This is a genomic window from Limoniibacter endophyticus, assembly GCF_014652835.1.
In the GTDB taxonomy this organism is placed as follows: Bacteria; Pseudomonadota; Alphaproteobacteria; order Rhizobiales; family Rhizobiaceae; genus Limoniibacter; species Limoniibacter endophyticus.
On the sequence record NZ_BMZO01000007.1, the window covers coordinates 57,672 to 115,342 of the forward strand.

The following is a 57,671-nucleotide window of genomic DNA, read 5'->3' on the forward strand; positions in this document are numbered from 1 at the left end:
CGTTAAACAGGACGCACGTGTCGCGCATTTGCCGGACCAGGATCTGATTGAAAAAAGCGCCGTCGGCCCCCTCCCAAAACGCGCCGAAGACGGGCGTCGTCCATTCAATGTCTATGCAGGTGCCTGGTCCGGCTCGCGGGGAGCAAAGATGGCGCTAATAATCGGCGGCCTTTCCCTCTCACAAACGGGCACGATGAGAGCAATCGAAAGGCTCCCGGCTGGCGTCACCCTCGCCTTCGCACCAAACGGCAACAGCATCAGCCGCTGGATGCAATCCGGACGACAAAAGGGACACGAGGTGCTGATGCAATTACCCATGGAGCCCTTCGACTACCCACGCGTCAACCCGGGACCGGACACGCTGCTTGCCACTGATAGCGAAGCAGAGAATATTGAGAAGTTGCACCGGGTGCTCGCCAAGACCACGAATTATGTCGGTGTAATCGGCTATATGGGCGCTCATTTCACCGCCGATGAGACAGCCATGCAGCCAGTAATGCGCGAATTGAGCGCGCGCGGCCTCCTCTATGTCGATGACGGCACCTCCGCACGCAGTCTCGCCAGCGCTCTGGGCTCCCAATTCATGACCCCGACAGCCACTGCTTCTGTTACCATAGACGCAATAACGGAACGCGCAACGATTCTTGCTCGGCTGGATGAGCTTGAGCGCACCGCCCGCGCTACGGGAAGCGCCATTGGCATAGGCTCTGCCTACGACGTAACGGTGGAAACCGTTGCCAGCTTCGTACAGGAAGCACAAAGGCGTGGTATTGAACTGGTTCCAGTCTCTGCGCTCGCAAACGATCCACAAAGTCGGTAAAGCAGTCTCATGTCAAAGAAGCTCGTCGATCCTCAATCCCTGCCATATCGCCCCTGCGTGGGCGTCACCGTGTTCAACAAGCAAGGTCTCGTCTGGGCGGGCCATCGATTGATGGAACCGGACAGTGAGTCGCTCGGCACGGACCGACTCTGGCAGATGCCACAAGGTGGCATCGACAAGGGTGAGGACCCGGAGCCGGCTGCGTTCCGTGAGCTCTATGAGGAAACGGGTATCAGCTCAGTGAGGCTGCTCGGGTCGACCAGCGACTGGCTGACTTACGATCTGCCGGCGCATTTGATCGGTATAGCGCTAAAGGGCAGGTTCCGCGGTCAGAGGCAGAAATGGTTCGCCTTTCGCTTCGAGGGCGACGACAGCGAAATCGCCATCAATCCGCCTCCAGGCGGCCATACTGCCGAATTCGATCAATGGGCTTGGAAGCCGCTGACGGAAATGGTGGAGCTCGTCGTGCCGTTCAAGCAACCGATCTATAGAACGGTTGCGGCGGAATTCGAACGTTTCACGCGCGGCTGATCACTCTGCTGCGTTTTTTAGCAGCGGCCTGCCCCCGGCAAGCTCAATGCGATTGCGGCCATTGTGCTTAGCCAGATAAAGCGCCTCGTCCGCTGCCTTGAACACAATCGGGAAAGGTCTGGGTGGTCGAGAGGAAACCGCTACGCCGATGCTCACGGTGACGGGAATGAGCTGAACGCCGGCACGAAACTGCTTTGTGTCTACGCTGGCGCGTATGCGTTCAGCGACTTGTTGCGCTTCCTCCGCCCCCAGTTGCGGCAAGATGAGAGCGATCTCCTCTCCACCGTAGCGTGAGACAAGATCACCCTCACGAACTTGCTCCGAAATCAGATCTGCGATCTGGCGGAGAATGTCGTCGCCGGCCGGATGCCCCCAGGTATCGTTGATACGCTTGAAATGATCAATGTCGATCAGCAGGACCGAATAGGGTCGATCAGTAACGCTTGCATTGCGTGCAAGAAGCGGCGCCTTGAGATCGAACGTACGGCGGTTGGCGAGCCGTGTCAGCGGATCTGTAGCCGCCTCCTCTGTAAGGCGAACCTCCAATTTCAGACGCGCTTCCTCACGGGATAAAAACTGCCCCGCAAAAAGGATGACGACGAAGTTCAACAACGTGAAGAAGAAGCCGAACTCACTGACAATGCGAACGGCGAACTCCCACGGCAGCAGGAATACTGTTGCCGTCGAACATGAAACCAGTGCGGCGAGCTTCACCAGTGTACGTGGCTGATAGGGGCGCACCGCCGCGCTGCGCATACAATAGTAGCCGGCAACACCGGAAAGAATGGCACTCGGCACGCCGGAAGCGATACCGACACCTCCTTCCAACAAGCGATAGCCGATGACGAGGACAAGGGTACAGACGACAGAGAGACCACCTCCGAATAAACCCGACAATGCGACGGCGAGATTTCGTCCATCAATCATAATGCCGGGATCGAGGACAAAGGGATCGATCATCGAAATGACGCCGGCTGCTCCAAAAAGCAGCCCGGTGAGAATGCCGGTGTGGATCGGCTTGCCAGTTATCCGGATCACGCTGCCATAGGCCATCGCTACAAGTGCGACCAAGCCCACGCTGTTCAGCAATGCGATCAACGCGACGGGAAGTTCCATCCGCCTGCTTTCCCTCGATAGAGCTGCGTTCGCAGCCTTTCCGGCGTGATATTATCGACCAGCTCAGTACTTTCAGCTGGCAGCACCCGTCTTTCGTATCCGAGCTTTTACAAGATTAGTTCAAAACGTAAAGTCGCAGGGCAAGATTGCTGCGCTTCCGGTTACTGAATGATTTCGATTTTGTCAGTGCCGACTTTAGTTCAACAGAGAAATCCGCCACGGCGCGTGCCGCACGGTTGATGGGAAATGAAATGGGATCAGGGCATGTGGCCCCTTGCATTTCATTCAATTTCGCATGCTTCCACATGCCCTGACGGTGTCTGGAAGAACCCGAAGAGGAGAGAAGGTCGTAAATCTTCTCTCGTTCGGCCCTCCGTCCGGCTTGCCAGGCCAAACGGCGGTTTCCGCCCGCTGTCTCAGCGCCTCGGTGTTCGGGAGCTCACCTATCCCTGACGCACGAGAAGTATCGCGCAGCCAGCCAGGGCGTGGATGGATTTGGCGAATCAGGTAATTTCGAAAGTTTCATCCCGTTGGATTCATTAGAGAAGCGACCAGAACATGTCGAAAATTCATCCACGGTGAAGACATTGGATTAAGTCGTTATTCGCATTGCGAATCATGCCTGAAGCAATAAAAAAAGCGGCCAGTTTCCTGACCGCTTTTCAAAAAATAAAATCGCGAACTGAAAATCAGTTCTTGAGCGTGTGCTCAAGATGCGAAAGGTTCGCTAAGAGTGCCTCTGCATCGAAACGATGCTGATCGCTCTCGGCGCTGGCAACCGCCTTACGTGCATCTTCAACGCGCTTGGCGATATCTTCCATGTCGATCTGATCGCGATGAACCGCTGCTTCGGCCAGCACTGTGCAGACGTCCGGCTTGATATCCGCAACACCGCCGTAAACGACGAACCGATCCGTTGCACCATTGGCCGTACTGACCGTAATGACACCCGGCTTGAGCGTGGAAATGAGCGGCGAATGGTTTCCCATGACCGTCATTTCACCTTCCGAACCCGGCAGAACCACCGACACGGCAGAGTCCGAGAACAGGATCTTGGCTGGCGATACGAGTTCGAACTTGAATTGTTCAGCCATGTGGCCTCACCTACAGGAAAGAAGGACGCGGTCGCCGCAAATGGACGACCGCTGCTTAAAATCAGGCTGCTTCGGCAGCGAGCTTCTTGGCCTTCTCAATGGCTTCGTCAATCGAGCCGACCATGTAGAAAGCTGCTTCCGGCAGATGATCATAGTCACCGTTACAGAGGCCCTTGAAGCCTTTAATGGTATCTTCGAGAGCAACCAGCTTACCGGGGGAACCTGTGAAGACCTCTGCCACGAAGAACGGCTGCGACAGGAAGCGCTCGATCTTGCGGGCACGAGCCACGGATAGCTTATCTTCTTCCGACAATTCGTCCATGCCAAGGATCGCGATGATGTCCTGAAGAGCCTTGTAGCGCTGGAGGATCGTCTGAACCTTACGAGCGACTTCGTAGTGCTCTTCGCCGACAACCATTGGATCAAGCATGCGCGAGGTCGAACCGAGCGGATCCACAGCCGGATAGATACCCTTTTCAGCGATGGAGCGATCGAGAACCGTCGTTGCGTCAAGATGCGCGAAGGAAGTGGCGGGAGCCGGATCGGTCAAGTCGTCGGCAGGAACGTAAATGGCCTGCACCGAGGTGATCGAACCCTTGGTCGTGGTCGTGATACGTTCCTGCATGGCGCCCATGTCGGTTGCCAGCGTCGGCTGATAACCCACAGCCGAAGGAATACGACCGAGGAGCGCCGACACTTCCGAACCAGCCTGAGTGAAGCGGAAGATATTGTCCACGAAGAACAGAACGTCCTGGCCTTCGTCGCGGAACTGCTCGGCGATGGTCAGACCGGTAAGAGCGACGCGAGCACGGGCTCCCGGAGGCTCGTTCATCTGACCATAGACGAGCGCGGCTTTCGAGCCCTCGCCGCCGCCGAGCTTGTTGACGCCTGACTCAATCATTTCGTGATAGAGGTCGTTACCTTCACGGGTACGCTCACCTACGCCTGCGAACACCGAGTAGCCGCCATGCGCCTTCGCGATGTTGTTGATGAGCTCCATGATAAGAACGGTCTTGCCCACGCCAGCACCGCCGAACAGGCCAATCTTACCGCCCTTGGCGTAAGGAGCCAGCAGGTCGACCACCTTGATGCCGGTAACCAGGATTTCAGCTTCCGTGGACTGATCGACGTAGGAAGGCGCTTCCTGATGGATGGCGCGGCGACCCGACGTGACCAGCGGTCCAGCTTCGTCGACGGGCTCACCGATGACGTTCATGATACGGCCCAGCGTTTCAGGGCCGACCGGAACAGTGATCGGAGCACCAGTATCTCTAACCGTCTGACCGCGAACCAGACCTTCGGTCGAGTCCATGGCGATGGTGCGCACGGTGTTCTCACCAAGATGCTGGGCAACTTCGAGAACGAGGCGGTTGCCGTTATTCTCCGTTTCCAGCGCGTTCAGAATTTCCGGCAGATGATCTTCGAAGGCCACGTCGACGACGGCGCCGATGACCTGACGGATCTTGCCGACTGCGCCGGTCGCTGCAACAGCCGGAGCTGCCGCACCGCGCTTTGCAGGAGTTCTCTTAGCCGTAGCAGGCTTCGCCGCCGCAGGGGCTGCCTCGACCGCTGGGTCGGCTGCTTTCGGGGTCGCTGCTTTCGCCATGCTCTTTACCCTTTGTTCGTCCTCATGGGGCCGATGAAGCCCAGTTCAATTTTGGTGCGAGCGCTTTTCTTAAAGCGCTTCGGCACCGGAAATGATTTCCGTCAGTTCGGTGGTGATCTGCGCCTGACGCTGGCGATTGTAGGACAGCGTCAACTTGCCGATCATCTCGCCTGCATTGCGCGTCGCATTGTCCATTGCAGACATGCGAGCACCCTGCTCCGACGCGGCATTCTCAAGCAGAGCACTGAAGATCTGCACCTTGATATTGCGTGTCAGGAGATCGGAGAGAATTTCATTGGCGTCCGGTTCGTACTCATAGAGCGCAGCGCTTTCCGACTCATCGGCAGCTTCCGGAGCTGCGGCAGGAATCATCTGCTGGGCAACCGGGATCTGCGCGATAACCGACCGGAACTGCGAATAGAACAGCGTGGCAACATCAAACTCGCCAGCGTTGAACATCGCCAACACACGATCTGCTACTTCTTCGGCGTTCTCAAAACCAACACGCTTCACGCCGCGAAAATCGATGCGCTCCACAATGTGCTTGTTCAGATCGCGCTTGAGCAGATCCGCACCCTTCTTGCCAACCGTCAGAATCTTGACGGTCTTGCCCTCGGCCAGAAGCCGCCGGGCGTGGTCGCGTGCCAGACGTGCAATCTGCGAATTGAAGGCGCCGCACAGACCACGCTCGGCCGTGCAGACTACCAGAAGATGGACGTCTGATTTCCCCGTTCCGGTCAGCAGAAGCGGAGCCTCGGAGTCCTGACCGACGGCAGCCGTGATATTTGCGAGCACCTTGGCCATGCGCTGCGAGTAGGGGCGTGCAGCTTCGGCAGCCTCCTGCGCACGGCGCAGCTTCGCCGCGGCGACCATCTGCATCGCCTTGGTGATTTTCTGCGTCGCCTTGACCGAGGCGATGCGGTTACGCAGGTCTTTTAGTGAAGCCATGCCTCAACCCTGTCCCGTCTCAGTCTCGTGTTAAGCGAAGCTCTTCGCGAATGCGTCGATTTCAGCCTTGAGCTTCGCCTTCAGATCGTCGCTCAACGCCTTCTCACTGCGGATCGCATCGAGAACCGACTTGCCGGAACCGCGCATGTGAGCGAGCAGTCCCTGCTCGAACTTGCCGACCTGGGCAAGTTCCAATTTGTCGAGATAGCCGTTGACGCCGGCAAAAATCACAACCACCTGCTCTTCAGTCTTCAGCGGCGAGAACTGCGGCTGCTTGAGCAGCTCCGTCAGACGTGCGCCACGATTGAGAAGACGCTGGGTCGATGCATCAAGATCCGAACCGAACTGCGCAAACGCAGCCATTTCACGATACTGGGCAAGTTCGCCCTTGATTGAACCAGCAACCTGCTTCATCGCCTTCACCTGAGCGGCAGAACCGACGCGTGAAACCGACAGGCCGACGTTTACGGCAGGACGGATACCCTGGAAGAACAGGTTGGTTTCGAGGAATATCTGGCCATCGGTGATCGAGATCACGTTGGTCGGAATGAATGCGGAAACGTCGCCACCCTGCGTTTCAATGACCGGCAGAGCCGTCAGCGAACCGGCACCATTTTCGTCCGACAGCTTTGCAGCGCGTTCGAGAAGACGGGAATGCAGGTAGAAAACGTCGCCTGGGTAGGCTTCGCGGCCTGGAGGACGACGCAGCAGAAGCGACATCTGGCGATAGGAAACAGCCTGCTTGGACAGATCGTCATAACCGATCAGAGCATGTTGGCCATTATCGCGGAAGTATTCGCCCATCGCACAACCGGCGAAGGGCGCCAGATACTGCATCGGAGCCGGATCGGATGCTGTCGCAGCAACAATGATCGAATATTGCAGAGCGCCACGCTCTTCCAGAACCTTCACGAACTGAGCAACCGTCGAGCGCTTCTGGCCAATAGCAACATAGACACAGAAAAGCTTGTCGCCGTCCGGACCATTATCGTGAATGGCCTTCTGGTTGAGGATCGTATCCAGAATGATGGCGGTCTTACCGGTCTGGCGATCACCAATGACCAATTCGCGCTGTCCACGACCGACCGGGATCAGAGCATCAATGGCCTTCAGGCCCGTCGACATCGGCTCATGAACCGACTTGCGCGGGATGATGCCGGGAGCCTTGACGTCAACACGAGCGCGGCGCGTCGCGTTGATCGGCCCCTTACCGTCAATCGGATTACCGAGTGCGTCGACGACGCGGCCGAGCAGTTCCGGGCCGACTGGAACGTCCACGATGGCACCGGTACGCTTGACGGTATCGCCTTCCTTGATATCGCGGTCGGCACCGAAAATAACGACGCCGACATTGTCGGCTTCAAGGTTGAGGGCCATGCCACGCACCCCACCCGGGAACTCGACCATTTCGCCCGCCTGGACGTTGTCGAGACCGTAGACGCGGGCGATGCCGTCACCAACGGAAAGAACCTGGCCGACTTCGGAGACTTCAGCCTCTTTGCCAAAATTCTTGATCTGGTCTTTCAGAATTGCGGAAATTTCCGCGGCGCGGATGTCCATCAGCCGACCTCTTTCAGTGCAAGCTTAAGCGAATTGAGTTTGGTTTTGAGCGACGTATCTATCTGACGCGAGCCCATTTTCACGATTATGCCACCGAGCAGGGACGGATCGACGGAAACCGCGATCGACACGTCCTTGCCAGCAGCGGTCTTGAGAGCCGCCTTAAGCTCGGCTTCCTGCGCTACGTCGAGCGCATGAGCAGAGACGACATCGGCGGATATCTCGCCGCGCGCTTCGGCAGCAATGCGACGGAAAGCTTCGATAATGCCCGGAACGGCGAAAAGGCGCCGATTCTGCGCAACAACCTTGAGGAAGTTGCCTGCAAAGCTGGAGAAGCCAGCCTTTTCCACGAGAGCGGTAATTGCCTTGGTCTGATCCTCGGCAGTGAAAGCCGGGCTGGCAATGAGGCGCTGGAGATCGTCGCTGGAAGCAATCATTGCCTCGAAACGGCCCAGTTCAGCTTCTACTGCCGCAACCGAATTGTTTTCCTGCGCCAGCGCAAAAAGCGAGGCGGCATAACGATCTGCAACTGCCGAAACGGGCGAGTGAGACTTTGCCACGGGCCGTCCAATCCAGTGTTTGACAGGCTTGTCACGTCGAAGGAAGGCAAAACCTGACCTAAGCGCTTGAGCCGGTTGAATATTCTGCTGAAGGGGCGAATTTAGGCTCCCCTCCGAGCCTGAAGACGGAAAGCCGTCTAGCACAGGCTCTTTAAAGTCGCAACTCGCCGGAGTCTACAGGCTAGCGACGATTCTTTGCCCTAAAAGACATTTTCCTGCTTCGTATCGATTTAAGATCCACCCTTTTCACAAGTCAGGCGACGAAACCGAAGGAATAGGCGAATAAGAGGGCGCAAAGAATCGCTTCGATCGCTAAGGCAATGAAGCTTCGAAGCCCCGCCGAACGGTCCGATAACAGAGATATGATCGTTCCAAAGACCGCAAACGCATAGGCAAAACCCAGCGCCATATAAAGAAGCGGCTGTGCGAGCAGCACGCTGCAAAGGCCCGATCCCAGAAATGGTCCCGCGAAGAAGCCGCGACAATTGGCCATTGCGGCAGGCAATACCTGACCGACAGGCACACCGATGAGACGCAGGCTCCAGGTTGGGGCAAAAAACAGTACTAGGCCGAAAAGAACCGTCGTCCAGCCCGCACCAAAAGCCAACCATTCGCCAAAGGTGAAAGGCCATGGGAATGAAATCATAATCGTCGTCCGCTCTGATTCGCGTCTTTTTCAACAACTTGCCGCATGCATAGGCGCTTGATCCGCTGGCAGCAAGATTGGCTTATAAAAAGCTCTGCGGGTCTATGTCGACATGTACCCGAAGCGAGCCCCGCTCCTTTGGAGCGCGCTCAAGAAGCTGACGAATGAAACCTTGCAGATCCGACCGTTTCTCCCCCTGTACCAGAAGCCGAAAACGATGACGCCCGGCCAGAACAGCAAGTGGCGCCTCTGCCGGCCCTAGAATGGCGATATCGGGCGCGGGTGGCGCAGCCCGACGCAATTGTCGCGCATGCCCTTCCGCCTCGGCCCGCGTCTCCGCCGAGACGACGATGCCAGCCAGCCGTCCGAATGGCGGTAGCATGGCTTTTTCGCGCTCACCGATCTCACGAGCGTAGAAGCTTTCCCTGTCTCCAGAGACGATGGACCGGATAACCGGATGCTCCGGCTGATAGGTCTGGAGCAGCCCCACACTCTTCTTGCCGGTTCTTCCGGCTCGACCGGTAACCTGTGAAAGCAGTTGAAAAGTGCGCTCGGCAGCGCGGGGATCGCCATTGGCCAATCCAAGATCGGCATCGACCACTCCGACCAGTGTCATATTCGGGAAATTATGGCCTTTGGCGACCAACTGCGTGCCGATGACGATATCCGCCTCACCCTTGGCGATTGCATCAAGTTCGAGCCTCAGTCTTTTCGTCCCCCCCGGCATGTCGGAAGAGAGAATAATAGTGCGTGCTTCGGGAAACTGCGCGACCACTTCTTCGGCGATTCGCTCGACGCCAGGTCCGCAGGGGGCCAGATGATCGAGGGCACCGCAAGCGGGACAAGCTTCCGGCGACGGTTCATGGTGGCCGCAATGATGGCACATAAGCTGATTGCGGAAGCGATGCTCGACGAGCCAGGACGAACATTGCGGGCATTGGAACCGATGGCCACATACCCGACAGAGCGTTAACGGTGCATACCCGCGTCTGTTTAGGAAAAGCAGCGCCTGTTCCTTGCGCGCGAGCGTATCCTGCACGGCCTCGACCAAAGCGGGCGAGAGGAAGCTCCCTCGCGCGGGCGGGCTCTTGCGCATGTCGATGGTTTTGAGCGTAGGTAGCGCGGCATCGGCGAAGCGGCTGGCAAGCTCAATACGTTGATAGCGACCCTGCTGCGCATTGACCCGCGTCTCGACCGAAGGCGTCGCGGAAGCTAGCACTACCGGAAAGCGACCGATATGACCGCGCACGACGGCCATGTCACGTGCATTATAAAAGACCCGGTCCTCCTGCTTATAAGCAGGATCATGCTCTTCATCGACGATGATAAGGCCCAGATCCTCAAATGGCAGAAAGAGTGCCGAGCGCGCGCCGGCGACAACGCGGATGCGTCCCTCGGCGACCTGCCGCCAGACACGCTCACGCATGCGCGGCGACAATTCCGAGTGCCACTCCGCCGGTCGTGAGCCGAAGCGGTTTTCAAAGCGATCCAGAAAAGCTTGCGTCAGGGCGATCTCGGGCAGCAGGATCAACACTTGCCTGCCCTTCTCGAGCGCCCGGGCAACCGCCTCAAAATAAACCTCCGTCTTACCAGAGCCCGTCACGCCGTCGATCAGCAGCGACTGAAACCCACCCTTGTCGATTGCAGCTTTCAAGGTCTCGGCAGCCGCAGCCTGGTCTTCCGAAAGCGCGTTCGCGCCATAACCGGGATCCGGGACAGCCACGACCGGCGGAGGCTGAAGCTCTATTCTCGAAAAGACATTCTGGGCAATCAGGCCATCAATGACACTGGTCGAAACACCCGAGGCATGAGACAAGCCGGATCGTGTCCAGGAGAGGCCGTTCTCGGTGATTTCCAGCACCCGCTTGCGCGCCGCCGTCATCTTCTCGGGCACGAGTCCGGTGCGAACAACCCCTTCAACCGCCCTCTCCGGCTCGAAAGCCTCCGGCGCACGCAGCACCATGCGTGCCACCATACCGGGCCGCGACAGCGTATAGGCTGCTACCCAGTCGACGAAGCGACGCATTTCTTCGGGAACGGGCGGGCACTGGAAGACCTGTGTGATAGGTCGCAATTTCTTCGGATTGACGTCTCCGCCTTCACCATCCCAGACGATACCCGCAACCTGACGCGGCCCCAGCGGTACACGCACGATAGAACCGGGCATGACGATCATGCCCTCGGGCACAGCATAGGAGTATGGACCAGGGGCTGGCATGGGAACCAGCACCGGAACGACTCGGGGCGGATACGAATCTTCGAACATGGATGGTGACCTTGCGCGCATCTTGGTCTAGATCAAGGCCGAATGTGTGGTGAATGAGTGCCACCTATAACGATCTTTACGAGGAATGCACGTCATGAAATTCTTTGTCGATACTGCCGACGTCAATGAAATACGCGAGCTGAACGATTACGGCCTGATCGATGGCGTGACGACCAACCCGTCGCTCATCATGAAATCTGGCCGTAATATTCTCGAAGTGACGAAGGAAATCTGTTCTATCGTCGAGGGTCCGGTTTCGGCCGAAGTAACCGCGCTCGACTACGAGGGCATGATGAAGGAAGCAGCCGTCCTGGCTCAGATCGCGGACAATATCTGTATCAAGCTGCCGCTGACGCTCGATGGCCTCAAGGCGTGCAAGGCGCTAACCGACGCTGGCCACCAGACCAACGTTACCCTCTGCTTCTCGGCAAACCAGGCATTGCTTGCAGCCAAGGCCGGAGCAACCTTCATCTCGCCCTTTATCGGTCGCCTCGACGACATTGGACTGGACGGGCTCGATCTCATTACCGACATTCGCACTATCTATGATAATTATGGTTTCGAAACCGAGATCCTCGCAGCATCCATCAGGACTGTGAACCACGTGAAAGACGTGGCCCTTCTCGGCGCCGATGTTGCCACCGTTCCAGCCTCTGTCATCAAGGCGCTCGCCAAGCACCCGCTCACCGATAAAGGCCTGGACCAGTTTATGGCGGACTGGGCAAAGACGGGTCAGAAGATCGTCTGACTTTAGATCGCCGCATATAAAAAACGCCGTTGTTTCAGCGGCGTTTTTTATACTTCCCCCGATGTTCCATCCATGTGAAAGCCTTATACCTGCGTCCCATTCGGGCGCGCAGAACAGGATAGCTCTGGCTATGGGTTGCCTGTGCCACTAGATCGGCCAGCTCGCGAGAACGCGTAACGATCCAGATTGGCGGCTGCTGTGCAGCAATGAAACGCAATTGCCCGCCGGAAAACCCGGCTGGCTCAAACAGACGCTGCGAAAACTCCGGAAGCTTCAGGCAAATATCGTCTGCCGCAGGGTGGCGGAAGGCCGGGCGCGTGCGACGAAGACATTGCAATTGCGCGCGCAAAGCGCGGCCGCATCTATTTCCTCGCAACCGCCTGAAATTCCGCGTCGGCATCGCCTTTGAGCGTCTCCACGGTGAATTTCTGCAGCTGAACCGTCACATCAGCCGGGTCGCCATTGAGCAGAGAGGGATCGATCGGCTTCCCGATGCGCAAGTGGAACGAACGCCCCTCCTTGTTCAAAAGCTCGTGGAAAAGCGTCATGTCGCGCAGCTCCGTGGAGAAGCGCGCCAGGAAATAGAAGAGGCCGGAGTTACGTGCAGAAAGATGGACCGGAACAACCGGGCAGTTGAACCGCTTTGCAAGCGACACGACTGACGCCTGCCAGGGCCGCTCCGTAAGCGCGCCATCTTTCCAGGAGGCTATACGACCGGAAGGAAAGAGAACGACAGCGCGGCCGTCCTGAAAAGCCCTCGCCGTCATGACAAGAGTGTCGCGGCTCTTGGAATGTGACTTCTCGTGCTGGCGCCATTCGACAGGAATGACGATCTCGTCGAGGCGCGGAATGACGCGGATAGCATCGCGGTTGGCGAAGATCGCCATATCCGCTCGACGCTCCTTCAACGCATCGAACACAGCAACGCCATCGGCGATTCCTGTCGGATGTGAAGGAGCAAGTATGAAAGCCCCTTTTTCAGGGACGCGATCCAAATGTTCGACCGTAACATCGAGATCGAGCAGCCTGCTGAGATATTGCATGGCATCCCAACCAGATAGCGTTCCAACCTCGTCGGCCATGCGGATCGCCTGCTTGTAATGCAGGAAGCGCAACAAAATCGGACGCAGAACCGGCCAATAGAACTTTTGCGAAAGGTGGGTCGAGCGCTCGTTGATAAGACGATCGATAATATGGGCATCTGTCTCCGTGCCGACCTGCAGCCACGGCGTGGTCAAGGCAGCCACCGAATGTGAAGGGGGCGTTCGAGAATCCATCGGTCCATACTCCCTTGACCGTCTTTCGCGCACTGCCGTGACGCCGTCATGACAGAACAGCCATCACGCATTCGCCAACAGTCTTATGAACCGCGACGCGACCAGCCATACAATGCATTTACGTTATTTTTGCTCCACCTGCTGCGTGATCGCAAGTCGGATGAGCTCGGCAAGCTCGCGGGCGGCACGATCCTCGGCATTAAGACGCGCACGACCGGCAGAATATTCCTGGCGGGATACGTCAAACGACGCCGTCACGGAACGCCTACCACGGGCGACAATCTGGCCCGTCGCTATTTCTGTAAGCACATAGGTGCCCGTAAGCGTCTGCATGGACGAGGTTGGCTCGCTATCGCGACGCGTCGTCTGGATGGTAGCAGAGGATGCAGTCGACGAGCTCACGCCAAGGACAAGCTTGTAACGGGCTGAAGCGGGCTGCCCCTGGCCGCGATTGAAGGAAAAGATCAAGTGGTTGCGGACTTCCTGACCATAGCGGGTACGCACTTCATCTATGCTCACCGCGCCTTCAAGCGTGCTGGCAGCGGTCGGAGCCATCGAATTGGCCTGGTAGAGCGGTCGTACCGTACAACCGGCTGCGAGCGCGGCACCGGACCCAGCCATCAATCCGAGAAACGACCGGCGGGAAAGGAACTCAGACGACGACATTGACGATCCTTTGCGGGACGATGATGAGCTTGCGCGGTTCTTTGCCTTCCAACGCCTTGACGACGAAATCAAGCGACAATACGGCGGACTGGATTGCAGCTTGATCGGCATCACGGGTGATTGTCAAATCGCCGCGCTTTTTACCGTTGATCTGGACCGGCAGGACGATTTCATTGTCGATCACCAGTGCAGGATCGAATTTCGGCCAGGCGCGGGCGGCCAGAAGATCACTCTCCCCCAATGTTGCCCACACCTCTTCCGCCAAATGGGGCATGAAGGGTGCAACCATCGCTATGACAAATTCTACACACTGGCGCGCCGAAGCACGCAGATCAGCATCCGCATTGCCTTCGGCAACCCTTCCAAGCGGAGCTGCAATGGCATTGACCAGTTCATGCACACGAGCAACTGCGCGGTTGAAAGCCAGTTTCTCAATATCGTCTCCCACGGCCTTGAGCGCTTTGTGGACGGCACGCGATAGCTCAAGCGCATCCCCCGCCTGACCATTCGCAGGCGCGATATTGACGAGCTTTTCACCGGCCCCGGAAAGAAGACGCCAGAGACGTTGCACAAAGCGATGCACGCCTGCTGCACCGTCTTCCGTCCACTCGACATCGCGTTCCGGCGGCGAATCGGAAAGCATGAACCAACGCGCCGTATCGGCACCGTAGGACTCTGTAATTTCTTCCGGCGAGACCACATTCTTCTTCGACTTCGACATTTTTTCGAGGCCGCCGATCGTTGCCAGCTTTCCGGTCGCGATTTCAACGGCAGAGCGTACGCCGTCGTCGTTGGAAAGACGCACCTCCGAGGGAGAGAGCCACTTGCCGTCTGCCGACTTGTAGGTCTCGTGCACCACCATGCCTTGCGTGAACAGCCCTTTGAAAGGCTCCGACACATCCACATGGCCGGTCGCCTGCATGGCGCGGGTGAAAAAGCGCGAATAAAGCAGATGCAGGATCGCATGTTCGATGCCGCCAATATACTGGTCGACCGGCAGCCAACCATTGGCAGCAGCTTTGTCAGTCGGCTCCTTCTCCCATGGCGCCGTAAAGCGCGTGAAATACCAGGAGGAATCGACAAATGTATCCATCGTGTCGGTTTCACGATGCGCTGCACCGCCGCATTTCGGACAGGAGACATGGCGCCAGGTCGGGTGGCGGTCAAGCGGATTGCCTGGGCGATCAAACTCGACATCGTCCGGCAGCTTGACCGGCAGATCCTTCTTCGGAACCGGAACCGTCCCGCAGGCCTCGCAATGAATAATGGGGATCGGGCAGCCCCAATAGCGCTGACGTGAAATGCCCCAGTCCCTCAGGCGGAAATTGATCTTGCGCTCGGCCTGCGGTGCACCTTCAAGCTCTGTCTTTTCCAGTCGCGATGCGACCTCCTGAAAAGCCGCTTCCGGGTTCATACCATCTAGAAAACGCGAGTTAACCATCGTGCCTTCGCCGACATAGGCCTCAGCACCAATCGTGAATGTCATGGGATCTTCGCCCACCGGCAGTACAACCGGGGTGACCGGCAGATCATATTTGCGTGCGAAATCGAGATCGCGCTGGTCGTGGCCGGGGCAACCGAACACGGCCCCAGTGCCATATTCCATCAGCACGAAATTCGCAACGTAAACAGGCAGCGTCCAGTTCGGATCAAAGGGATGCTCGACTTGGAGCCCGGTGCGATAGCCTCTCTTCTCGGCGGTTTCCAGAGCAGCAACGGACGTACCCATGCGACGGCATTCATCGCAGAAGGCAGCCAGTTCAGCATCCGTTTCGGCGGCCTTCCTTGCAAGCGGATGATCGGCAGCAATTGCAAGAAACGAAGCGCCGAACAGCGTGTCCGGGCGGGTGGTGAAGACCGGAATCGTCTTGACGCCCGAGGCTTCCGCGCTCGCCTCGTCCAGTTTCCAACGCAGGATCAGGCCTTCGGAACGACCTATCCAGTTGCGCTGCATGGTACGCACCTTTTCCGGCCACTGATCGAGCGTGTCGATTGCGTCGTTCAGGTCCTGGGCAAAATCGGTGATCTTGAAGAACCACTGGGTGAGTTCGCGCTGTTCGACCAGAGCTCCGGACCGCCAGCCGCGACCGTCGATGACCTGCTCGTTTGCAAGTACAGTCAAGTCTTCCGGGTCCCAGTTGACCTTAGACGTCTTGCGCGTCACGAGACCCTTGTCGAGCATGTCGAGGAAAAGCATCTGCTGGCGATGATAATAATCAACGTCGCAGGTCGCGAACTCGCGACTCCAGTCAATCGACAGACCCATCGTCTTCAGTTGCGCGCGCATATTGTCAATGTTCTTGTAGGTCCAGTCCTTTGGATGAACCTTGTTCTGCATCGCGGCGTTTTCCGCCGGCATGCCGAAGGCATCCCAACCCATCGGGTGCAGAACATTGTAACCCGCCGCACGCTTGTATCGGGCAACGACGTCACCCATTGTGTAATTGCGGGTGTGGCCTATGTGGATATTCCCGGAGGGGTACGGAAACATCTCCAGCACGTAATATTTGGGTCGCGGATCGTCGTTCTTTGCTTCAAATAGCTTTGCTGCGTCCCAGGCCTTCTGCCAACGGGGTTCTGCAGCGCGTGGATTATAACGTTCTGATGCCATGACCGGTTTTGTGCTCGTCTTGAATGTGGCATGACGTTCACCACGCTTTGCCTGCTCCGTCAACCGGCAGGACCGTTTTCGCGCAGGCAAACGACGTTGCAGCAGGCAAAGGGAAGATGAAAATGGACCACGCGGCGAAAAACCTAGCAACCGTAAAGGCAAAGATCGAACGGGCCGCGCGCGTTGCCGGACGCGCCTCGGACGATGTCGGCCTCATCGCTGTCTCGAAAACCTTCGATACCCACGAGATTGAACCGGTTTTGAACGCAGGCCAGCGCGTATTTGGCGAAAATCGCGTGCAGGAAGCGCAAGGCAAATGGCCTATGTTGCGCGAACGGTTCAAGAGCATTGAGCTGCACCTCATCGGACCGTTGCAATCCAACAAGGTCAAGGAAGCAGTTGCACTCTTCGATGTGATCCAAACGGTTGATCGGGAGAAGATAGCCCGTACATTGGCCGACGAAATCAGAAAACAGGGCAGGTTGCCCCGTCTCTACGTGCAGGTGAACACGGGTTCGGAACCGCAGAAAGCCGGCATCGAGCCAAGCGAGGCTGTGGCATTCGTACAAAGGTGCCGCGACGAGTTCGGCCTTGCCATTGCGGGTCTCATGTGCATTCCGCCCGCGCAAGAAAATTCCGGTCCGCACTTTGCCCTGCTGCGCAAACTGTCACGCGAAGCCGGTATTACACATCTTTCCATGGGCATGTCGGGGGATTACGAGACCGCGATCAGCTTCGGTGCGACCGAAGTTCGTGTAGGTTCGGCGATCTTCGGCAACCGCGCTTATCAGCTGTGATTCGCCCCGACTGCGGTGATTAGTGCAGCACGATCTCGCCGTCTACCCTGGCCCATTCGTTCGGACGGATCAGCTTGCGATGAACGAACCGGACCGAATGGAGCGGCCCCTCGAGATTCCGTTCCCAGAAATCGAGGAATGCCTTCAGCTCCGGAAACTTCGGGGCAAGATCGTAATGCTGCCAGATGAAGCTTTGCAAAATCTGGCTGTGATCCGGCATACGGTAGAGCAACTCGGCAGTGGTCAGTCCGTAGCCCTTGAGCATTATTTCGGTTTCGGAATGCGACATCGTCATCACGCTCCTCCAAGCTCTAATATACAGAGAATGCGCTTCAAAGTTTAACGACTTCTTTTCGTCGACAAACCGAAAATTCCGTTTTCACGCATTATTTCAGACGATTAGCAGCATGTTTTCTCGGCTGCTGCCATTTCCAACCTCGCCCAAACGTCTAATGTTGCCCCTGTCGCTGAGATGTTAATAATCCTCGCGATGATGACGACAGCTTGTAGTGTACCTATCTTCGTCGTCAGGCGAGGATAGCATTGGGAGGAATACCATGTCAGACAGCCACCTCCACCCCGTGAAACCGGAGTGGACGAAAAACGCTTTGATCGACAACGAGACTTATCTCGACTGGTACAAGCAGAGCATCGACGACCCGGAGGCCTTCTGGGGGCAACACGGCAAACGCATCGACTGGTTCAAACCATATTCCAAGGTCAAGAATACGGATTTTTCGAACGGAGTTTCCATCAAATGGTTTGAGGATGGCGTCACCAACGTCGCCTATAACTGCATCGACCGACATCTGGAAAAGCGCGGTGATCAGGTCGCCCTTATCTGGGAAGCTGACGATCCCAGCAAAGACAAGAAGATTACCTATCGCCAATTGCACGACGCGGTGAGCAGACTTGGCAATGTCCTGCGCGAGGCCGGCGTCAAGAAGGGCGACCGCGTCACCATCTACATGCCGATGATTCCGGAGGCCACCTACGTGATGTTGGCATGTGCCCGCATCGGCGCCATCCACTCCGTCGTGTTTGGCGGATTTTCACCGGATTCACTTGCTGGCCGCATAGCCGACTGCGGCTCGGGCGTGGTGATCACTGCCGACGAGGGCCTCCGCGGCGGCAAGCCCATTCCCCTCAAGGCCAATGCTGATCGCGCCATCGAAATTGCCAAGGGCCAGGGCTTCAACGTGCAGACCCTGCTCGTCGTAAAGCATACTGGTGGCCAGGTCAGGTGGGTTGACGGGCGCGACGTCTGGTACCACGAGGCGACTGAAAAAGTTTCCGCCGAATGCGAACCTGAGCAGATGAACGCCGAAGATCCACTGTTCATACTCTACACCTCCGGTTCCACAGGCAAACCGAAGGGCGTGCTGCACACCACCGGCGGCTACCTCGTTTACGCGTCGATGACGCATCAATATGTTTTCGACTATCACGAAGGCGATATCTACTGGTGCACGGCCGATGTCGGATGGGTGACAGGCCACAGCTACATAGTCTACGGCCCGCTTGCCAATGGTGCCACGACGCTGATCTTCGAAGGTGTCCCCAACTATCCCTCCCCATCGCGTTTCTGGGAAGTGATCGATAAGCACAAGGTGAACATCTTCTATACTGCCCCCACCGCCCTTCGTGCCCTGATGGGCGCAGGCAACGAGCATGTAGCGAAGACTGATCGCAGTTCCTTGCGCATCTTGGGGTCGGTCGGCGAGCCAATCAATCCGGAAGCCTGGGAATGGTATTTTAAGGTCGTCGGCGAAGAGCGCTGCCCGATCGTCGACACCTGGTGGCAAACGGAAACCGGCGGCATTCTGATAACCCCCCTGCCCGGCGCAACGGATTTGAAAGCTGGCTCAGCGACGCGCCCGTTTTTCGGCGTAAAGCCCGAACTGGTGGACGGCGACGGCAAAGTGCTTGAGGGCCCAACCGACGGCAATCTCTGCATCGCCGATTCATGGCCAGGTCAGATGCGCACTGTTTACGGCGATCATGAACGCTTCGTGCAGACATATTTCTCAACCTATGCCGGCAAGTATTTCACCGGTGATGGCTGCCGCCGTGATGAGGATGGCTATTACTGGATCACTGGCCGCGTCGATGACGTGCTCAACGTTTCCGGCCACCGTATGGGCACAGCGGAAATCGAATCCGCGTTGGTCGCGCATCCGAAGGTCTCGGAAGCCGCCGTCGTAGGCTATCCGCACGATCTCAAGGGGCAGGGCATTTATTGCTATGTCACGCTGATGGCAGGGGAAGAGTGGTCGGATACTCTACATAAAGAACTAGTTGCACATGTACGCAGCGAAATAGGACCGATCGCGGCACCCGATAAGATCCAGTTCGCACCGGGCTTGCCCAAAACGCGTTCGGGAAAGATCATGCGCCGCATACTGCGCAAGATCGCTGAAGATGATTACTCGGCCCTCGGCGATACCTCGACGCTGGCCGATCCTGCCGTGGTCGATGATCTCATCGCCAACCGGCAAAATCGCAAGAGCTAAGAGCTCCGCCCCCTAGCCAAACGGCCCGCTTTGTGCGGGTCGTTCTCTGAAAGATCAGAAGTCAGAAGCGATGCCCTTGACTTCCCAGTCACCATAACGAGCGGGTTCCTTGCCCTCTTTTCGTCCGCCGAGTTCCCTTGGACGACCTTCTGCCGCGTCGTCATACTGCGCGCGACGTGCCTGTGCTTCCGCCAATGCACGCTGGGCGGCGTCGGATGGCAGACGCTCGAGCTTCCGGTCCATCTGCTCGTTATTCCTTTTCTCTTCGCTCATCGCTTGGTCACCATTCATTGAAAGTTCAGCGGGACAATCCCATTATACAACTTGCCGTTCTATAGTGGCAAAGGGGTGGATCTTGTGGACTGAAAAATGTGACCTGCTGCAACCACCTGCTTGAGCAAGCCCCGGATTTTTGAGGATTGTTACGATGAATATGATGCGTACTGCAATGCTACTTGCCGTGATGACAGCGCTCTTCATGGGTATCGGTGCCATGATTGGCGGCACCAGCGGCATGATGATCGCGTTCGTGATCGCTGCTGGGATGAACCTGTTCAGCTACTGGAATTCGGACAAGATGGTATTGCGCATGCATCATGCCGTCGAGGTCGATCAACGGTCACATCCCGACTACTATAATATGGTCGCGCAACTGGCCAGAAATGCTGGATTGCCGATGCCACGCGTCTATCTCATCGACAATCCTCAGCCGAACGCCTTTGCCACCGGCCGCAATCCGCAGAACGCAGCCGTAGCCGCGACCACCGGGCTGATGCAACAGCTGACCCGGGAGGAGGTTGCCGCCGTTATGGCGCACGAGCTGGCGCATGTGCAGAACCGCGACACGCTGACCATGACGATTACGGCGACCTTTGCCGGTGCAATTTCCATGCTCGGCAACTTCGCCATGTTTTTCGGTGGCAACCGCGACAATAATAATCCATTCGGCTTCATCGGCGTTCTTCTCGCCATGATCGTCGCGCCATTTGCGGCGATGATCGTCCAAATGGCAATCTCGCGTACACGCGAATATTCCGCCGATCGCCGTGGCGCGGAAATCTGCGGCAATCCTCTATGGCTGGCGACCGCTCTTCAGAAGATCGCCGGTGCAGCGCCGCGTATCGAAAACCACGACGCCGAACGCAATCCGGCCACTGCGCATATGTTCATCATCAATCCGTTGAATGGCCAGCGCGCTGACAACCTCTTCTCAACGCATCCTAACACCGAAAATCGTATCGCGGCCCTGCGCGAAATGGCCGCCTCGATGAGAACGACCGGCTCGGCGGGCGGAGGCTTTACGTCCAGCCACCAGCCGTCCTATAACGCGCCGAAAGAACCTACACCGCCCCCTCCATCCGGTCCATGGAGCGCGCGCCCGAAGAATGACGAGCCCCCGAAAGGCCCTTGGTCTTGAACACTCCCGCATCTGCACCACGAAAGACCTCCAAGATAAGACAAAAAGCGGATACGCCCGACATTCCCGGCCTCGCCGTTCGCCAGACAGCGGCAAAGCTCTTAGCCGCGATCGTCGAACAAAAGACCTCGCTCGACGGCCTGACCGACGAACAACACGGCCAGCCCCATTATCGCGCACTCGACAGTCGTGACCGCGGGCTGGTGCGAGCCATTCTCCTCACCGCGTTGCGTTATCGCCGCACCATTGAAGCGCTGATCGAACGACGGCTGGAGCGCCCGTTACCGGGCAATGCCACAACGCTCTCCCACATTTTGCATGTAGGTGCCGCACAAATTCTTTTTCTCGATCTGCCCGATCACGCCGCGGTCGACCTTGCGGTTGAGCATGCGAAACACGATCCCCGCACACGCCGCTTCGCCAATCTCGTCAACGCAATCCTGCGCACGTTGATTCGGATAAAGGAACGCGCTCTGCCGGCAGCACTTGCTCAAACCGTGGATGCACCGGACTGGTTCGTTGAGCGAATGCGCCAAACCTATGGAGAGGAAAAGACCAAAGCTATTCTCGCCGCCCATCGCGTCGAGGCCCCTCTCGATTTTACGGTAAAAGAAAATGCCGCCGAATGGGCGAAGACGCTCGGCGGTATCACGACACCAACCGGCAGCGTCCGCGTATCAAAGCCGGAAGGTGCAATTTCGACGCTGCCCGGCTACGAGGAAGGCGCGTGGTGGATTCAGGATGCTGCCGCAGCCCTGCCCGTGCGACTTTTCAAGAACATTTCCGGCAAGTCCGTCGCCGATCTTTGCGCCGCACCTGGCGGCAAAACCGCGCAACTGGCGGTAAGGGGGGCAGAGGTTACCGCAGTGGAGCAATCGGCCAACCGCCTGCGTCGCCTCCAGGAAAACTTTGCGCGGCTGAGACTCGATGCGAGCTTCGTGCATTCGAACCTCCTCGATTTGCCGGATGAGGCCGGGTTCGACGCGGTATTGCTCGACGCACCCTGTTCTTCTACGGGAACGGTGCGGCGTCATCCGGACGTCCTTTGGGCAAAGGACGTTTCCGATATCGAGAAGCTTGCAGACCTGCAATACAAGCTCCTGCAAAAGGCAGTGTCGCTCGTTCCGGTCGGAGGAACCATTGTTTTCTCCAATTGCTCGCTCGATCGTCTGGAGGGTGAGGCGTTGATCGATCGCTTCATCGCTACAGAAAAAAATGTCAAAATCGATGCGATAGAACCGGATGAAATTGAGGGGATTGCACCGCTTCTGACCGAACGTGGAGAGTTGCGCAGCACGCCCGCCGACTTCGATCTTGGTTTCCCGCAGCTTTCCGGCCTGGACGGTTTTTACGCAGTCCGCCTGAACCGGACCCGTTAACCTTCCGTTACGATATCCTAATTCGTAAACCATTTGCTAACCATGTTGACAGCATAGTCGCCTCAGAATCACATAAGGATCAGAGAGTGACGAGTGCGGTGGCAAACGACCCGCGTTTTTGGGGCTTGATCATACGCGAAGCTTGGCGCCGTACACGTCGTCGGCTGCGCCAGGGCCCGCTGCACCATTGGCGCTATGCGGGTCGCGCGCCCGAGCGCGTTCTCGTAGCTCCGCCGGACCTGCGCCTTGCCGATCCCCAAATTGCGCTCGACATCTACCACGGCCGTTTTCCACTCGCAGGCCATGTGGTCGAGACGAGCGGCAACTCGCCATTTCAACTAGCCGTTACTCATCGCAATTGGAACGAGGCGCTGCATTCCTTTCGCTGGCTCCGCCACATGCGCAGTGCAGGCACCGAGCTTGCGGCTGCCAATGCGCGCGCGCTCGTTTCGGACTGGATGATCCTCCATGGACGCCGCGTCCATGGCCTTGCTTGGGAACCGCAGATCGTCGCCTCCCGTGTGATCTCGTGGCTCCAGCATTCCTCGGTTGTACTGAAGGATGCCGATTACGAATTTTATCGCAGCTTTCTGAAGAGCCTCGCGGCACAAATCCGCTACCTGCGCTCGGTCGCCCGGGAAATGCCTGATGGTGAAGGCCGGTTGCGTGCCCGCATCGCCATGGCTTTCGCCGCTCTTGCCCTGCCGAACAATCCCGCGGCACTGCGGACCGCTTCGCGCAATCTGGGAGAGGAACTCGACCGGCAAATTCTGCCCGATGGAGGACATGTCTCCCGCAATCCGGCAGCGTTGGTTGAAATACTGACCGATCTTCTGCCGCTGAAACAGACCTATGCGCATCAATCCGAACAACCGCCGGCGTCGCTGATCAACGCAATCGACCGCATGCTGCCCGCCTTGCGCTTCTTCCGCCACGGCGATGGCTCACTGGCTCGTTTCAACGGCATGAGCGCAACAGTCCACGATCGCATCGCTGCAATCCTGCATCATGATGATTCCAGCGGCTCCTTCATGCTGCACATGCCGCATGCCGGCTATGAGCGTCTGGCGCAGGGACAGACCGTGGTGATCGCCGATACCGGTGTTACGCCGTCAATCGATCTTTCGAAAGACGCTCATGCCGGATGTCTCTCTTTCGAGCTGTCGAGCGGCATAAACCAGTTTGTCGTCAACTGCGGAATCGATGAATTCGGCTCGAACGACTTCCGTAATCTGGCGCGCATGACGGCAGCGCACTCGACAGCCACGGTGCACGACACCTCCTCTGCCCGCTTCACCTTCGGGCTGACGGACCGCATCCGCGCCTTTCTCGGGACGCCTGTTCTGGCCGGACCACGAAAAGTGGACTGTACGCGTATCGATGACGCTGAAACTCAAAGCTTCGTCGCAAATCACGACGGCTATCTTGCTCCCTTTGGCATGATTCATGAACGCGCCATGACACTGTCGGCGAACGGGACGCAATTGGAGGGCATTGATCGTTTTTATGCTCCGGGCGGTTTTGGTATCGAACCCAGCGCGCATGACGATCTTGTCATCCGCTTTCACCTTCACCCCGCGGTCAAGCTCTACCGTGATAGCGATGGATTGCTCGTGCTGATCGCCGATGAACATGAAGGCTGGACTTTCATAAGCGATGGCGTGCGTCCCCATATCGAAGAGTCCGTATTCTTCGCAAGCCCTGCCGGTCCGCAAGCTTGCAAGCAGATCGTGCTGTCCGTACGTGCTTCGGAACAGCAGGAAGTGCATTGGCGCTTTCTGAAACGCCGTTTACGCTAATTTGTTGCTTTCTGTTTGCTTCACCGACCTCCTGTGCTAGGCGATCGGCAACGCAAAATAGCGTTGCGGCTGGCGAGCAAAACCGCGACGCGAATAGTCCGGAGTCTGCCATGGCCGTCGTGTCAAAAAACATTCCTGCCCCCGACCTCGTCCCCGTCAAGCGGGCCCTTCTTTCCGTCTCCGACAAGACGGCTCTCGTCGAATTCGCCAAAAAGCTGGCAGGAAAAGGCGTCGAGCTGATTTCGACCGGCGGCACCTCCAAGGCACTGGCAGAAGCTGGTCTGCCGGTGAGGGATGTTTCCGAGGTCACCGGCTTTCCCGAAATTATGGACGGCCGCGTCAAGACCCTCCATCCAGCGGTTCACGGTGGTCTGCTTGCTATTCGTGACGATGCCGAGCATGCCGAAGCGATGAAAACGCACAATATTGCGCCCTTCGACCTGGTCGTCGTTAACCTTTATCCATTCGAGGACGTGGTACAAAAGGGCGGCGATTACGCAGCCGTCGTTGAAAATATCGATATCGGCGGTCCTGCCATGGTGCGCGCCTCGGCAAAGAATCACGCCTATGTCACCATCGTCACCGACCCGAGCGATTACGACGCGGTGATCGACGCGCTGGAGGCAAACGAGGGCGCGATGCCTTACGCGCTGCGCAAACAGTTCGCTGCCAAGGCCTTCTCACGCACGGCAACCTATGATGCGGCGATCGCGAACTGGTTTGCTTCCACGCTTGAAATTGAAAGCCCACAGTGGCGTGCCTTCGGCGGCAAGCTCGACAGCGTCATGCGCTACGGTGAAAACCCGCACCAGCAGGCAGGCTTCTATAAGACGGCAGAGCAACGCAGCGGCGTCTCCACCGCTCGCCAGCTCCAAGGCAAGCAGCTTTCCTATAATAATATCAATGACACGGACGCGGCGTTCGAACTGGTTTCGGAATTCGATCCCAAGCGGACTTCCGCAGTGGCAATCATAAAGCATGCCAATCCTTGCGGCGTCGCGGAAGGTTCCTCAATCGTAGAAGCCTATAAAAGCGCACTCGCTTGCGATCCGGTTTCGGCCTTTGGGGGCATTGTAGCGCTCAACCAGACCCTCAATGCTGAAGCTGCCGAAGAGATCGTGAAGATCTTCACGGAGGTAATCATCGCGCCGGATGCGACGGAAGAAGCACAGGCCATCGTCGCCGCGAAAAAGAACCTGCGCCTGCTCGTAACCGGTGGCTTGGCCGATCCCCGTACGCCGGGCCTCGCCATCAAGACAGTTGCCGGCGGCTTGCTCGTCCAGTCTCGTGACAATCTCGTGGTGGACGATCTCGATCTCAAGGTCGTGACCAAACGCACACCTACCGAGCAGGAACTTGCAGACCTGAAATTCGCCTTCCGTGTTGCCAAGCACGTCAAGTCCAACGCCATTGTCTACGCCAAGGACGGCGCGACGGTAGGCGTCGGGGCTGGGCAGATGAGCCGTGTCGACTCCGCCCGGATCGCAGCACGCAAGGCAATTGATGCGGCGGAAGCTGCCGGATTGGTGGAGCCGCTCACCAAGGGCTGTGTGGTCGCATCCGACGCCTTCTTCCCGTTCGCCGATGGCCTGCTTTCAGCGATTGAAGCCGGTGCAACCGCCGTCATCCAGCCGGGTGGCTCAATGCGTGATGATGAAGTCATCGCTGCTGCCGACGAACATGGCATTGCAATGGTCATGACCGGCGCACGCCACTTCCGCCACTAAGATCGCCTGCTCATCAAGAAAATGGCGGTGCAGCTTGCTGTGCCGCCATTTTATTTATTCGCTGGATAGGGAACGCGGCAGAGAACAAGAAGTCCGAGTGCCAGAAACACGATAATGACCGACATACCCAAACGCGCCGAGCCGCTGAGAGAGGTGACGCCGGCAACTAGAAGCGGCACGAGAAAGCTCGTCGCTCGCCCGGACAAGGCATAAATTCCGAAAAAGCGGCCTGCCTCTTCCGGCTCGACACTCCGGGCGAGATAGGAACGGGAGGAGGCCTGAACCGGACCAAAGGTAAGGCCGACGAGAAGTGCGAAACCGATATAGACCTTTTCCGCCGCAGTCCCGAAAAGCCCGTTCGTGTCGGCAGGTGACAAAGCCCAGAAACCGAACAGGCTGAAGTTAGGACCGGTCGAAATCAGCCCAAGCGTGGCGATTAGAAGCAGCACCAGCGACACAATAATAATAAATTTCGAGCCGGAGCGACGATCAATGTAGCCCGCCGCGATGCAGCCCGCGACCGCGAAGATGTTGAGGATGATGCCAAACAGGCCAACCTCAGTGATCGTCCAGGAGAAGACGCCCGCGGCGAATGCTCCACCCAGAGCTATCAGCGCGTTCACGCCATCCTGATAAATCATGCGCGAAACGAGGAAGCGGAAAATACCGGCCCGCTGACGCACTTCCCGGAAGGTGCCGAGAAGACCGATAACGCCACTTCTGGCAGCTGCCGATATCGGCCCGCGATAAGGTTCATCCGGCGTGAAAAGCAACAAGGGCAGGATGAAGATTGCATACCATAGAGCGGCAAGCGGGGCGACTGCCCGCGCGCCCTCGCCTAGCACCGGATCGAGATCGAAGAGCGGCGGAATGCCCGCGATCGTCAGCCCAGTTTCAGGTGAAGAGGAGAAAAAGACGAGAGTGAAGATCAGGGCTACCATACCCCCGAGATAGCCCAGCCCCCAGGCAATGTTCGAAACCTTACCTATGGCGTGCGGCGCAATCAGCCGTGGCATCATGGAATCGTTGAAGACGACGGAAAACTCCGCAGCAATACTTGCCAGCGAAAAGAGCAGAATAACCGGCAAGAGGGCGGAGCCGGGCGGGGAATTCCAGAGCAGCAATAAACAGGCAATCTTGATGACCGCGAAACCAGCAATCCAGCGCTTGCGTGCTCCGGTCTGGTCCGCAATTGCGCCAAGAATCGGCGACAAGATAGCGATACAGAAGCCGGCAAGTGCAATGCCGTAGCCCCACGCGGCTTGGCCAGCTGCCGGGTCGCTTGCCATCTGGGATACGACATAGGGACCGAAGATGAAGGTGGTCACGACGGTGAAGAAAGGTTGGGCGGCCCAGTCGAAAGCCATCCAGCCGAAAACACCTGCCCGGCTTACTTTCTCCGGCTGCATGCCCCCTCCCGTCACGATGAGAAAGCCTCCGCGATATATATCGCGGAGGCTTGTATCTTCTAATTTGCGAGATCAGCCATGAGGCCCGCAGCAACAGTCATGCGCGACACGTTCAGATCACCCTCGATGAGCGACAGGAGACGGTCGCGAATAATGCTGGCGTGTGCGCCCTTGTCTTCCAGCCAACTTCCTACAGGATCTGCCCCAGCACCGTGGCGGCGTAAGGCAGCAACTGCTATACCGCGCCAAGCCTGGTTAATAAGATCGAGCGAACGCGCAAGAGCAAGTCCGTCATAATAGTCGGCTGGGCGAAGCATGCGCGCTGCATCCTCTATGCGGCCGATCGGGAAGAGGCCCGAAACATCGACATAGGCCTTCGCTGCAAGGGACAAGTCCGCATCCGCGCTTTCTGCAACCTTCTCGATGTCCGGGATCATTTGCTCGACCGGGAGAATGGCGAGGCGCTCGGCAAGTTCGGCAGGCGCTCCTGCTTTTACATAAGCGAAGCGTCTTTCCTCTAGCTTCTCCTTCATGAATTCTGGCATGAGCTGAACATTGTTCGCCAACGCTTCACGCCCTCTGCGCAAGCGCTCGATACGCTCGCCAAGCGGTCCGGTCGATGAATCATTCTTCAGGAACCATGCGACAGCGGAATTCATGTGATCGGCAACAGTGGCGTAAAGCGCGAGCTGCGCCTTGCCTTCGATCTTGTTATCCAGCGCGTCGATCTGGGTATACACTGCCCGCAGATCATATCCCTCGCGTACCAAGGTGAAGGCATGCACGATATCGGCTGCCGTCCGTCCGGTCTCTTCTTCCATACGATTCACGAAGGATGGCCCACCGCGATTGACCAGATCATTGACCAGGGTGGTCGTGATTATCTCGCGACGCAGCCGGTGACTTGCGATCTCCTCAGCGTAAATGCTGACCATTCCCTTTGGGAAATATTCTGTCAATTCCTGCGCGAAATAAACCTCATCCGGCACGTGGCTGGCGATCACGTCATTGAAGAGCACGATCTTGGCATAAGCGAGCAGAACACCGAGTTCGGCACGCGTTAACGCTTCGCCCTTGGCCTGACGTTCCTCGAGAGCGGTCTGCGAGGGCAGATTTTCCACTACCCTGTCCAGCAAGCCGCGATCCTCCAGCGCCTTCATGAAGCGCGCCTGGTTGGCGAGATCTGTGAGCCCGAGCTGATGTGTCATGGAGAGCGCCAGCGTCTGCTCGTAATTATTGGCGAGCACGAGCCGCGCAACCTCATCAGTCATCTGGGCCAGAAGCACGTTACGATCCTCGCGCGTCAGACGACCTGAGCGCATGGCCGAGGCAAGAGCGATCTTGATATTGACCTCGACGTCGGAAGAGTTCACGCCTGCCGAATTGTCGATTGCGTCCGAATTGCAGCGCCCCCCATTCAGGCCAAACTGAATGCGTGCGAACTGGCTCATGCCCAGATTGGCACCCTCACCCACAACCTTGACCCGGAGGTCCGCAGCGGTAATGCGAACAGGATCATTGGAGCGGTCTCCAATATCCTGGTTGCTCTCGTGGGTTGCGCGAATATACGTGCCGATACCCCCGAACCAGAGAAGATCGGCTTTCGCCTTCAAGATCGCCTGAATGAGCTTCACCGGCGTAATCTCTCCCGCGGGGAGATCAAGTACAGCGGCTGCCTGCGGCGTCAGGGTAATGGACTTCTGGTTGCGGGGCACGATCATGCCGCCTTCCGAAAGCTTTGCCTTGTCGTAGTCCTGCCAGCTTGAGCGACCCAGCGCGTAGACACGAGTGCGCTCCTCGAACGAAACTTCCGGATCCGGCGTGGGATCGATGAATATATCGCGGTGGTCAAAGGCCGCAATTAGCTTCGTGCAACGCGAAAGCAGCATGCCATTGCCGAACACGTCGCCCGACATATCGCCGACTCCAACGACGGTGAAAGGCTTCTTCTGGATATCATGATCCATTTCGCGGAAGTGGCGTTTGACTGCTTCCCACGCTCCACGAGCGGTGATGCCCATCTTCTTGTGGTCATAACCGGCAGAGCCGCCGGATGCGAAGGCATCGTCGAGCCAGAAATCGCGGCTTTGACTGATCCCGTTCGCAGTGTCGGAGAAAGTCGCGGTGCCTTTGTCGGCGGCAACGACGAAGTATGGATCATCACCATCATGACGCACGACATGCGCCGGCGCGATAACCTTGTCGCCATCGAGATTGTCGGTGATCGATAGCATTGACGAGATGAAATTGATGTAGGCTTGGCGTCCGGCTTCAAATATCGCGTCGCGGTTGCCCCCGACAGGCAGCTGCTTAGGGTAGAAACCGCCTTTTGCGCCGACAGGCACGATCACAGCGTTCTTGACCTGCTGCGCCTTTACGAGGCCGAGTACTTCCGTACGGTAGTCCTGGGCGCGATCCGACCAGCGAAGACCTCCGCGTGCGACAGGTCCAAAGCGCAGGTGCACGCCTTCCAATTCGGCGCCGTAGACGAAAATTTCGCGCCAGGGCTTTGGGTCCGGCAAACCGTCGATTGAATGCGGGTCGAGCTTGAAGGCAAGCGAGATTCCCTGTTTCGTCGCTGACGGCATGAAATAATTGGTACGCAGAGTTGCTTCGATCAAATTGAGAAGCCGGCGAATGATCGTGTCGTCATCAATATTGGGGACGGCATTAAGTGCCGACTTGATGCCCGCCTTGGTTTGGCGAACTGCTTCATCGCGATCACTTTCGAAGGCAGGATCAAGACGCGACGCGAAAACATTAAAAAGCGCACGGACAATGTCCGGGTACCGGTTCAGCGCAGCGGCAATGTAATCCTGACTTTGCGGAATACCGACCTGCTGGAGATAGCGACCATAAGCCCGAATAACCACGATTTCGCCTGTCTTGAGTGCCGCGCTCTGGGCAAGGCCATTATAGGCATCATTATCGATGATTCCGTTCCAGGCTGCGAGAAAGACATCTTCGAAAAGCTCGCCCTCATCGCTGAGATCAATCGCCGCGCCGTCTCCATTCTCAACGTCCATATCATGCAGATAGACGGTATTGCCGTCGTCGAGTTCGATTTCGAAAGTTCGCTCGGCAATGACCTTGAAGCCCATATTTTCAAGTAACGGGACGCGGCGTGACAAGGCAACCGGCTCGCCAAAGTGGTAAATCTTCAGGCCAGCCTCTTGTGGCTGAGCGTGCGGGCGCCGGTAATAATCGATAGCAATGGGACTTCCCGCCGAAACCCGTTTCAGAACGGCCGCATCCCGCAGCGCATCGTCGGCTCCGAAGAATTCCCGATATCCTTGAGGGAATTTCAGTGCCAGGGAAACAATGTCCCTCGGAACATCCGTTTCCGTCGCACGGCTGATGATCATATCGCTCCAGACACGAATGATCTGACGAATGCCATCTTCCATAAGTCTTTCATCCGGATGCGGAAGCGCATCGCCGCGGTTGCGACCTATGATGAAATGTACGCGCGTTAGCGAACCTTCTGGGAAAGCCGGATAATATGCCGATACACGACCGTTGAACTGATATTTCAGAAATTCGCCGATCTTTTCACGAACGCCCGTATCGTAGCGGTCACGCGGGACGAAGACGATGACGGAGGCAAAACGATCAAACTGGTCAATGCGCATCAAGACGCGGACGCGCGGACGCTCCCCAAGCGCCAGAATGGCTTCGGCATGTCTCTGAAGCACGGGCACCGTAGTCTGGAACAACTCGTCGCGCGGATAACTCTCCAGAACATTGAGAAGTGCCTTGCCCGAATGGTCATGACGACTATAGCCGAGCTTCGCAATTACAGCTTCCACCTTTGAGCGAACGTAGGGAATGTGGAAGACTGAGCGGGTATAGGCCGTGGAAGTGAAGAGACCGACGATGCGTAGTTCGCCTGAAAGCTTGCCAGCCTCATCGAATGTCTTGACGCCAACGTAGTCCATATAGGCGCGCCGATGGACGACGGACTTGGCGTTCGCCTTCGTGACGATCAATGGCTGCGGACCATGAAGGAAGGCTCTGATTTCAGGTGTCGTGGTGACGGGTTCAGCACCACGGCGCAGAACGCGAACATCGTCATCTGCAAGAATGCCGAGTCCCTTTCCGTCCACGAGCTCGAGATTACCGCTTTCCTCCTCGCCGACATAACGGAACCGACGCATGCCGAGGAAAGTGAAATTGTCCTGGGAAAGCCACTCTAGGAACGAGATCGCCTCGTCGAGTTTCGTCTTGGCGAGCGGGGTCTTGCCCTCGCGCAGAGAGCCGGTAACCCGCGACAACTCGGTGAGCATGGGCTGCCAGTCGCGAACGGCTGCATGAACATAATCCAGAATCTTGAGAAGCGCCGTTTCAAGGGCCTTTGCAGACGCGTCAGACATCGCCGGCACATGAATCTGGATGACGCTGAGCTTCTTTGCGGCTTCGGGAACACGTTGATCGGCCTCGCCGATAAGCTGACACTTCCCCGCATCCCGGCTTACCAGAAGTACAGGGTGAGAAACAAAATATGGTTCCCCAAGCTGTTCACTGATCTCGCCCAAAACGGAATCGAAGAGAAACGGCATATTGTCGTTGACGATCGTGATGGCCGACACCGGATGCGCGCCACGCAAAAACTCGGATTTGGTTTCGATCCGCACGATGCTCGCACCTTCGGAGTGGTCGGCAATAGCCGCCGAACCCGTGGCGACGATCTCACGCAAGGTCGCGGGATCGTAAGCCGCGACATCTTCTTCCGGCGCACGCGCGAGAATGAGATCGATCAAAGACTGCTGTTTCTGTGCGGTGGTTGCTGCGGTTTCGTTCAACACGCTATCCTCTCGTCGCCATGTCTGCCGCCTCCCGGCTCGTTCCATCTGCAAATGAGAATCTCAGCGCAGTGGACGACACTGGATTACTACAAACTTTTACGACGAAAATGAAACGCGGAATGAAATCAGATCGAAAATGAAAAGAAAAACTGCTGCCAGCGTTCTTCACGGTCGGTTATAGCGAAATCCGGTTGTGAAAAACAATTTTCCACCGCTGCGTAGCGCCCGTTGATGACCAGGCACCACTTTTTGCCACTCTGCTACAAAAAAATGCGCCGCTCTTTCGAACGACGCATTTTGCATTTCATGCTAACCGGCCTAAGCCAGTTCGACCTTCTTCTTTTCAAAGCGCTTGCGATCATTCGGGTCGAGATAGCGCTTGCGCAGGCGAATCGACTTCGGCGTAACCTCGACCAGTTCGTCGTCCTGGATCCAGGAAAGCGCACGATCGAGCGTCATTCGGATAGGTGGTGTCAGCTTCACGGCTTCATCCTTGCCGGCGGCACGGATGTTGGTGAGCTTCTTGCCCTTCAGCACATTGACCTCGAGATCATTATCACGGCTGTGAATGCCGATAATCATGCCCTGGTAGACCTTGGTTGCCGGATCAATGATCATCGGACCGCGATCTTCAAGATTGAAGAGCGCGTATGCAACAGCCTCGCCAAGGTCATTCGAGATCAGTACACCGTTGGTGCGACCGGGCAGCGGCCCCTTATACGGCTGGTAGGAGTGGAACAGGCGGTTCATGATGGCCGTTCCGCGCGTATCAGTCAGAAGTTCGGATTGATAGCCGATCAGGCCACGGGTCGGAGCGTGGAAGACAAGACGCTGACGGTTGCCGCCGGAGGGACGCAGCTCCGTCATCTCAGCCTTACGCTCCGACATCTTCTGCACGACGATGCCCGCATGCTCTTCATCAACGTCGATGACGACTTCTTCGATCGGCTCAAGCGTTTCGCCGGTCGTCTCGTCCTTTTGCATGACGACACGGGGACGCGAAACTGCGACTTCGAAGCCTTCACGACGCATGGTTTCAATCAAAACGGCGAGCTGCAATTCACCGCGACCAGAAACGAAGAAGGAGTCCTTGTCTTCCGATTCTTCGATCTTCAGCGCAACATTGCCTTCGGCTTCCTTGAGCAGGCGATCACGGATGACGCGGCTCGTCACCTTGTCGCCTTCGGTACCTGCATAGGGGCTGTCATTGACGATGAAGGACATGGTGACGGTCGGGGGATCGATCGGCTGTGCGAGCAGAGGCTCGGTGACCTGCGGATCACAGAACGTATCCGCGACGGTACCCTTCGACAGACCGGCGATCGCAACAATATCGCCCGCTTCGGCATAATCCAGCGGTACGCGCTCAAGGCCCCGGAAAGCCAGAATTTTGGATATACGGCCGTTCTCGACGAGACTGCCTTCGCCGTTCAACACCTTGACCGGTTGGTTCGGCTTGATTGAACCGGACTGGATGCGACCAGTGATGATGCGGCCCAGGAACGGGTTGGATTCCAGAATCGTGCCTATCATCTTGAACGGCTCATCCTTGGAAGCCGTGTCCGGCTCAGGAACGTGCTTGACGATCAGATCAAACAGCGGCTCGAGACCCTTGTCCTGCGGACCTGTCGGCGCTTCCGCCATCCAGCCGCCACGACCCGAACCATAGAGAACCGGGAAGTCGAGCTGTTCTTCGGTAGCGTCGAGGGCAACGAAAAGATCAAAGATTTCGTTCAGGACTTCCTGGTGGCGCTCGTCAGCGCGGTCAATCTTGTTGATGGCGACGATTGGTTTTAGACCAACCTTGAGCGCCTTGCCCAGCACGAACTTGGTCTGCGGCATCGGGCCTTCCGACGCATCGACCAGAATGACTGCACCATCCACCATATTGAGGATTCGCTCGACCTCACCGCCGAAATCGGCGTGGCCTGGAGTATCGACAATATTAATGCGAATGTCCTTCCATTCTACCGAAGTAGCCTTCGCCAGAATGGTAATGCCACGTTCTCTTTCGAGATCATTGGAGTCCATCGCACGCTCTTCGGTGCGCTGGTTTTCGCGGAACGTGCCGGATTGTTCGAGCAGCTTGTCGACCAGGGTCGTCTTGCCGTGGTCAACGTGCGCGATGATCGCGATATTGCGAAGTTTCATAACGAAAGAGGCCTTTTGTTTGGAGACACGGTTCGGACCGTCCTCGACGCGCCCAATCGTAGTTGCGCGCGCTCATAACCTGTTTTCGCTCCAAAAGGAAGGGGCGTTAAGGCAATGCTATCCGGCAAAAACGGCGCAACTACGCCATTCAGGCCAGTCCACGTTTTTTTACGACTGCTTCCGGTGACGGCATTTTGCCTCGAAATGCACGATAAAGGGCTTCGGGGTCCTGCGTATCTCCGGCGGCATAGACGCATTCCTTGAGCTTATGCGCCGTTTCGGGATCGAAGGGATCTCCGGTCTCTTCGAATGCAGCAAACGCATCGGCATCAAGCACTTCCGACCACATATATGAATAGTAGCCAGCACTATAACCGTCGCCCGCGAATATATGCAAAAATTGCGGGGAACGATGTCGCATGGCAATCGTCTTCGGCATGTCGAGTTTTGCAAGAGTCTCTGCTTCGAATATCTTCGGGTCGGACGGAGCAGCACCGAGTGTATGATATGCCATGTCTACCAGCGCCGATGCCGTGAACTCAACAGCGTCGAACCCCGCATTTGCGCTATGCGCAGCTTTGAGCTTTTCGATCAACACCGCCGGTATGGGCTCGTTCGTCTTGTAATGCCGCGCGTGCTTGGTCATCACCTCCGGCACCATTAACCAGTGCTCATAAAGTTGCGATGGAAGCTCGACAAAATCCCTCGACACCGCAGTGCCCGCGAGACTTGGCCATTTGGCTTTGGTCAAGAGACCATGCAGGGCATGACCAAACTCGTGAAACAGAGTCCGTGCTTCATCAAGCGAAAGGAGTGCTGTCTTACCCTTCGAGGGCTTGGAGAAGTTCATCACATTGTAGATGATGGGCTTCTGGCCGTTATCGAGACCATGCGCACTTCGCAACGCACTCATCCACGCGCCGGAACGCTTGGAAGCACGCGCATAATAATCGGCCAGGAACAACCCGATTTCCGCGCCGCTTTCGTCCATGACGCGAAAAGCGCGTACGTCCTCATGCCACCCCCGGACGTCAGGCAGGGCCTCGAAGGAGAGGCCGAACAGGCGACTCGCAACATCGAAAGAAGCCTCGATAACACGGTCGAGTGAAAAATAGGCTTTCAGCGCATTCTCATCAAACTGGTAGTTTTTCTCGCGGTTACGTTCGGCATAGAAGCGCCAATCCCACCCTTCCAGCGGTTCGTTCTCGCCAGCGTCGGCGGCGATCTCTGCCAGCACCGCCTCCTCGGCGCGAGCCTTGTTCAGAGCTTTTTGCCAGACGGGCATCAGCAATTCCATCACGGTCTGGGGAGTTTTTGCCATCGTGTTGTCGAGCTTGAAGGCAGCAAAATTCTCGTATCCGAGCAGCTTTGCCTTTTCGGCGCGCAAGGCGAGCATCTCTTGTATCAGCGGCCAGTTCTGCTTCTCTCCGCGCGAGATAAAGGCCCGGAATACCTTTTCGCGTAGATCGCGTCGCGCCGAGTGGCTCAAAAAGCCTTCCGCGACCGAACGCGACAGCGTGACTACAAAATCACCGTTTCCCTCGCGCGACTGCGCCGCCTCCACCAAACCATCGATAAGGGGTTCCGGCAGTCCGACAAGGTCATCCTTCGTCAATGCAAGCGACCAGCCGCTTTCGTCGGCGAGTACATTTTGTCCGAACGCGGCGCCAAGCGACGCCAGGCAACTGTTTATCTCGGCAAAACGATCGCGAGCCGCACCTTCAAGCTTAGCGCCGGAACGCATGAACCCTTTCCAGCTCTTTTCCAGTGCGCGGTTCGTTTCATCATCAAGACCGATCTGGCTTCGACGCGCATAGAGGTCATCAATTCGCGCAAAAAGCTTTTGGTTCAGTGCGATCGCCGAATAATGGCGTGAAAGCTTCGGCGCCAGATCGCGTTCGGTGGCCTGGATCGTCGGATTGGTATGCGCGCCCGCTCGCATCCAAAAGATTGACGAAACGCGTGACAGCGCCTCACCCGAGAGCTCCAGCGCCTTCAACGTGTTCTCAATCGTCGGAATTTCATCAGAATTCGCAATGGCATCGATTTCTGTGCGATGCGCCGAAAGCGCCAGCTCGAAAACGTCGAGAAACACGTCGTCGTTGATCCGATCAAAATCTGGCAGCCCATGCGGCGCGCTCCAGTTGACGAGCGGATGACGGTCAAGATCAATTGTCGACATGGGAGCTTTCCGGAAAATCGGGATCAATAGTGTTACCAGAACACTTAGAGCTGGCTCCTCCGTCCTGCAAGATAGTTGACCGGATTTCAGACGCGCTGTACTAGCCTTATAATAAGTATCTCTTACGAAAGCCCCACATGAACAAGACCGTAAATACCGACAGCATCGGCTTTGTCATATCCGATGTCGCCCGCCTGATGCGTACAGCTTTCGAGCGCGAGGTTGCTGACGCCGGCTTCGGGTTGACGAAGGGCGAAGCACGGACGCTTGTTCACGCCGCGCGCGCCGGCTCGGTACGTCAGAACGTGCTTGCCGAGCGCATGTCTCTGGAGCCTATGACGCTCTGCGCCTATCTCGATCGTCTTGAAGCGCGCGGCCTCATCACGCGCAGCGTCGATCCGGACGATCGCCGCGCCAAGCGCGTCGAATTGACCAATGCGGCCGAAGAAGTGCTTAGGCGCACGCGGAAAGTCTCGGACATTTTACGCATCACTGCCTCTAAAGGCTTCACGCCCGAGGAGTGGGACGATTTTTTCGAAAAAATGAAGCGGGTGCGCGATAATTTCTGCGAAAAGAAGAGCACATAATGGATGCCCGCCTGCATACGGCCCACCATCCGGCGATGACAGAGCGGCGCGTGGGGCTTATTGGTGCCGCGCTCGTAGCTATCGGTCCGATCTCCCTGGCCCTTTTCACGCCGGCCATGCCTTCGGTCGTGACTGATCTGCAAACCACCGAAGCGATGGTGAAGATGACACTGTCACTTTACTTTGCCGGGTTTGCATTTGCCCAGCTTATTTGCGGCCCGCTTTCGGACGCCGTCGGCCGCAAGCCAATCATCCTCGCGTTCATGGGCCTTTACTGCCTGGCCACCATTGTCGCGATCTTTGCGCCCTCCATCGAATGGCTCATTGCCGCCCGCTTCGTTCAGGGTGTGGGTGGAGCTGCGGGTGTTGCTATCTCGCGAGCAATGGTGCGGGACCTCTTCACCAAGGAGAGCTCGGCCCGTATTATGAATTTGATAGGGACAATGCTTGGGGTCGGTCCCGCGATTGCACCAACGCTGGGCGGCATCACCATGGAATTCTTCGGCTGGCATGCAACGTTCATACTGATGCTCATCCTGGGAATTGCCGTTATCTCGATCGTCTATCTCTGCCAGGTTGAAACCGTCACCCGCGACATGAGCCGCCTGCAGCCGCGAAAGCTCATTTCTTCCTATGCTTTCCTTCTGCGCCAGCGTTATTTCCTCTTTTCGAGCCTCATCATCGCAGGCTCGACTGGTGCCCTCTACACCCAGGCAACGTTGCTATCCTTCATCATGATGAACCGCGTGGGTCTGTCTCCGACACAGTTCGGATTCGCCATGCTGATGCAATCCGGATTTTTCGTTGCGGGAACGCTATCGGTCCGCCTGCTGATGGGGCGCGTAAGTGCGCAGAGACTTGTGCCCGTCGGATTGACGGCCATCATCGTCGCGAGCATCTCGCTTGCGGCGCTCCTGCGAACGCTGGAACCCGGTTTCTTCACTGTAATGGTTCCGGTAGGCATCTACGCTTATGGCATTGCCTTCGTCATGCCAGCAATGCTGACCGCAAGCATGGCAGGCTTCCCCCATATGGCTGGCACGGCGTCCGCACTGACGGGCTTCATACAGATGGCAGCGGGTCTGGTGGGGGGCACTGCTGCCGCTCTAATGGGGGACACCGTGCTAGGGCTTGCGACGATCGTGCCGCTGATGGGGCTGGGCGCGGTCACCTCGTGGCTTTTCTGGCGCCAGCTGCCCGAGCCTGCCTTGGCAAATGCGGTGCGGAACTGACACCCCGCTTGCAGGCCCTAGTCTGAAGAACCATTGCCGAGATCGGGGCGCTCGAAATCACCCGTCTCAGTATTCATGACCCAAAGCTCGCCAGTCGAGATATCGAACCAGCAACCGTGCAACGATAGTTCCCCGCTTTCTTCTCTGGCCCGAATATAGGGAAAACTGCGCAGATTAGCTACCGAATGGCGGATGGAGATGCGCTCGAGCGCCGTCTGACGCTCGCCATTTGTCATAAGCGAGTTTCCGGCGACAGCTTCCGCAGCAGGCGCGACGAGACTCATCCACTTGCCGATGAAATCGCCTTCCGAAAGCGGGGCGAAATCCGCATCAAGCGCCGCTTTAATGCCGCCGCAGCGCCCATGGCCCATAACGACCACATGCTCAACCTTCAGCGCCTGCACAGCAAATTCGAGCGCGGCGGAGGTCGAGTGAAAATCCCCGTCTGGGCCATAGGGGGGTATGAGATTGGCTACATTCCGAACCACGAACATCTCTCCGATCCCAGCATCGAAAATGACCTCGGGAGCCGCACGAGAATCGCAGCAGGCAATGATAACTACTTTTGGCGTCTGCCCTTCATTGGCAAGGGACCTGTAACGCGCGCTATCGTCGACATACCGCCCTGTGATGAAGTTGCGATAGCCGTTCAACATATGATCAGGAAGATGTGTCATGGCGATTTCTCTAGTTCGCTGTCTTCGGGAGAGCAAGATATTTCAGCAAGTCTAAATCGAGGTAACGCCAAACCGGATCCGCGGACAGAGGATCGCCGCCTGATCCGTCTCAAGCATCAACTCATCCGAACCGCGCGCCGCACTACTTGCCACCGCCTCGTATACGGATGACGTCGCTCTCGACAATGCCTCCTCGGCGGAGGCTCCCTGCAACAGCTGGCCTAAAAACACGGCACCGGTAACATCACCAGGACCTTTTGGAGGATGAGCAATAGCGGGATGTTCGCATAAAAGGCTTCGGTTTGCGGAAATCAGGAGATTACCCAGATGGGTAGGCGCATGCCCGGGCGCAGAGGTGACTAGTGTGTTTCTGCACGGCAAGGCGCGCGCGGCTTCGATCAGCTCAGCCTGCGTTTCCAGCGTACGATCTGCGAGCCAGGCAAGTTCGAACCGGTTTGGAGTAGCATAATCGGCAAGGGGGAGAAGCCGGTCGCGGATGGCGACTGCCGTTTCTTCCGGAACGTAGATGCCTTCTAGATCACCGATAACCGGATCGCATACGTAAATCGCCTCGGGGTTCTGCGCCTTCATCGCACCTACCAGATGGGCAATCCCTCTCGCCTGCTCGGCACTACCGAGATAACCGGAAATAAGGCCGCCCACTTTCGGCAACCACGGCGCCCGGGCCAGGTCTGCCATGAGACTGGAGAAGTCATCGTCAGGCGCAACGATACGCGTCGAGCGGCTGATACCGGGATGCCAGGCCAGCACAATGGTTGGAACCGCCCAGACGGGGACGCCCAGCAGCTCTAGCGAAAGCGTGACCGCTCGGTTGCCGACCGAGCCGCGCACGACGTTGCTCGAAATGACGACAGCCGTCGGATAGCGTGCAAGTTCTTCCTTCACAGGCTGGCCTCTCGCAACTGCGCGATCAGATAGATAACAATGCCGAGAAAAACGACGATGCTAAGGATGCGGCCTATCTTGCGGCCCCAATATTCGATGCGATCATCTTCCTGATTGCCGGCATTATGCATGACGGGTTCGGATTGCTGAACAACGCGTCGCAAGATTTGGCGCGAATGCTTTTGATCATCGTCATTGGGATTGGCCATTTTCGAGTGCCTTAACGAGCCCGGAGAATGCGTCTGTTTCACCGGCGTTCTTCATGCTAGCGTCGCGTCGGATCATCTTTTCGGGGTTAGCTATGACAGCTTCTTATCGGACAGCGCAACAGCCGCGTCACCCTTTTGCATTTCTCCTGCCCCTTCTTCTTTTGGTGCCGCTACTCTCCGGTTGCGGCTATAACACGATCCCAACATTGGAAGAGCAGGCAAAAGCCGCCTGGAGCGAAGTCCTCAATCAATACCAACGCCGCGCCGACTTAGTGCCGAATCTGGTCGAGACGGTGAAAGGTTACGCCGCACAGGAACGCGAGACGCTTGAGGCGGTGGTCGAGGCACGTGCCAAGGCTACTCAAACAACATTGCCAGCAGAGGCACTTGACGATCCGGAAGCCTTCAAGCGCTTCCAGGAAAGTCAGGCGCAGCTCTCGGGTGCCCTCGGTCGGCTACTTGCCATCACCGAAAATTACCCCGATCTGAAGTCAAACCAGAACTTTCTCGCGCTTCAGTCACAACTTGAAGGCACGGAGAATCGCATTGCTGTGTCACGACGCGACTATATTGAAGCGGTTCGCGTCTATAATACATCGTTGCGCACCTTCCCTTCAGTTCTCTGGGCAAAATTCTGGTTTACCGATTCCAAGCCTTTCGAGAACTTCACCATCGCGCAGGAGACGATGCAAACCCCGAACGTCAATTTCAACACCGGGCAGTAGAATGCTGGCCGGAGCTTTGCGTTCCATCCTGCGCCTGTGCCGGGCGATAATCTTCGTGCCGCTGCTGCTGGCCGCAACCGCGGGCATAGCGGCAGAATTGCCGGTGCTCACGAGCCGCGTCATGGATCTGGCAGATCTCGTCGATGCCGTGACCGAGGATCGGATCACTCAGAAGCTCGCCGCTTTTGAAACACGCTCTTCCGACCAAATCGTCCTCGCCACCATCCCTACACTTGAGGGCGAGGCCATCGAGCCGTACGCAAATCGGCTCTTTCGGCACTGGGGCCTGGGTCAGGATGGCACTGACAACGGCATTCTAGTTCTGGTGGCACGCGACGAACGCAGCACGCGCATCGAAGTCGGTTATGGACTTGAAGGCACAATTACGGACGTCATCTCCAAGCTGATCATCGAGAATACAATGCTCCCGGCGTTTCGCGATGGGAATTTTGGCATCGGCCTCGAAGGTGCAGCCGATGATCTCGTTTCGGTACTGGAGGGCAACGAGGCAGAGCTTCTGCAACGCGCCGAGCGCAATCGGCAGAGACAGGTTGTTCCAACCGGCGAACTGGTCATCCCTCTGATCTTTTTTGCGATCTTCTTCGGGGCAATCGCCCTTTCGATATTGCCGCGCATCTATGGTCAGAAGATCGGCCCCAGTCGCTATCGCTGGTTGGGTATGGATTTCCAGGTTGGCGGCGGTAGGCGAGGCCGCACCATCACCGGCGGAGGCTTCGGCGGTAGTTTCGGTGGGGGTGGATTTGGCGGGGGCGGCGGCTTCGGAGGCGGAGGCGGTTCGTCCGGTGGGGGCGGTGCCTCGGGAAGTTGGTAGGGCATGAGCAAACTGATCTTGAGCGCACAGGACCATATTAATATTAGTCAGGCAATACGCGAAGCGGAAGCTGGTACGGCAGGCGAAATCTACTGCGTCCTGGCGCGCAGCAGTGGCAGCTATGTATTTCCGGCGCTTGCTTTGTCGAGCATGGCATTGATTATCGCAAGTCTTGCCGTGGCGATCTTTCTGCACATCTACTGGATCGATCCGTCTCTAATGCACTTCGTCGGCATGCAGGCGGTAGCTCTGATTATTATCTGGGCTTTGATATGGTGCGTCAAACCTCTACGTCTCTGGCTCGTTCCTGCGCCCTACCTCTACCGGCATGCCCATGCCAATGCGCTCACGCAATTCATGAGCCGCAATATTCACACGACGCCGGAGCGCACCGGTCTTCTCCTCTTTATTTCGCTTGAGGAACACTATGCTACAGTGATCGCCGACGTGAAAATCAACGACAAGGTCGGTCAGGAAGAATGGAATGCGATCGTCTCCGCGCTCGTGGACGGCGCTCGCCGAGACCACGTGGCGGAAGGTTTCGTGCGCGCCATCGCGTTGGCGGGTGCGCTTCTTGCACGTCACGTGCCGAAGGGCGAGAACGATCCTAATTCGCTTCCGGACCGGCTGGTCGAACTATAAAGTTCGGCTTGAAAAACAGGGACGCCTGCCGGTATGCTAGTGCGATCATGACGACCTTGAGCGCAGATATCCGCAAGGCAGGGCCACGCGATGCTGATGCCATCGCTGCGGTTCATCATGCGTCATGGAAAAATGCCTACTCCGGCATCATTCCCTATGCCGCCTTGATACGCATGCTGTCACGCCGGCGTGCGGATTGGTGGCGCAACGCCATCACACGCTCGGCCTCAATTCTTGTTCTGGAAATTAACGGCGACGTCGTCGGTTATGCGACGATCGGTGCCAACCGCGCCAAGGAGTTGCCGCAGGACGGCGAAATTTACGAGATTTATCTCTTGCCGGAATACCAGGGCATCGGCCTCGGTAGCCGTCTCTTCAATGCGGCGCGCAAAAGTCTCGAAGATCATGGCTTCTGCGGCCTTGTCGTCTGGGCGCTCGAAGAAAACCGCAACGCACTCGAATTCTACGTCCGCCAGGGCGGCAAGGATGCGGCGGAGGGGGTCGAGATTTTCGACCAGCGAGCCTTACGAAAACTCGCCTTCACCTGGGACTGATCACCAGCCTACGCATTGCGCATTGGCGCAAGGAAGGCTATGCGAAGCGCAACCATTTCACATGACGCGGTCCTCTCTCCTCCGGACCGCTTGAAGCCAACCCAGGAAGGTTATTCATGCGTATAGATGCAATTGAAATCGGCAAGCATGCGCCGGAAGAAGTCAATGTGATCGTTGAGGTGCCCGTTGGCGGCCAGCCGATCAAGTACGAAATGGATAAGGAATCGGGTACGCTGTTCGTCGACCGTTTTCTTTACACCCCGATGTTCTACCCCGGCACTTACGGTTTCATCCCGCACACGCTCTCGGGCGACGGCGATCCGGTCGACGTGCTGATCTGCAACACGCGTGAACTCGTTCCAGGCTGTGTTATCGCAGTTCGCCCGATCGGCATGCTGCTCATGGAAGACAATTCCGGAGAAGACGAGAAGATCATCGCCGTTCCGGCACCGTCGATCACTCGCCGATACGAGAATATTCATAGCTATAAGGATCTGCCGGAGATCACCTGCCAGCAGATCGAACACTTCTTCACGCACTACAAAGATCTGGAGCCCGGAAAGTGGGTCAAGATTGGTGGTTGGCAGGATGCCGATCTCGCCAAGCAGAAGATCCTCGAAGGCATCGAGCGCGCCAAGGCTCAAAAAGCCTGATCATCGAAATCCGATACGCGAAAAAATGGCCGGTTCGACCGGCCATTTTTATACCAGAGTTTCAGCTGGATCAGTGATAGACACCGACTAGCGGCTCTATGGTCGTATGCATGAAGACCTCAAGAAAAGTCAGCGCCAGAAGCAGGATAATCGGGGAAATGTCGATGCCACCAAGATCGGGTAGCACACGGCGGATCGGACGTAACGCAGGCTCCGTGAGTCGATAAAGTGCATTGCCGATCGAATTGACGAACCGATTGCGCGGATTGACTACATTGAAGGCATAGAGCCAGGAAAATATTGCCGAGCCGATGATGACCCACCAGTAGATCCGGAAAGCCAGATGAAGCGTGATGAAGATTGCGGTCATCGAGGGTCCCAAGAATTAAGAACAATAAGTGCATATCCTATGATTCGAAAGGACATGCCGAGCACCGGCAATGTAGGCAAAAGCCTGCTCGTGGCAAGCCTTCTCACGAAAGTTTGGGTTCAGTTCGCCACGGCCTCTACCCCTTCTTCCATGAAGAGGTGCTCGAGAAACCGGTCAAGCCAGGCCCGCAGGTGATTGTCCCAGATCATGCGGCCTTGGAGATGCACGGCACCTAGTTGCGCATTTGGAAGCTCGAACCGATTTGCGCCATGCACAACCCACCGGTGCATCATCGCGCGTGTCAACTCGGCATGAAACTGGATGCCATAGGCCTTCTCGCCATAGCGGAATGCCTGGTTTGGATAGCTGTCGCCAGTCGCCAGCAGGGTTGCGTCGGAAGGCAATGAAAAGCCTTCACTATGAAAATGATAAACCATGGAGGGCCAGTCGAAAAGCGCCCTGCCTTCTTCCGTCGCCTCGATCGGGTACCAGCCGATTTCGACGCCGCCATCACTGCGGCCCTCAACCTTGCCGCCGAGATGATTGGAGAGCATTTGCGCACCGAGGCAAATCCCCAGCAGCGGCTTGTTCTCTTTAAGTGGCACGGCCATCCACTCTGTCTCAAGGCGGATGAACTCCTCCGGATCATTGGCGCTCATCGGGCCGCCGAACACGACGGCGCCCGCATGGCGGTGCAACGTCTCGGGAAGAGAATCGCCGAGTGCCGGTCGCCTGATATCGAGGTCGAAACCTTTGGAGATGAGTGCTTGCCCAACCCGCCCAGGGCTGGATCGCTCCTGATGGAGGACGATCAAAACCTTCTGCGGTTTCGTCGTTGCAAACATTCCGATCTCTCCGGTTCAGCGATCGTCCAGTCTTCGGTCACGCGCATCAAGGCGAGCCTGCACGCGATCGCGGTCATCAACGCCAAGTAGCTCGGAGATGCGCCATACAAGATTGTCCTCCAACTCATGCATGTCGCCGTCGACATAGACAATGTCCCAGAGCGCACCGATAAATGCAAGCCGCTGTTCCTCGCTCAACGCCGAAACCAGAACGCTGGTGAAGCCAAACAGATCGACCGCCTCACGCTCTGCGGCTGTTCCTGCCTTGACGAGTCGATCGGTTTCACTGCGGCTTATATGAAGCACGCCAGCAATCTGCTCGCGTAAAAGATCACTCTCGGCTTCGCTACGCTCGCCATCCGCTTCAATTACATGAATCAGCAGAGCGATGGCCGCAATCTTCACCTCATGCGCATAAGGCTCCTGCGTCGATTGCGTCGGGGCTGGAAGAGAGCGGATGAATTGCACGAAACGTTCAAGCATGAGGGCTCCAGCCATTTAAGCTAAAAGAGATTGCCGCCTCGGGCGGTTTGTTTTGAAGGCGCAGACACGGCTTTTTCTGCCCCCTCGCCCGGATCTCCAATGCCAGGATCGTCCGGCTGACGCAAACCCTCCTGCTGGGGAGGGGTATCTTCGGACACGTCCGATTCGATGATGACAGGAACATCCTCCCGGGGCTCGGCTTTGAGAGCTGCAAGAGAAGCAACGCGCTTCGCGGGAGCGGTCTCGGAAATGTCCTGCCCGGCCGCGTTGGGAGCATCGAATGCAGCTGCCTTGTCAAGAGTGAGTGACCGGTGATCCTCCTGACGGAATTTGTCGGCAAGCTGTACATTAAGCAAATCTGCGGGCTCTTCCTGCTCTACAGGCGCCTTCCACTCGAAGACGTCGATGCGCCCGTCAAGCGGCGAGAAGGGCAGCCACCGATTGGAAACATAGCCATCGGCCACCCAGGCGGCCTCGCGGGGTGCTCGAACAGCACGGGCCAACCATTCGCGAACACGTCCCTGGTTTCCCGTTTCCACCTCCTCTATGTCGGCATAGACAAGATACACATCTTCCCGCGGCCCCATGCGTAGCGCAGCCTCGGCATTGAGGCGTGCTATCTCGAACTTGCCTGCATCTATGGCCGCTCGGGCGATTGCAAGAGCGCCTTCGCGATGGTTCGGGTGCAGCTTTTCGAGACGCTGCGCCTTTTTCAAGCGATCTTCTGCACCATCCCCGCGACATCCCGCGACATAAAGACTCGCAAGTTCAGGGTGCGGGTTACGCTTCCACGTAGTCTCCAGAATTTTCTGCGCCTTGGAAATGTCATTGGCCCGGATCAATGCACGGGCTGCCGTTGCAGCAGCCGGAACAAAATCCGGTGTAAGCGCGTGGGCCTCCAGCGCACTTGTGCGTGCAATATCCGGCGCGTTATTGAGATTCGAAAGAGCCTTGGCCGTCAGGAGAACGGCGCGACGACGATTGTAACGTGTCTTGTCGACCTGTTTTGTAGCCTTTTGCTGTGCCAGAATGGTCAACGCCTTGTCCCAATCACCTTCCGCGCAACGCTGCTCCATTGCCGCTTCACTTGCCCATTCGAGTTGTGGGGAGAGCGCAACAGCCTTTTCAGCATAATTACGCGCTGCTTCCCGCTCGCCAGCCCGTAATGCTTCGAGATAAAGCCCGCGAAGACCCAGAATACGTGTTTCAGGATCGGCAGCCATGGCTTCAAAGCGACGACGCGCTGCCGCATGATCACCCTTGAGGAGTGCCGTCTGCGCGTCAAGAAGATGAAGAAGTGGTTCTTGATCGACACGAATTAGCTTTGCGGCTCGCTCCTTCATCTTCTGAGCCAGAACGGCATCTCCTGCACCCGCGGCAATCATCCCGGTGGACAAGGCCTGATAACCACGGTCACGGCGACGTCCGCGAAAATAACGTCCCACACGCTGTGGGCCGGTCCAGATGGCCTTGAGTACCCACCACGCGAGCATGGCCACAGCTACAATGGCGACGATGACTACAGCGGCAACCAGAACAGATACCTGGAAGCGATAGCCTCCAAAGACCATGACCAGTTCGCCCGGTCGATCGGCGAGCCAACTAAAGCCAAGAGCAAGGGCGCCAATGAGAACAAGGAAAAGCAGGATGCGAATCATCTATTCATTCCCGCCTGCGTTGCGGAGAGCTTGAGCACTGGCCGCCTGAACTTGAGTCAGCACATCCCGACGGGCAACCAGAAGATCAGCGAAACTCTGCCCCGCGGCCTGCACATTGGCCGGAAGTTTGGCGTATTCGGCAAGAGCGGTATCCAGATCGCTCTGATTCACAGCCGCTTCGATGCGTGAAACGACCTCCGGCACGCCGTCGCCTTCAACCGGACCTACAGGCCGTATGCTGACGAGCGCCCTTGCACTCGCCGCAAGCTTATCCACGACCCCGGCGTCAACTGCAGGCTTCTGTGCCTCGGCAAGCATTGCAGCGTAAGCCGCCTCCGCCTGCATCACGATTTCATCATGCGATGGTACGGGTACGGCGCCTCGCGCTTTCAGCGCGTCTACTTCCGGTGTCTCACCGCTCAAAGCGGCAAACCCGTTGACAGCAGCGCTGATATCCCCACCGCGCGTCACAGCATCACGCAGCTGGCTTGCAGCAAGCACAAGTGCCGCCTGCGGCTGATCCGGCCGCGCGTTCATCTGCTGCGTCAGATCGACAATGGACTGATCCGCAGTCTGTAGTTTCTCAGACAGCTCATTAACGCGCGCCTGCAGCTGAGACGTGTCTCCGGCGCCACCTACCACCCCAGCGAGCCGCGTTTCGATCTGCGAGAGACGTTGACCAAGCTCGACGGGCAGGGCCGCTTCTCCAACCGGACGTTCGTTGAGCGCCTGAAGTTCCGCGCGCAGTTGATCGATTTCCGCCCTGAGCGTGTGGACCTCTTGGGACGATGCGCCCCCTTCGCCTTCGACCGCTGCCAGGCGTGCATTCATCGCCTCAATCTGTTGGTTGACCGTCGCCTCGGCGGGCACCGAGCGTTCAGGCAAGATACCCGAATAATAAGCGCCACTTGCCAGCAACAGCACTACAATGCCCCCAGCCAATCCGGCACCAAAACCGGCAAATTTTCCCGAACCAGTTTTCGATGCCAGCGGCACTGTGTATCCACCACCCGAATCGGACGCGGAAGACGACGTAGCCCCTGTGGATTTTGCTGTGCCGGTCGAAGCCGCCGGCTCGCCGGCCGACGAGGCGGAGGGAGCCGGAGACGCGGGAGAGGTTGATTTAGGATACGGGCTATTGGCACCCGAGGCCTCAGCACTCGCCGATGAAGCAGCCGGTTTCGGCTGTGCCTCATTATCCTTTGCCGGAGTTGTCTCCGGCATGCCAGAAGCAGGCTTCCTGTCCTCCAACGGCTTTTCTGCAGCAAGATCGATGGTCACCGGATCCTTCGCTTGCTTGGAGTGCCTATTGGCAGGGACTTTGGCCATGCATCTCTCCTTGAATTTACTTCGCCTCGCCATTTGAGCCTATTCAGCACGGCTCGTCAAAGCCGATAAAGCCTTGAGGTAACGACATAGATTTCGAACCGAGCCTTAATCTATCTTCATGAACGCTTTTCGACCCTAAGCAGTTCAAAAAGTCCTTCCTCATCCGCCGTTTGTGCAACACGCACAAACAATCCCCGGTTTCGCAGGGGCTGCGCCGCGCGCTCGGATATGCATGCAAAGCTGATTTCCGATGTTGGGGACCTTCCAAAGACATCCGCCAGAATCGCGCTGGCGCGCTGGGAATAACTGAGGATACGCGTGACATTATGCTCAATCACGGCGGAACGAAGTTCCTCTGCTGCCCCCATTCGAGCCGGTGCATGATAGGTCTCGAGGACAAGGAGTTCGTACGGTGCAAGCTCAACCTCGACTATGTTCCTGCGTTCACAGCCACACAGATACGCGACACGTGCGCCGGCGGGAATAACCGAGCTAACCTTTTGCGCCAAGGCTGTCGCATCCGGACCGTAGACGACGAAGCTTGCAAACCCCGCTTGACGCAAGGCTTCTCCCGTCGCTTGCCCCACAGCGAAAGCAGGAAGAGCACGTAACGCCTCCAGCATTTTGCTGTCTGCCGAAGAAACGGCATTGGCGCTCGTGACAATCACAGCATCGAATGTTCCTGAAACAGCTTTAACGGGGAGCGTACGAATTTCCGTCAGCGGAACCGCACTTGCGTAAAAACCCTCAGCCTTTAATCGTGCAACCGTTCGTGACGCCGCCGGTTCGGGCCGCGTCACGATCACATGGAATGAGTTCTCAGCTCCAACCATCGAAAAAGGCGGTACCCGCCATTTCACGCAACAGGCTACCAAGCTTACGCCCGATCTCCTGTGCCTGGGCTGCGTCACCCTCCAGCGCCAGCTCGTGCACCTGTGAACCATCTGGCGTCAGAATCATGCCACGCATGTTAACATGGCGCCCCTCTACCTCCGCATAGCCTGCCAAAGGAGTCCGGCAGGAGCCGTCCAACGTTTCCAGAAAGGCACGTTCGCATGTCAACGCCGTCGCTGTCGCATCGTGCTGGATAGCCGCGATCAAAGCACGTGTCTCTATATCGCTGCTTCGTGCTTCGATACAGATTGCGCCTTGACCAGGTGCCGGAGGAAAATCATCCAGCGACAACACCTGCGTAGCGACACTGGCCAGGTCGAGACGGCGAAGGCCCGCATAGGCCAGAAGCGTCGCAGCAACCTGACCTTCTTCGAGCTTGCGCAGACGCGTCTGCACATTGCCGCGAAAGGTCACCGTTGCAATATCCGGCCGCAATCTTTTCACCAGCGCCTGACGGCGGAGTGAAGACGTGCCTACCACGGCTTCGAATGGGAGCTCTTCCAACGTCGCCGCGACCGGAGAGATCAATACGTCGCGCGGATCCTCGCGCTCCAGATAGGCGATGATCTCGAGTCCTTCAGGCAGCTTGGTCGGCATATCTTTCGATGAGTGCACACAAAAATCGATGCGCCCGTCGAAGAGCCCCTCTTCCAGTTCCTTGGTGAACAAACCTTTGCCACCCGCATCCGCCAGCGATCGATCCTGAATTTTGTCGCCGGTTGTCGTCATCGGCACGATTTCGAACGCCTCCTCCGTCAAGCCGTGCGCCGTGCACAAGCGATCGCGTGCTTCCTGTGCCTGCGCTAGCGCCAAGGCGCTTGCCCGTGTACCGATTCGTAAACGCCTATGCATATGCTTTCGTCCGTGCTAACCCGCGTGGCTAGAGTAGCGGGTCATTTCTTGCTGGCACTTGACCGACACCGGACTTCCTCCGATGTCGGTCAAGTGCCAGTCGTCCTGCGGTATCTGGCGGAACGGCTGAAGACGTTGCGTCACGCGCCGGACCCGCTTTGAGAGAATTTAGAGTTCCTCTAACCGGGAAATCGATTACGGGCAATGATGGCGGCCAAAAACAATCAATTACTCGTGTTGGGAATTGAGTCCAGCTGTGACGAAACGGCAGCCGCCGTGGTTTCCAGCGACGCAAGCGGTAAAGCAATTATCCGTTCGAACGTCGTCTTGAGCCAGATCGCCGATCATGCGGCATTTGGGGGCGTTGTGCCGGAGATTGCAGCCCGCGCTCATGTAGAAGCGCTGGATGGACTGATCGAGGCAGCTCTGACCGACGCAAATGTAAAACTCGATCAAATAGACGCCGTGGCTGCAACATCAGGTCCCGGCCTCGTCGGCGGTCTTATCGTGGGATTGATGACCGCTAAGGCTATTGCTGCGGTCATCGGCAAACCTCTTCTGGGTATCAATCATCTCGAAGGCCACGCATTGACAGCGCGCCTCACAGATGATCTCGCGTTTCCCTACCTGCTTTTGCTCGTTTCCGGCGGCCATACCCAAATCGTGCTGGTCAAGGGCGTCGGCGCCTATGAGCGCTGGGCGACCACAATCGACGATGCACTGGGCGAAGCTTTCGATAAAACGGCGAAGCTGCTCGCTCTGGGCTATCCCGGCGGGCCAATGGTCGAAGAGGCGGCGAAAGCGGGCGACCCGGCCCGTTTTGTCTTCCCGCGGCCAATGAAGGGCGATAAGAGCCCGAATTTTTCCTTCTCCGGCCTTAAAACCGCGGTTCGCCAAGCTGCCAATTCTATCGCACCTATCGATGACCAGGACGCCGCCGATATTTGTGCGGGCTTTCAGCTGGCAATTGCCGATACGCTGCGCGATCGCGTCAAACGTGCGCTGGAGCGTTTCAAGGAGCGCTTTCCCGATGTTGCTGAGCCTGCACTGGTCGTGGCTGGTGGTGTTGCAGCCAATCAGCAATTGCGTGAGACGCTGCGGGCGCTTTGTAAAAAGTATGGTTTTTCCTTTCTCGCACCGCCACTCAAGCTCTGCACTGACAATGCCGCAATGATCGCCTGGGCAGGGATCGAGCGGTTGCGTGAGGGTCTTGCCGATGAAAATGCGATGACAACCGCACCGCGCTCTCGCTGGCCGCTAGATGAGGATGCACAGGCGCTGATCGGATCCGGCAGACGAGGAGCCAAGGCATGACATGTTCAACGATTGCCGTTCTAGGCGGAGGAGCCTGGGGCACGGCGCTTGCTGCCGCGATGCGTCGTGCCGGACACAGGGTCCGCCTGTGGGCGCGCGACGCTGAAATTGTGCGCGCCATCAACGAAACCAATCAAAACCCGCATTATCTTCCGGGCGAAACATTACCCGAAGGCATAGAGGCTACGACGGATTTTGCCCTCGCGGTGGCAGATGTAGAAGCCATTCTCGTGGTTATCCCCGCTCAGTCACTGCCGCTGGTTCTGGAGGAGCACAAAGCGGTCCTCAGGGGACCCGCACCGCTTGTGCTCTGCGCCAAGGGTATCGAGCGCGACAGCGGCAAGCGTCTTTCTGAACGTGTAAGCGAGATTTTGTCCGACGCAACCACCAGCGTTCTTTCTGGTCCAAGCTTCGCTCACGACGTTGTTCGGGGCTTGCCAACAGCCGTTTCGATTGCTTGCGCGGATGAAGCTAAAGCCGTTTCTCTGGCGCATCTGCTTTCCACCTCCCAATTCCGTTGTTATTCGACGACGGACGTGATCGGTGTAGAAATCGGAGGTGCACTAAAAAACGTGCTCGCGATTGCCGCTGGCGCCAGTCAGGGCGCAAAGCTCGGTGCCAGCGCTCAGGCGGCCCTTGTGACCCGTGGCTTTGCGGAGCTACGGCGGGTCGGCGAAGCACTTGGCGCTCGCCCCGAAACCTTGATGGGTCTGTCCGGTCTCGGCGACCTGATGCTAACCAGCTCTTCCGCTCAGTCACGTAATTACGCCTATGGACTCGCGCTGGGTAAGGGCGGCTCGCTGATAGATATGAAGCTGGCCGAAGGTGTTGCAACGGCTCACATCGCGGCGCGGATTGTGCGGGACAAGAAAATTAGAGCGCCAATCATTGAGATGGTCGACCGCGTGCTGGCTGCCGAAGTTTCGGTGAAAGAGGCCTTAGACGAATTGATGCAGCGACCGCTGCGCACGGAAAATGACGAAACAGGGGATTGATCATGCTTTTTGCGCTGCTTTGTACCGATAGGGAAGATGCACTCGCCCTGCGCCTCGCGACACGCGACGCGCACATCGCCTATCTGAACGAACTGAACGACAGGGGCACGCTCAAGTTTGCCGGGCCATTTCTTGATGCAGACGGCAAACCGAACGGCAGTCTCGTGGTGGTGGAAGCTGACAGCTCCGCAGAGGCGAAGGCGCTGGCGGCCAGCGATCCCTACGCAAAAGCAGAACTCTTCGCATCCGTCGAGATCAAGCCCTGGAACTGGGTCTTCAACGCTCCGGTTAAGAACTGAAAGGTGCAAGTAGATGCAATTCTGGCTCTTCAAGTCCGAACCTTTCAAGTTTTCTTGGGAAATGCTCAAGGCCAAGGGCGAGATCGGCGAGGAATGGGACGGCGTACGAAATTATCAGGCACGCAATAATATGCGAGCCATGCAGATCGGCGATCTCGGCTTCTTCTATCATTCGAACGAGGGGCTTGAGGTCGTGGGCATTGCAGAAATCTGCAAGCTCGCTCATCCCGATAGCACCACGGACGATCCACGCTGGGAATGCGTCGATATACGTGCCGTACAGGCCATGCCCAAGCCGGTGAGCCTGAAGGACGTGAAAACGAACGAAAAGCTTGTCGACATGGCCCTCGTCACCTCTATGCGGCTTTCGGTGCAACCCGTGAAGCCGGAAGAATGGCGTGAGGTCTGTCGCATGGGAGGGCTGACGCCTGCCCCCGGTCTCTGATTGCGGCGGGGCGGCGCTGTCAGCAAAGCGTGCCGCCTTCATCCGCGCTAACACGACGGTGGAGGCCCCGCCGCATGTGCCCGAACTGCGCCTGCATCTGGCAAGCGAAGTGCATGAATTATGGCATAGCACCGAAGAGCAACTTGCAGAAAAGGGACTGCCGCCACCATTCTGGGCCTTTGCCTGGGCCGGAGGTCAGGGCCTTGCGCGCTACATTCTTGATAATCCGGAAATTGTTGCGGGCAAATCGGTGCTTGATTTTGCATCCGGATCGGGACTCGTTGCGATTGCCGCATGCAAAGCCGGCGCTAAATCCGTAACGGGCTGCGATATCGATCCATTCGCCGAAATCGCTGCATTTCTCAACGCCCAACTCAACCAGATCGCTTTTGATTTTCGCCTTGATGATCTGGTGGGGCGGGACGAAGGTTGGGACGTGCTCCTTGCTGGCGACGTCTTTTACGATCGCGCCATGGCAGATCATATCTCTCCATGGTTATCGGACTTGGCTACACGCGGGGCAAAAGTCTATTGCGGCGATCCCGGACGCTACTATTTACCCAAGGACCGGATGAGTGCCCTCGCCACCTACACCATTCCAGTAAGCCGTGTACTTGAAGACAGCGAGATCAAGAAGACCACCGTCTGGCGGTTCAATGCCTGACCTCGATATATGATTCACGTGAAATCAACCGCAATAGACGGTTCATGACAGGACGTGTCACGGCGATGCATCCCTCGGTTGGCTTGAAGTCCTGTTGGGCCAGATGCAGGAAGATTGCGCTGCCTGTATTGCGCTTACGCATTGAAATGTTCCAGTCCAGCACGAGCCCGATGTCGTAGAGATGATCGCTTCGCTGCATCATCTCATGGCTGGCGCGATAAGGCAGACGCACCTTCCGATTATAGTTACGATCAGTGGGTGCATCGCACCATCCTTCGGCAGGGCTTACTCTACTCACACTTATGAGAGATGGCGCAAGACCGCCCCGCCCTTCCCGAAAAAAGCCATAAAGCACCCGCATCCGCGCTAATGGCGTTCCCCCATCACCTTCTCGTTTTCTCGAGACAACTCCACCCCGTCCCAGCGAACAAGGAAAGCATTGCCCGCCTATTGCAAGAATTCCACGACTACGATTCCCGGGCTTTTGCCTGACGATGATGTGTAGTTTTCCTCGGCCAAATGTCTGGCAAAGCTGACGATTGTATTTTTTTCGAGATAATCGCATCATGCGCAAATCAAACCTTGGAGCATGGCCATGGTGGGAGAGACGCTTCGTATCAATGCCATGCAACAGAAAGGATCGGCAAGACCTATGACAAGCCGCACGCTTCTCGTCGTTGATGACGACAACGATTTCCGCGAAAGCCTCGTTGAACATCTGTCGCCTTATGACGAATTTGAGCTGATCCAGGAAGATAGTGCGACGAAGGCCATCAATGCCGTCAAGGCGAACAAGGTCGATCTGCTGATCATGGATATTGGCCTGCCTGATATGGATGGCCGCGAAGCGGTGAAGATCATGCGCCGCAACGGCTTCAAATCACCAATCGTCATGCTGACGGGCCATAATACGGATTCCGACACAATTCTGGGTCTCGAAGCTGGCGCAAATGACTACGTTGCCAAGCCGCTGCGTTTCGCCGTGTTGCTGGCCCGCATTCGCGCCCAACTTCGGCAGCACGAGAATAGCGAGGACGCAACCTTTGCGGTTGGCCCGTATACCTTCAAACCAAGCCAGAAGGTGCTGATCGAGATCGATGGCAAGAAAATTCGTCTCACCGAGAAAGAAGCCGCGATCATCAAATATCTATATCGCGCCGGGCAGAAGGTGGTAACGCGCGATGTGCTTCTGGAAGAAGTCTGGGGATACAACTCCGGCGTCACCACTCATACGCTCGAAACGCACGTCTATCGCTTGCGCCAGAAGATCGAGCGTGATCCATCCAATGCGCGCATACTCGTGACGGAAAGCGGCGGATACAAGCTTATCCCCTGAGCCAGGCAATTGAGGGGAAATTATGCATAAGGGCAGGCTATTGGGAATGCCGTTGAGGTCAGTGCTTCAACCACGATGTCGCAAAAACGGGCGACTCCATGGGGCTTGAGGAAGACATTTTTCTGCTGCGCAAAATCGAGCTGTTCGCAAGCTTCGACAACGAACCTCTGCGGCTGCTTGCGTTTGGCGCAGAGAAAATGCAGCTCAAGCGTGGAACCACGCTCTTTCAAGAAGGTGACACCTCTGACAGCGCCTATCTCGTCATGCATGGCGGCATTGATCTCATGCGCGCCCATGGCGATCAAGAATTCACCGTCGAATCAGTAAGCTCCGGCGCATTGATCGACGAAATGGCCCTGATCACGCGAATGACGCGCTCAGCCAGTGCCATCACCCGCACCAATTGCGAACTGATGCGCATTGGACGCAGCCAATTCCGACGGATTCTCGAGGAATATCCGCAGCTGGCAGCAAACCTACACGAGGTAATCACGCGACGTTTTCAGGAAATGGTCGCGCGGATGAGTGAAGTCCAGTCTCGTTTGGGTGACGACTGATCTCAGCCGATCGAAGGATCGAAGCGCCCCAGGACCGGCACGTGATCCGACGGGCGGTCCCAGCCGCGTGCCTCGCGCAATATCTGCAAGTCGCCGAAGCCAGGCGCAAGATTGGCAGAGGACCATATGTGATCCAGTCTGCGCCCGCGGTCCGCGGCGCTCCAGTCACGCGCGCGATAGCTCCACCATGTGTAGAGCTTCTGGTCGGCAGGCACGCGCTCTCGCATCAAATCGACCCAGCCGCTCTTTTTGCGCATATCCTCGAAGGTTTCCGTCTCGACCGGCGTATGACTGACGACTTTGAGGAGTTGCTTATGCGACCAGACGTCGTGCTCGAGCGGAGCGATATTAAGATCGCCAACGAGGATCGATGCGGTCCTGTCCGATTGTTCGGCATAAATCGCTCGCATTTCTTCCAGAAAATCCAGCTTGTGCTTGAACTTTGGATTAACCGCTACGTCGGGTTCGTCACCACCGGCGGGAATATAGAAATTATGAAGGATGATCGACTTGCCATCGCTGTCGAAACGCGTCGAAATATGACGGGTATCGTCAATATCGCAAAATCGGCGCCGTTCAACCAGCTCAAGCGGCAGCTTAGAGATGGTGGCGACGCCGTGATACCCCTTCTGGCCGCTGATTGCGATGTGGGGATAACCAAGATCATGGAATGCTTGAAGCGGAAAGAGATCGTCAGGACATTTGGTTTCCTGGAGGCACAAAATCTCAGGCTGATATGTCTTCAGGAAATGCTCGACAATAGGCAGGCGCAAGCGTACCGAATTGATATTCCACGTGGCAAGGGTAAAAGGCATTTGAGCGTCCAGGCAATCTTATCGAATTGCGGTGAACCTGACAGCGCGCGCTCCCACATGCAAGAAGCCCGCGACCTCCGATCGCGGGCATACCTGAATACGCACAGTTTATAAGAGCGTCATCCCTTGCGGCGCTGCTCATTGACGACGCGATTACGTTTGTAATCGATGACGAACATACCCGGATCCAAACTTACGCCCTGCTGCACGTTGAAGATCATCACCGTGGTATCCTTGCCCTGCGCGTCCGTAATGGTCCACTGACGCAACTCATAATTCTTCGGATCAAACATCATCGTAATGCGTGAGTTTCCAAATACCTGACGATCAGCAATCTGGATAGTTGTCAGGTCTGGCTCTTCCTTGACATTTGTGACACGCCCGCCCGAAAGGTCGATCCGTTCGTCAAGCAAAAGCTTGAGCGGCGTCTTCGAAAGCGGATAGAGGTCCGACGTGTTGAGCTTGCGATTATCGATCACAACAGACGTGCCGTCCGAAATTACCTTGTAGGATGAAGGCGCTTCATAGTCGAAACGGATCTTGCCCGGTCGCGAGATGTAGAACTTGCCGCCGGTCTGCTCGCCGCGCGGACCAAACTGAACGAACTCGCCAGCCATCGTTTTTACAGACGAGAAATGATTAGCAATCTGCTGTGCCTGTGCCGGTGCGCCTTGCGCGAAAGCCGGAAAGCTGATGAGCGAGCCGGTCGCGGCCGTACCGAAGAGCACCAAGCCCAACGCGAGCGCGTCGCGGCGGGACATATTGGCGATATCGAGTTTAGTCATCGAAAGCTCCGGTTGTTCCTGTCTTGCCGTGCTACTCCCCTACTGGGGCTGAATTTTGGCACCTGGCTTATATGTGATCCTGCTCGGTCGGCACGAGAATCTCGCGCTTTCCGGCGTGGTTTGCTGGACCAATAACGCCTTCCTGCTCCATTCGTTCAATGATCGAGGCAGCGCGGTTATAGCCGATGCCAAGGCGACGCTGGATATAGGATGTGGAAGCCTTGCCGTCTCGCAGAACAATGGCAACGGCCTTGTCGTACGGATCGTCTGAATCGTCCATATTGCCGCTATTGCCACCGCCTGAGCCGGAATTACCGCCATCGTCCTCGCCATCATCTTCCGTGACCGCGTCGAGATATTGCGGGACGCCCTGCACTTTGAGATG

At 57.1% G+C, this 57,671-nt stretch carries 54 protein-coding genes (2 of these 54 cut by a window edge); 23 read left to right on the top strand and 31 right to left on the bottom strand.

All coding sequences use genetic code 11. The annotated features are described in order from the left end of the window. Both IE151_RS11065 and IE151_RS11070 read left to right on the top strand, forming a co-directional pair. Window positions 1-820: the 3' portion of a divergent polysaccharide deacetylase family protein gene (locus tag IE151_RS11065; protein WP_244636716.1), read on the top strand. 422 nt of this gene lie to the left of the window's left edge; 820 of the gene's 1,242 nt are visible here — the last part of the coding sequence; its start codon lies beyond the left edge, outside the window; it ends in the stop codon at window positions 818-820. Between the two features lie 9 nt (window positions 821-829). Then, window positions 830-1,351: an RNA pyrophosphohydrolase gene (locus IE151_RS11070; RefSeq protein ID WP_189490097.1), complete on the top strand. Its 522-nt coding sequence runs from the start codon at window positions 830-832 to the stop codon at window positions 1,349-1,351. Here the strand turns inward: IE151_RS11070 and IE151_RS11075 are convergent, their stop codons facing one another. From IE151_RS11075 to IE151_RS11110, 8 genes are all read right to left on the bottom strand, one after another. Then, window positions 1,352-2,467, bottom strand: coding sequence for a diguanylate cyclase (locus IE151_RS11075; protein WP_189490099.1), 1,116 nt, complete (start codon window positions 2,465-2,467; stop codon window positions 1,352-1,354). Window positions 2,468-3,156: 689 nt separating this feature from the next. Next, window positions 3,157-3,561 (bottom strand): F0F1 ATP synthase subunit epsilon, encoded by a 405-nt coding sequence (locus IE151_RS11080; protein WP_189490101.1) that lies wholly within the window; start codon window positions 3,559-3,561, stop codon window positions 3,157-3,159. A 61-nt stretch (window positions 3,562-3,622) separates the two neighbouring features. Further along, window positions 3,623-5,167, bottom strand: a complete 1,545-nt coding sequence (atpD, locus tag IE151_RS11085; RefSeq protein ID WP_189490104.1) for a F0F1 ATP synthase subunit beta — start codon at window positions 5,165-5,167, stop codon at window positions 3,623-3,625. Between the two features lie 69 nt (window positions 5,168-5,236). Further along, window positions 5,237-6,115 (bottom strand): F0F1 ATP synthase subunit gamma, encoded by an 879-nt coding sequence (locus IE151_RS11090; protein ID WP_189490105.1) that lies wholly within the window; start codon window positions 6,113-6,115, stop codon window positions 5,237-5,239. Window positions 6,116-6,145: 30 nt separating this feature from the next. After that, window positions 6,146-7,675 (bottom strand): F0F1 ATP synthase subunit alpha, encoded by a 1,530-nt coding sequence (gene atpA, locus IE151_RS11095; protein WP_189490107.1) that lies wholly within the window; start codon window positions 7,673-7,675, stop codon window positions 6,146-6,148. After that, on the bottom strand, window positions 7,675-8,235 hold the full coding sequence (locus IE151_RS11100; RefSeq protein ID WP_189490109.1) for a F0F1 ATP synthase subunit delta: 561 nt from the start codon (window positions 8,233-8,235) through the stop codon (window positions 7,675-7,677). The genes atpA and IE151_RS11100 overlap by 1 nt, the downstream gene beginning before the upstream one ends. 253 nt (window positions 8,236-8,488) lie before the next feature. Then, window positions 8,489-8,881, bottom strand: a complete 393-nt coding sequence (locus IE151_RS11105; protein WP_189490112.1) for an AGROH133_08824 family phage infection protein — start codon at window positions 8,879-8,881, stop codon at window positions 8,489-8,491. 82 nt (window positions 8,882-8,963) lie between these two features. Further along, a complete protein-coding gene (locus IE151_RS11110; RefSeq protein ID WP_189490114.1) occupies window positions 8,964-11,147 on the bottom strand; it encodes a primosomal protein N' in 2,184 nt (727 codons plus the stop codon). A 94-nt stretch (window positions 11,148-11,241) separates the two neighbouring features. On the opposite strand from IE151_RS11110, the gene fsa reads away from it, so the two are divergent. Then, window positions 11,242-11,895 (top strand): fructose-6-phosphate aldolase, encoded by a 654-nt coding sequence (gene fsa, locus IE151_RS11115; protein ID WP_189490116.1) that lies wholly within the window; start codon window positions 11,242-11,244, stop codon window positions 11,893-11,895. Window positions 11,896-12,257: 362 nt separating this feature from the next. Here fsa and IE151_RS11120 read toward each other — a convergent pair whose 3' ends face one another. The 3 genes from IE151_RS11120 to leuS all read right to left on the bottom strand — a co-directional run bounded on the left by IE151_RS11120 (window position 12,258) and on the right by leuS (window position 16,449). After that, entirely contained in the window at window positions 12,258-13,172 is a 915-nt protein-coding gene (locus IE151_RS11120; protein ID WP_189490119.1) for a GNAT family N-acetyltransferase, read from the bottom strand. A 123-nt stretch (window positions 13,173-13,295) separates the two neighbouring features. After that, window positions 13,296-13,838, bottom strand: a complete 543-nt coding sequence (locus tag IE151_RS11125) for an LPS assembly lipoprotein LptE (protein WP_189490121.1) — start codon at window positions 13,836-13,838, stop codon at window positions 13,296-13,298. Continuing rightward, window positions 13,825-16,449: a leucine--tRNA ligase gene (leuS, locus tag IE151_RS11130; RefSeq protein WP_189490122.1), complete on the bottom strand. Its 2,625-nt coding sequence runs from the start codon at window positions 16,447-16,449 to the stop codon at window positions 13,825-13,827. Before leuS ends, IE151_RS11125 begins: the two co-directional genes overlap by 14 nt. 122 nt (window positions 16,450-16,571) lie before the next feature. Here leuS and IE151_RS11135 point away from each other — a divergent pair, with 122 nt between their 5' ends. Beyond that, window positions 16,572-17,246, top strand: coding sequence for a YggS family pyridoxal phosphate-dependent enzyme (locus IE151_RS11135; protein WP_189490461.1), 675 nt, complete (start codon window positions 16,572-16,574; stop codon window positions 17,244-17,246). A gap of 19 nt (window positions 17,247-17,265) precedes the next feature. Here the strand turns inward: IE151_RS11135 and IE151_RS11140 are convergent, their stop codons facing one another. Beyond that, entirely contained in the window at window positions 17,266-17,541 is a 276-nt protein-coding gene (locus IE151_RS11140; protein WP_244636717.1) for an usg protein, read from the bottom strand. A gap of 262 nt (window positions 17,542-17,803) precedes the next feature. Between IE151_RS11140 and acs the strand changes: the two genes are divergently transcribed. After that, the gene (gene acs, locus IE151_RS11145) at window positions 17,804-19,759 is read left to right on the top strand and encodes an acetate--CoA ligase (RefSeq protein ID WP_189490124.1); all 1,956 of its coding nucleotides are present in this window, start codon (window positions 17,804-17,806) and stop codon (window positions 19,757-19,759) included. 54 nt (window positions 19,760-19,813) lie between these two features. Here the strand turns inward: acs and IE151_RS11150 are convergent, their stop codons facing one another. Then, a complete protein-coding gene (locus IE151_RS11150) occupies window positions 19,814-20,032 on the bottom strand; it encodes a DUF1674 domain-containing protein (protein WP_244636718.1) in 219 nt (72 codons plus the stop codon). Between the two features lie 154 nt (window positions 20,033-20,186). Between IE151_RS11150 and htpX the strand changes: the two genes are divergently transcribed. The 4 genes from htpX to purH all read left to right on the top strand — a co-directional run bounded on the left by htpX (window position 20,187) and on the right by purH (window position 26,081). Beyond that, window positions 20,187-21,176: a zinc metalloprotease HtpX gene (gene htpX / locus IE151_RS11155; protein ID WP_189490128.1), complete on the top strand. Its 990-nt coding sequence runs from the start codon at window positions 20,187-20,189 to the stop codon at window positions 21,174-21,176. After that, the gene (locus IE151_RS11160) at window positions 21,173-22,555 is read left to right on the top strand and encodes an RsmB/NOP family class I SAM-dependent RNA methyltransferase (protein ID WP_189490465.1); all 1,383 of its coding nucleotides are present in this window, start codon (window positions 21,173-21,175) and stop codon (window positions 22,553-22,555) included. Before htpX ends, IE151_RS11160 begins: the two co-directional genes overlap by 4 nt. An 86-nt stretch (window positions 22,556-22,641) precedes the next feature. Then, entirely contained in the window at window positions 22,642-24,354 is a 1,713-nt protein-coding gene (locus IE151_RS11165) for a heparinase II/III family protein (protein ID WP_244636719.1), read from the top strand. 110 nt (window positions 24,355-24,464) lie between these two features. Further along, window positions 24,465-26,081, top strand: a complete 1,617-nt coding sequence (gene purH, locus IE151_RS11170; protein WP_189490130.1) for a bifunctional phosphoribosylaminoimidazolecarboxamide formyltransferase/IMP cyclohydrolase — start codon at window positions 24,465-24,467, stop codon at window positions 26,079-26,081. 50 nt (window positions 26,082-26,131) lie between these two features. On the opposite strand, the gene IE151_RS11175 is transcribed toward purH, so the two are convergent. From IE151_RS11175 to IE151_RS11190, 4 genes are all read right to left on the bottom strand, one after another. Continuing rightward, window positions 26,132-27,490, bottom strand: coding sequence for an MFS transporter (locus IE151_RS11175; RefSeq protein WP_189490132.1), 1,359 nt, complete (start codon window positions 27,488-27,490; stop codon window positions 26,132-26,134). A gap of 59 nt (window positions 27,491-27,549) precedes the next feature. Next, window positions 27,550-32,340, bottom strand: coding sequence for an NAD-glutamate dehydrogenase (locus IE151_RS11180; protein WP_189490468.1), 4,791 nt, complete (start codon window positions 32,338-32,340; stop codon window positions 27,550-27,552). A 273-nt stretch (window positions 32,341-32,613) separates the two neighbouring features. Further along, on the bottom strand, window positions 32,614-34,446 hold the full coding sequence (gene typA / locus IE151_RS11185) for a translational GTPase TypA (protein ID WP_189490134.1): 1,833 nt from the start codon (window positions 34,444-34,446) through the stop codon (window positions 32,614-32,616). A gap of 148 nt (window positions 34,447-34,594) precedes the next feature. Continuing rightward, window positions 34,595-36,628, bottom strand: a complete 2,034-nt coding sequence (locus IE151_RS11190) for a M3 family metallopeptidase (protein WP_189490136.1) — start codon at window positions 36,626-36,628, stop codon at window positions 34,595-34,597. A gap of 137 nt (window positions 36,629-36,765) precedes the next feature. Here IE151_RS11190 and IE151_RS11195 point away from each other — a divergent pair, with 137 nt between their 5' ends. Then, complete coding sequence (locus tag IE151_RS11195; RefSeq protein WP_189490138.1) at window positions 36,766-37,215, top strand: MarR family winged helix-turn-helix transcriptional regulator; 450 nt, start codon at window positions 36,766-36,768, stop codon at window positions 37,213-37,215. Then, on the top strand, window positions 37,215-38,447 hold the full coding sequence (locus IE151_RS11200) for a multidrug effflux MFS transporter (protein WP_189490140.1): 1,233 nt from the start codon (window positions 37,215-37,217) through the stop codon (window positions 38,445-38,447). Before IE151_RS11195 ends, IE151_RS11200 begins: the two co-directional genes overlap by 1 nt. A 17-nt stretch (window positions 38,448-38,464) precedes the next feature. On the opposite strand, the gene IE151_RS11205 is transcribed toward IE151_RS11200, so the two are convergent. From IE151_RS11205 to IE151_RS11215, 3 genes are read right to left on the bottom strand one after another with little or no spacing between them, the layout of a single operon-like run. Beyond that, complete coding sequence (locus tag IE151_RS11205) at window positions 38,465-39,124, bottom strand: carbonic anhydrase (RefSeq protein ID WP_189490142.1); 660 nt, start codon at window positions 39,122-39,124, stop codon at window positions 38,465-38,467. 51 nt (window positions 39,125-39,175) lie between these two features. Next, window positions 39,176-40,030 carry a pyridoxal kinase gene (gene pdxY, locus IE151_RS11210; protein ID WP_189490144.1) on the bottom strand — a complete coding sequence of 285 codons (855 nt, stop codon included), beginning with the start codon at window positions 40,028-40,030 and terminating at the stop codon, window positions 39,176-39,178. Next, window positions 40,027-40,239: a hypothetical protein gene (locus tag IE151_RS11215; RefSeq protein WP_189490146.1), complete on the bottom strand. Its 213-nt coding sequence runs from the start codon at window positions 40,237-40,239 to the stop codon at window positions 40,027-40,029. Before IE151_RS11215 ends, pdxY begins: the two co-directional genes overlap by 4 nt. Window positions 40,240-40,331: 92 nt before the next feature. On the opposite strand from IE151_RS11215, the gene IE151_RS11220 reads away from it, so the two are divergent. From IE151_RS11220 to ppa, 5 genes are all read left to right on the top strand, one after another. Continuing rightward, entirely contained in the window at window positions 40,332-40,964 is a 633-nt protein-coding gene (locus IE151_RS11220) for a LemA family protein (protein WP_189490148.1), read from the top strand. A gap of 1 nt (window position 40,965) precedes the next feature. Then, a complete protein-coding gene (locus IE151_RS11225) occupies window positions 40,966-41,796 on the top strand; it encodes a TPM domain-containing protein (RefSeq protein WP_189490150.1) in 831 nt (276 codons plus the stop codon). Window positions 41,797-41,799: 3 nt separating this feature from the next. Beyond that, entirely contained in the window at window positions 41,800-42,438 is a 639-nt protein-coding gene (locus IE151_RS11230) for a TPM domain-containing protein (RefSeq protein ID WP_189490152.1), read from the top strand. A gap of 47 nt (window positions 42,439-42,485) precedes the next feature. Further along, complete coding sequence (locus IE151_RS11235) at window positions 42,486-42,992, top strand: GNAT family N-acetyltransferase (RefSeq protein WP_189490154.1); 507 nt, start codon at window positions 42,486-42,488, stop codon at window positions 42,990-42,992. A 116-nt stretch (window positions 42,993-43,108) separates the two neighbouring features. After that, window positions 43,109-43,645, top strand: a complete 537-nt coding sequence (gene ppa / locus IE151_RS11240; protein ID WP_189490156.1) for an inorganic diphosphatase — start codon at window positions 43,109-43,111, stop codon at window positions 43,643-43,645. A 70-nt stretch (window positions 43,646-43,715) separates the two neighbouring features. On the opposite strand, the gene IE151_RS11245 is transcribed toward ppa, so the two are convergent. From IE151_RS11245 to hemC, 7 genes are all read right to left on the bottom strand, one after another. Next, the gene (locus tag IE151_RS11245; RefSeq protein WP_189490158.1) at window positions 43,716-44,015 is read right to left on the bottom strand and encodes a YggT family protein; all 300 of its coding nucleotides are present in this window, start codon (window positions 44,013-44,015) and stop codon (window positions 43,716-43,718) included. Window positions 44,016-44,134: 119 nt separating this feature from the next. Next, window positions 44,135-44,860, bottom strand: a complete 726-nt coding sequence (locus tag IE151_RS11250) for a glutamine amidotransferase (protein ID WP_189490160.1) — start codon at window positions 44,858-44,860, stop codon at window positions 44,135-44,137. 15 nt (window positions 44,861-44,875) lie between these two features. Continuing rightward, a complete protein-coding gene (locus IE151_RS11255) occupies window positions 44,876-45,343 on the bottom strand; it encodes a tellurite resistance TerB family protein (protein ID WP_189490162.1) in 468 nt (155 codons plus the stop codon). Window positions 45,344-45,363: 20 nt separating this feature from the next. Continuing rightward, window positions 45,364-47,001 (bottom strand): heme biosynthesis protein HemY, encoded by a 1,638-nt coding sequence (locus IE151_RS11260; RefSeq protein WP_189490164.1) that lies wholly within the window; start codon window positions 46,999-47,001, stop codon window positions 45,364-45,366. Next, window positions 47,002-48,330: a hypothetical protein gene (locus tag IE151_RS11265; protein ID WP_189490166.1), complete on the bottom strand. Its 1,329-nt coding sequence runs from the start codon at window positions 48,328-48,330 to the stop codon at window positions 47,002-47,004. It lies immediately after the preceding gene. Between the two features lie 116 nt (window positions 48,331-48,446). After that, window positions 48,447-49,163, bottom strand: a complete 717-nt coding sequence (locus IE151_RS11270) for a uroporphyrinogen-III synthase (RefSeq protein WP_244636721.1) — start codon at window positions 49,161-49,163, stop codon at window positions 48,447-48,449. Then, window positions 49,150-50,076, bottom strand: coding sequence for a hydroxymethylbilane synthase (gene hemC / locus IE151_RS11275; protein ID WP_189490170.1), 927 nt, complete (start codon window positions 50,074-50,076; stop codon window positions 49,150-49,152). Before hemC ends, IE151_RS11270 begins: the two co-directional genes overlap by 14 nt. Window positions 50,077-50,283: 207 nt before the next feature. Here hemC and tsaD point away from each other — a divergent pair, with 207 nt between their 5' ends. From tsaD to IE151_RS11300, 5 genes are read left to right on the top strand one after another with little or no spacing between them, the layout of a single operon-like run. Beyond that, window positions 50,284-51,390 carry a tRNA (adenosine(37)-N6)-threonylcarbamoyltransferase complex transferase subunit TsaD gene (tsaD, locus tag IE151_RS11280; RefSeq protein WP_189490470.1) on the top strand — a complete coding sequence of 369 codons (1,107 nt, stop codon included), beginning with the start codon at window positions 50,284-50,286 and terminating at the stop codon, window positions 51,388-51,390. Beyond that, the gene (locus IE151_RS11285) at window positions 51,387-52,385 is read left to right on the top strand and encodes an NAD(P)H-dependent glycerol-3-phosphate dehydrogenase (RefSeq protein ID WP_189490172.1); all 999 of its coding nucleotides are present in this window, start codon (window positions 51,387-51,389) and stop codon (window positions 52,383-52,385) included. The genes tsaD and IE151_RS11285 overlap by 4 nt, the downstream gene beginning before the upstream one ends. A gap of 2 nt (window positions 52,386-52,387) precedes the next feature. Next, on the top strand, window positions 52,388-52,684 hold the full coding sequence (locus IE151_RS11290; RefSeq protein ID WP_189490174.1) for a YciI-like protein: 297 nt from the start codon (window positions 52,388-52,390) through the stop codon (window positions 52,682-52,684). 13 nt (window positions 52,685-52,697) lie between these two features. After that, the gene (locus IE151_RS11295) at window positions 52,698-53,129 is read left to right on the top strand and encodes an EVE domain-containing protein (protein ID WP_189490176.1); all 432 of its coding nucleotides are present in this window, start codon (window positions 52,698-52,700) and stop codon (window positions 53,127-53,129) included. Window positions 53,130-53,145: 16 nt separating this feature from the next. Continuing rightward, window positions 53,146-53,793 carry a class I SAM-dependent methyltransferase gene (locus IE151_RS11300; protein WP_189490472.1) on the top strand — a complete coding sequence of 216 codons (648 nt, stop codon included), beginning with the start codon at window positions 53,146-53,148 and terminating at the stop codon, window positions 53,791-53,793. Here the strand turns inward: IE151_RS11300 and IE151_RS11305 are convergent. After that, a complete protein-coding gene (locus IE151_RS11305) occupies window positions 53,783-54,361 on the bottom strand; it encodes a L,D-transpeptidase family protein (RefSeq protein WP_382345094.1) in 579 nt (192 codons plus the stop codon). The genes IE151_RS11300 and IE151_RS11305 overlap by 11 nt on opposite strands. Window positions 54,362-54,445: 84 nt before the next feature. Between IE151_RS11305 and IE151_RS11310 the strand changes: the two genes are divergently transcribed. After that, the gene (locus tag IE151_RS11310; RefSeq protein WP_189490476.1) at window positions 54,446-55,129 is read left to right on the top strand and encodes a response regulator transcription factor; all 684 of its coding nucleotides are present in this window, start codon (window positions 54,446-54,448) and stop codon (window positions 55,127-55,129) included. 98 nt (window positions 55,130-55,227) lie between these two features. Continuing rightward, window positions 55,228-55,686 carry a cyclic nucleotide-binding domain-containing protein gene (locus tag IE151_RS11315; RefSeq protein WP_189490178.1) on the top strand — a complete coding sequence of 153 codons (459 nt, stop codon included), beginning with the start codon at window positions 55,228-55,230 and terminating at the stop codon, window positions 55,684-55,686. A 2-nt stretch (window positions 55,687-55,688) separates the two neighbouring features. Here IE151_RS11315 and IE151_RS11320 read toward each other — a convergent pair whose 3' ends face one another. The 3 genes from IE151_RS11320 to IE151_RS11330 form a co-directional block, all read right to left on the bottom strand. After that, window positions 55,689-56,501: an exodeoxyribonuclease III gene (locus IE151_RS11320; protein ID WP_189490179.1), complete on the bottom strand. Its 813-nt coding sequence runs from the start codon at window positions 56,499-56,501 to the stop codon at window positions 55,689-55,691. A gap of 119 nt (window positions 56,502-56,620) precedes the next feature. Then, entirely contained in the window at window positions 56,621-57,286 is a 666-nt protein-coding gene (locus tag IE151_RS11325) for an outer membrane lipoprotein carrier protein LolA (RefSeq protein ID WP_244636722.1), read from the bottom strand. Between the two features lie 67 nt (window positions 57,287-57,353). Beyond that, window positions 57,354-57,671 carry the 3' portion of an FtsK/SpoIIIE family DNA translocase gene (locus tag IE151_RS11330; RefSeq protein WP_189490181.1) on the bottom strand. 2,502 nt of this gene lie beyond the right edge of the window, so 318 of the gene's 2,820 nt are visible here — the last part of the coding sequence; its start codon lies off the right edge, out of view; its stop codon occupies window positions 57,354-57,356.

Bases quoted from the DNA above. Each gene is read 5' to 3' on its own strand.
- atpA (WP_189490107.1), bottom strand. From the start codon at position 7,675: ATGGACATCCGCGCCGCGGAAATTTCCGCAATTCTGAAAGACCAGATC.
- IE151_RS11235 (WP_189490154.1), top strand. From the start codon at position 42,486: ATGACGACCTTGAGCGCAGATATCCGCAAGGCAGGGCCACGCGATGCT.
- IE151_RS11200 (WP_189490140.1), top strand. From the start codon at position 37,215: ATGGATGCCCGCCTGCATACGGCCCACCATCCGGCGATGACAGAGCGG.
- IE151_RS11125 (WP_189490121.1), bottom strand. From the start codon at position 13,838: ATGTCGTCGTCTGAGTTCCTTTCCCGCCGGTCGTTTCTCGGATTGATG.
- purH (WP_189490130.1), top strand. From the start codon at position 24,465: ATGGCCGTCGTGTCAAAAAACATTCCTGCCCCCGACCTCGTCCCCGTC.
- IE151_RS11075 (WP_189490099.1), bottom strand. From the start codon at position 2,467: ATGGAACTTCCCGTCGCGTTGATCGCATTGCTGAACAGCGTGGGCTTG.
- IE151_RS11260 (WP_189490164.1), bottom strand. From the start codon at position 47,001: ATGATTCGCATCCTGCTTTTCCTTGTTCTCATTGGCGCCCTTGCTCTT.
- IE151_RS11325 (WP_244636722.1), bottom strand. From the start codon at position 57,286: ATGACTAAACTCGATATCGCCAATATGTCCCGCCGCGACGCGCTCGCG.
- acs (WP_189490124.1), top strand. From the start codon at position 17,804: ATGTCAGACAGCCACCTCCACCCCGTGAAACCGGAGTGGACGAAAAAC.
- IE151_RS11090 (WP_189490105.1), bottom strand. From the start codon at position 6,115: ATGGCTTCACTAAAAGACCTGCGTAACCGCATCGCCTCGGTCAAGGCG.
- ppa (WP_189490156.1), top strand. From the start codon at position 43,109: ATGCGTATAGATGCAATTGAAATCGGCAAGCATGCGCCGGAAGAAGTC.
- IE151_RS11290 (WP_189490174.1), top strand. From the start codon at position 52,388: ATGCTTTTTGCGCTGCTTTGTACCGATAGGGAAGATGCACTCGCCCTG.
- leuS (WP_189490122.1), bottom strand. From the start codon at position 16,449: ATGGCATCAGAACGTTATAATCCACGCGCTGCAGAACCCCGTTGGCAG.
- IE151_RS11270 (WP_244636721.1), bottom strand. From the start codon at position 49,163: ATGGTTGGAGCTGAGAACTCATTCCATGTGATCGTGACGCGGCCCGAA.
- IE151_RS11120 (WP_189490119.1), bottom strand. From the start codon at position 13,172: ATGGATTCTCGAACGCCCCCTTCACATTCGGTGGCTGCCTTGACCACG.
- IE151_RS11310 (WP_189490476.1), top strand. From the start codon at position 54,446: ATGACAAGCCGCACGCTTCTCGTCGTTGATGACGACAACGATTTCCGC.
- IE151_RS11180 (WP_189490468.1), bottom strand. From the start codon at position 32,340: ATGGAACGAGCCGGGAGGCGGCAGACATGGCGACGAGAGGATAGCGTG.
- IE151_RS11265 (WP_189490166.1), bottom strand. From the start codon at position 48,330: ATGGCCAAAGTCCCTGCCAATAGGCACTCCAAGCAAGCGAAGGATCCG.
- IE151_RS11110 (WP_189490114.1), bottom strand. From the start codon at position 11,147: ATGTTCGAAGATTCGTATCCGCCCCGAGTCGTTCCGGTGCTGGTTCCC.
- IE151_RS11135 (WP_189490461.1), top strand. From the start codon at position 16,572: ATGGACCACGCGGCGAAAAACCTAGCAACCGTAAAGGCAAAGATCGAA.
- tsaD (WP_189490470.1), top strand. From the start codon at position 50,284: ATGGCGGCCAAAAACAATCAATTACTCGTGTTGGGAATTGAGTCCAGC.
- IE151_RS11285 (WP_189490172.1), top strand. From the start codon at position 51,387: ATGACATGTTCAACGATTGCCGTTCTAGGCGGAGGAGCCTGGGGCACG.
- htpX (WP_189490128.1), top strand. From the start codon at position 20,187: ATGAATATGATGCGTACTGCAATGCTACTTGCCGTGATGACAGCGCTC.
- IE151_RS11140 (WP_244636717.1), bottom strand. From the start codon at position 17,541: ATGACGATGTCGCATTCCGAAACCGAAATAATGCTCAAGGGCTACGGA.
- IE151_RS11150 (WP_244636718.1), bottom strand. From the start codon at position 20,032: ATGAGCGAAGAGAAAAGGAATAACGAGCAGATGGACCGGAAGCTCGAG.
- IE151_RS11315 (WP_189490178.1), top strand. From the start codon at position 55,228: ATGGGGCTTGAGGAAGACATTTTTCTGCTGCGCAAAATCGAGCTGTTC.
- IE151_RS11230 (WP_189490152.1), top strand. From the start codon at position 41,800: ATGAGCAAACTGATCTTGAGCGCACAGGACCATATTAATATTAGTCAG.
- IE151_RS11205 (WP_189490142.1), bottom strand. From the start codon at position 39,124: ATGACACATCTTCCTGATCATATGTTGAACGGCTATCGCAACTTCATC.
- IE151_RS11105 (WP_189490112.1), bottom strand. From the start codon at position 8,881: ATGATTTCATTCCCATGGCCTTTCACCTTTGGCGAATGGTTGGCTTTT.
- IE151_RS11250 (WP_189490160.1), bottom strand. From the start codon at position 44,860: ATGTTTGCAACGACGAAACCGCAGAAGGTTTTGATCGTCCTCCATCAG.
- IE151_RS11320 (WP_189490179.1), bottom strand. From the start codon at position 56,501: ATGCCTTTTACCCTTGCCACGTGGAATATCAATTCGGTACGCTTGCGC.
- hemC (WP_189490170.1), bottom strand. From the start codon at position 50,076: ATGCATAGGCGTTTACGAATCGGTACACGGGCAAGCGCCTTGGCGCTA.
- IE151_RS11225 (WP_189490150.1), top strand. From the start codon at position 40,966: ATGCTGGCCGGAGCTTTGCGTTCCATCCTGCGCCTGTGCCGGGCGATA.
- IE151_RS11175 (WP_189490132.1), bottom strand. From the start codon at position 27,490: ATGCAGCCGGAGAAAGTAAGCCGGGCAGGTGTTTTCGGCTGGATGGCT.
- IE151_RS11190 (WP_189490136.1), bottom strand. From the start codon at position 36,628: ATGTCGACAATTGATCTTGACCGTCATCCGCTCGTCAACTGGAGCGCG.
- IE151_RS11255 (WP_189490162.1), bottom strand. From the start codon at position 45,343: ATGCTTGAACGTTTCGTGCAATTCATCCGCTCTCTTCCAGCCCCGACG.
- IE151_RS11215 (WP_189490146.1), bottom strand. From the start codon at position 40,239: ATGGCCAATCCCAATGACGATGATCAAAAGCATTCGCGCCAAATCTTG.
- fsa (WP_189490116.1), top strand. From the start codon at position 11,242: ATGAAATTCTTTGTCGATACTGCCGACGTCAATGAAATACGCGAGCTG.
- IE151_RS11070 (WP_189490097.1), top strand. From the start codon at position 830: ATGTCAAAGAAGCTCGTCGATCCTCAATCCCTGCCATATCGCCCCTGC.
- IE151_RS11305 (WP_382345094.1), bottom strand. From the start codon at position 54,361: ATGATGCGATTATCTCGAAAAAAATACAATCGTCAGCTTTGCCAGACA.
- IE151_RS11195 (WP_189490138.1), top strand. From the start codon at position 36,766: ATGAACAAGACCGTAAATACCGACAGCATCGGCTTTGTCATATCCGAT.
- IE151_RS11245 (WP_189490158.1), bottom strand. From the start codon at position 44,015: ATGACCGCAATCTTCATCACGCTTCATCTGGCTTTCCGGATCTACTGG.
- IE151_RS11080 (WP_189490101.1), bottom strand. From the start codon at position 3,561: ATGGCTGAACAATTCAAGTTCGAACTCGTATCGCCAGCCAAGATCCTG.
- typA (WP_189490134.1), bottom strand. From the start codon at position 34,446: ATGAAACTTCGCAATATCGCGATCATCGCGCACGTTGACCACGGCAAG.
- atpD (WP_189490104.1), bottom strand. From the start codon at position 5,167: ATGGCGAAAGCAGCGACCCCGAAAGCAGCCGACCCAGCGGTCGAGGCA.
- IE151_RS11220 (WP_189490148.1), top strand. From the start codon at position 40,332: ATGACAGCTTCTTATCGGACAGCGCAACAGCCGCGTCACCCTTTTGCA.
- IE151_RS11295 (WP_189490176.1), top strand. From the start codon at position 52,698: ATGCAATTCTGGCTCTTCAAGTCCGAACCTTTCAAGTTTTCTTGGGAA.